General features: G+C 70.3%; 50 protein-coding genes and 1 riboswitch (2 of these 51 running past the window's edge). Of the genes, 33 read left to right on the top strand and 17 right to left on the bottom strand.

Annotation, left to right across the window (positions count from 1 at the left end):
* The 3 genes from LZ017_RS19680 to LZ017_RS19670 form a co-directional block, all read left to right on the top strand.
* Positions 1–1511 carry the 3' portion of a sensor histidine kinase gene (locus LZ017_RS19680; protein ID WP_241398618.1) on the top strand. 520 nt of this gene lie to the left of the window's left edge, so 1511 of the gene's 2031 nt are visible here — the last part of the coding sequence; the start codon falls outside the window, past its left edge; its stop codon occupies positions 1509–1511.
* A gap of 160 nt (positions 1512–1671) precedes the next feature.
* Positions 1672–2436 (top strand): exodeoxyribonuclease III, encoded by a 765-nt coding sequence (xth, locus tag LZ017_RS19675; RefSeq protein WP_241398617.1) that lies wholly within the window; start codon positions 1672–1674, stop codon positions 2434–2436.
* 224 nt (positions 2437–2660) lie between these two features.
* The gene (locus LZ017_RS19670) at positions 2661–4262 is read left to right on the top strand and encodes a PAS domain-containing methyl-accepting chemotaxis protein (protein ID WP_241398616.1); all 1602 of its coding nucleotides are present in this window, start codon (positions 2661–2663) and stop codon (positions 4260–4262) included.
* Between the two features lie 14 nt (positions 4263–4276).
* Here the strand turns inward: LZ017_RS19670 and LZ017_RS19665 are convergent, their stop codons facing one another.
* Positions 4277–4756, bottom strand: coding sequence for a MarR family winged helix-turn-helix transcriptional regulator (locus tag LZ017_RS19665; protein WP_241398615.1), 480 nt, complete (start codon positions 4754–4756; stop codon positions 4277–4279).
* A 59-nt stretch (positions 4757–4815) separates the two neighbouring features.
* Between LZ017_RS19665 and LZ017_RS19660 the strand changes: the two genes are divergently transcribed.
* Positions 4816–5391 (top strand): PaaI family thioesterase, encoded by a 576-nt coding sequence (locus LZ017_RS19660; protein ID WP_241398614.1) that lies wholly within the window; start codon positions 4816–4818, stop codon positions 5389–5391.
* Between the two features lie 33 nt (positions 5392–5424).
* Here LZ017_RS19660 and LZ017_RS19655 read toward each other — a convergent pair whose 3' ends face one another.
* Together LZ017_RS19655 and edd are read right to left on the bottom strand one after the other, a co-directional pair.
* Positions 5425–6063, bottom strand: coding sequence for a bifunctional 4-hydroxy-2-oxoglutarate aldolase/2-dehydro-3-deoxy-phosphogluconate aldolase (locus LZ017_RS19655; RefSeq protein ID WP_241398613.1), 639 nt, complete (start codon positions 6061–6063; stop codon positions 5425–5427).
* A 44-nt stretch (positions 6064–6107) separates the two neighbouring features.
* Positions 6108–7937 (bottom strand): phosphogluconate dehydratase, encoded by a 1830-nt coding sequence (gene edd / locus LZ017_RS19650; protein ID WP_241398612.1) that lies wholly within the window; start codon positions 7935–7937, stop codon positions 6108–6110.
* A 230-nt stretch (positions 7938–8167) separates the two neighbouring features.
* On the opposite strand from edd, the gene LZ017_RS19645 reads away from it, so the two are divergent.
* The 3 genes from LZ017_RS19645 (at position 8168) to LZ017_RS19635 (ending at position 12018) form a co-directional block, all read left to right on the top strand.
* Positions 8168–10279: a bifunctional 2',3'-cyclic-nucleotide 2'-phosphodiesterase/3'-nucleotidase gene (locus tag LZ017_RS19645; protein ID WP_241398611.1), complete on the top strand. Its 2112-nt coding sequence runs from the start codon at positions 8168–8170 to the stop codon at positions 10277–10279.
* Entirely contained in the window at positions 10276–11025 is a 750-nt protein-coding gene (locus tag LZ017_RS19640) for a sel1 repeat family protein (RefSeq protein ID WP_241398610.1), read from the top strand. Before LZ017_RS19645 ends, LZ017_RS19640 begins: the two co-directional genes overlap by 4 nt.
* A gap of 402 nt (positions 11026–11427) precedes the next feature.
* Positions 11428–12018, top strand: a complete 591-nt coding sequence (locus tag LZ017_RS19635; RefSeq protein WP_241398609.1) for a gamma-glutamylcyclotransferase — start codon at positions 11428–11430, stop codon at positions 12016–12018.
* A gap of 28 nt (positions 12019–12046) precedes the next feature.
* Here LZ017_RS19635 and LZ017_RS19630 read toward each other — a convergent pair whose 3' ends face one another.
* The gene (locus LZ017_RS19630) at positions 12047–12661 is read right to left on the bottom strand and encodes an NTP transferase domain-containing protein (RefSeq protein WP_241398608.1); all 615 of its coding nucleotides are present in this window, start codon (positions 12659–12661) and stop codon (positions 12047–12049) included.
* 183 nt (positions 12662–12844) lie between these two features.
* Here LZ017_RS19630 and pdxH point away from each other — a divergent pair, with 183 nt between their 5' ends.
* Positions 12845–13480, top strand: a complete 636-nt coding sequence (pdxH, locus tag LZ017_RS19625) for a pyridoxamine 5'-phosphate oxidase (protein ID WP_241398607.1) — start codon at positions 12845–12847, stop codon at positions 13478–13480.
* A gap of 583 nt (positions 13481–14063) precedes the next feature.
* Here the strand turns inward: pdxH and LZ017_RS19620 are convergent.
* From LZ017_RS19620 to LZ017_RS19590, 7 genes are all read right to left on the bottom strand, one after another.
* Positions 14064–16151, bottom strand: a complete 2088-nt coding sequence (locus LZ017_RS19620; protein ID WP_241398606.1) for a TonB-dependent receptor — start codon at positions 16149–16151, stop codon at positions 14064–14066.
* A 133-nt stretch (positions 16152–16284) separates the two neighbouring features.
* Complete coding sequence (locus LZ017_RS19615) at positions 16285–16668, bottom strand: hypothetical protein (RefSeq protein WP_241398605.1); 384 nt, start codon at positions 16666–16668, stop codon at positions 16285–16287.
* Between the two features lie 31 nt (positions 16669–16699).
* Positions 16700–17224: a DUF3299 domain-containing protein gene (locus LZ017_RS19610; protein ID WP_241398604.1), complete on the bottom strand. Its 525-nt coding sequence runs from the start codon at positions 17222–17224 to the stop codon at positions 16700–16702.
* A gap of 73 nt (positions 17225–17297) precedes the next feature.
* Positions 17298–18629, bottom strand: coding sequence for an ABC transporter permease (locus LZ017_RS19605; protein ID WP_241398603.1), 1332 nt, complete (start codon positions 18627–18629; stop codon positions 17298–17300).
* Complete coding sequence (locus LZ017_RS19600) at positions 18626–19318, bottom strand: ATP-binding cassette domain-containing protein (protein ID WP_308194091.1); 693 nt, start codon at positions 19316–19318, stop codon at positions 18626–18628. The genes LZ017_RS19605 and LZ017_RS19600 overlap by 4 nt, the downstream gene beginning before the upstream one ends.
* The gene (msrA, locus tag LZ017_RS19595; RefSeq protein ID WP_241398602.1) at positions 19315–19902 is read right to left on the bottom strand and encodes a peptide-methionine (S)-S-oxide reductase MsrA; all 588 of its coding nucleotides are present in this window, start codon (positions 19900–19902) and stop codon (positions 19315–19317) included. Before msrA ends, LZ017_RS19600 begins: the two co-directional genes overlap by 4 nt.
* A 53-nt stretch (positions 19903–19955) precedes the next feature.
* On the bottom strand, positions 19956–23846 hold the full coding sequence (locus LZ017_RS19590) for a DUF748 domain-containing protein (protein WP_241398601.1): 3891 nt from the start codon (positions 23844–23846) through the stop codon (positions 19956–19958).
* An 84-nt stretch (positions 23847–23930) separates the two neighbouring features.
* On the opposite strand from LZ017_RS19590, the gene LZ017_RS19585 reads away from it, so the two are divergent.
* The gene (locus LZ017_RS19585; protein ID WP_241398600.1) at positions 23931–24713 is read left to right on the top strand and encodes a YdcF family protein; all 783 of its coding nucleotides are present in this window, start codon (positions 23931–23933) and stop codon (positions 24711–24713) included.
* A 232-nt stretch (positions 24714–24945) separates the two neighbouring features.
* Here the strand turns inward: LZ017_RS19585 and LZ017_RS19580 are convergent, their stop codons facing one another.
* Entirely contained in the window at positions 24946–26499 is a 1554-nt protein-coding gene (locus LZ017_RS19580) for a UbiD family decarboxylase domain-containing protein (RefSeq protein WP_241398599.1), read from the bottom strand.
* Positions 26500–26746: 247 nt separating this feature from the next.
* Here LZ017_RS19580 and LZ017_RS19575 point away from each other — a divergent pair, with 247 nt between their 5' ends.
* The 20 genes from LZ017_RS19575 (at position 26747) to LZ017_RS19480 (ending at position 43332) form a co-directional block, all read left to right on the top strand.
* Positions 26747–27580, top strand: a complete 834-nt coding sequence (locus LZ017_RS19575; protein ID WP_374109956.1) for a transglycosylase SLT domain-containing protein — start codon at positions 26747–26749, stop codon at positions 27578–27580.
* 26 nt (positions 27581–27606) lie between these two features.
* A riboswitch (ZMP/ZTP riboswitch) is annotated at positions 27607–27729 on the top strand.
* A 52-nt stretch (positions 27730–27781) separates the two neighbouring features.
* Positions 27782–29032 (top strand): serine hydroxymethyltransferase, encoded by a 1251-nt coding sequence (glyA, locus tag LZ017_RS19570; protein WP_241398598.1) that lies wholly within the window; start codon positions 27782–27784, stop codon positions 29030–29032.
* Positions 29033–29050: 18 nt separating this feature from the next.
* On the top strand, positions 29051–29494 hold the full coding sequence (gene nrdR, locus LZ017_RS19565; RefSeq protein ID WP_241398597.1) for a transcriptional regulator NrdR: 444 nt from the start codon (positions 29051–29053) through the stop codon (positions 29492–29494).
* 119 nt (positions 29495–29613) lie between these two features.
* Complete coding sequence (locus LZ017_RS19560) at positions 29614–30162, top strand: GspH/FimT family protein (RefSeq protein WP_241398596.1); 549 nt, start codon at positions 29614–29616, stop codon at positions 30160–30162.
* A 34-nt stretch (positions 30163–30196) separates the two neighbouring features.
* Positions 30197–30604: a type IV pilin protein gene (locus tag LZ017_RS19555; RefSeq protein ID WP_241398595.1), complete on the top strand. Its 408-nt coding sequence runs from the start codon at positions 30197–30199 to the stop codon at positions 30602–30604.
* Between the two features lie 43 nt (positions 30605–30647).
* Positions 30648–31346 carry a PilW family protein gene (locus LZ017_RS19550; RefSeq protein ID WP_241398594.1) on the top strand — a complete coding sequence of 233 codons (699 nt, stop codon included), beginning with the start codon at positions 30648–30650 and terminating at the stop codon, positions 31344–31346.
* Positions 31346–32611, top strand: a complete 1266-nt coding sequence (locus LZ017_RS19545; protein WP_241398593.1) for a hypothetical protein — start codon at positions 31346–31348, stop codon at positions 32609–32611. The genes LZ017_RS19550 and LZ017_RS19545 overlap by 1 nt, the downstream gene beginning before the upstream one ends.
* 59 nt (positions 32612–32670) lie before the next feature.
* Positions 32671–33108, top strand: a complete 438-nt coding sequence (locus LZ017_RS19540; protein ID WP_241398592.1) for a hypothetical protein — start codon at positions 32671–32673, stop codon at positions 33106–33108.
* Positions 33109–33132: 24 nt separating this feature from the next.
* A complete protein-coding gene (gene ribD / locus LZ017_RS19535) occupies positions 33133–34275 on the top strand; it encodes a bifunctional diaminohydroxyphosphoribosylaminopyrimidine deaminase/5-amino-6-(5-phosphoribosylamino)uracil reductase RibD (protein ID WP_241398591.1) in 1143 nt (380 codons plus the stop codon).
* 70 nt (positions 34276–34345) lie between these two features.
* Complete coding sequence (ribBA, locus tag LZ017_RS19530; protein ID WP_241398590.1) at positions 34346–35443, top strand: bifunctional 3,4-dihydroxy-2-butanone-4-phosphate synthase/GTP cyclohydrolase II; 1098 nt, start codon at positions 34346–34348, stop codon at positions 35441–35443.
* Between the two features lie 12 nt (positions 35444–35455).
* Complete coding sequence (ribH, locus tag LZ017_RS19525; RefSeq protein WP_241398588.1) at positions 35456–35920, top strand: 6,7-dimethyl-8-ribityllumazine synthase; 465 nt, start codon at positions 35456–35458, stop codon at positions 35918–35920.
* Positions 35917–36417 (top strand): transcription antitermination factor NusB, encoded by a 501-nt coding sequence (nusB, locus tag LZ017_RS19520; RefSeq protein ID WP_241398586.1) that lies wholly within the window; start codon positions 35917–35919, stop codon positions 36415–36417. The genes ribH and nusB overlap by 4 nt, the downstream gene beginning before the upstream one ends.
* A gap of 19 nt (positions 36418–36436) precedes the next feature.
* On the top strand, positions 36437–37654 hold the full coding sequence (locus tag LZ017_RS19515) for a pyridoxal phosphate-dependent aminotransferase (protein WP_241398585.1): 1218 nt from the start codon (positions 36437–36439) through the stop codon (positions 37652–37654).
* A 273-nt stretch (positions 37655–37927) separates the two neighbouring features.
* Entirely contained in the window at positions 37928–38965 is a 1038-nt protein-coding gene (locus LZ017_RS19510; protein ID WP_241398584.1) for a ParA family protein, read from the top strand.
* Between the two features lie 6 nt (positions 38966–38971).
* Positions 38972–39673 carry a hypothetical protein gene (locus LZ017_RS19505; protein WP_241398583.1) on the top strand — a complete coding sequence of 234 codons (702 nt, stop codon included), beginning with the start codon at positions 38972–38974 and terminating at the stop codon, positions 39671–39673.
* 189 nt (positions 39674–39862) lie between these two features.
* Entirely contained in the window at positions 39863–40261 is a 399-nt protein-coding gene (ybgC, locus tag LZ017_RS19500) for a tol-pal system-associated acyl-CoA thioesterase (RefSeq protein WP_241398582.1), read from the top strand.
* 37 nt (positions 40262–40298) lie between these two features.
* On the top strand, positions 40299–40991 hold the full coding sequence (tolQ, locus tag LZ017_RS19495; protein ID WP_241398581.1) for a protein TolQ: 693 nt from the start codon (positions 40299–40301) through the stop codon (positions 40989–40991).
* Positions 40992–41008: 17 nt separating this feature from the next.
* Positions 41009–41443, top strand: coding sequence for an ExbD/TolR family protein (locus LZ017_RS19490; RefSeq protein WP_241398580.1), 435 nt, complete (start codon positions 41009–41011; stop codon positions 41441–41443).
* A gap of 58 nt (positions 41444–41501) precedes the next feature.
* Positions 41502–42452: a cell envelope integrity protein TolA gene (gene tolA / locus LZ017_RS19485; RefSeq protein WP_241398579.1), complete on the top strand. Its 951-nt coding sequence runs from the start codon at positions 41502–41504 to the stop codon at positions 42450–42452.
* 235 nt (positions 42453–42687) lie between these two features.
* Positions 42688–43332 (top strand): hypothetical protein, encoded by a 645-nt coding sequence (locus tag LZ017_RS19480; RefSeq protein WP_241398578.1) that lies wholly within the window; start codon positions 42688–42690, stop codon positions 43330–43332.
* Between the two features lie 68 nt (positions 43333–43400).
* Here the strand turns inward: LZ017_RS19480 and pcp are convergent, their stop codons facing one another.
* Both pcp and LZ017_RS19470 read right to left on the bottom strand, forming a co-directional pair.
* A complete protein-coding gene (gene pcp, locus LZ017_RS19475; protein WP_241398577.1) occupies positions 43401–44069 on the bottom strand; it encodes a pyroglutamyl-peptidase I in 669 nt (222 codons plus the stop codon).
* Complete coding sequence (locus LZ017_RS19470; RefSeq protein ID WP_241398576.1) at positions 44066–47749, bottom strand: hydantoinase B/oxoprolinase family protein; 3684 nt, start codon at positions 47747–47749, stop codon at positions 44066–44068. Before LZ017_RS19470 ends, pcp begins: the two co-directional genes overlap by 4 nt.
* Positions 47750–47953: 204 nt before the next feature.
* Between LZ017_RS19470 and LZ017_RS19465 the strand changes: the two genes are divergently transcribed.
* Entirely contained in the window at positions 47954–50452 is a 2499-nt protein-coding gene (locus LZ017_RS19465) for an ATPase, T2SS/T4P/T4SS family (RefSeq protein WP_374109955.1), read from the top strand.
* A gap of 171 nt (positions 50453–50623) precedes the next feature.
* Here the strand turns inward: LZ017_RS19465 and LZ017_RS19460 are convergent, their stop codons facing one another.
* The 3 genes from LZ017_RS19460 to LZ017_RS19450 all read right to left on the bottom strand — a co-directional run bounded on the left by LZ017_RS19460 (position 50624) and on the right by LZ017_RS19450 (position 54068).
* Positions 50624–51253: a LysE family translocator gene (locus LZ017_RS19460; RefSeq protein WP_241398575.1), complete on the bottom strand. Its 630-nt coding sequence runs from the start codon at positions 51251–51253 to the stop codon at positions 50624–50626.
* Positions 51254–51288: 35 nt separating this feature from the next.
* Positions 51289–52581, bottom strand: a complete 1293-nt coding sequence (locus LZ017_RS19455; protein WP_241398574.1) for a 3-deoxy-D-manno-octulosonic acid transferase — start codon at positions 52579–52581, stop codon at positions 51289–51291.
* Between the two features lie 92 nt (positions 52582–52673).
* Entirely contained in the window at positions 52674–54068 is a 1395-nt protein-coding gene (locus LZ017_RS19450; protein WP_241398573.1) for a phosphomannomutase/phosphoglucomutase, read from the bottom strand.
* Between the two features lie 153 nt (positions 54069–54221).
* Between LZ017_RS19450 and LZ017_RS19445 the strand changes: the two genes are divergently transcribed.
* The 3 genes in view from LZ017_RS19445 to LZ017_RS19435 are tightly spaced (at most 2 nt apart) and all read left to right on the top strand, a layout consistent with a single transcriptional unit that may run on beyond the window.
* Positions 54222–55829: a DNA-3-methyladenine glycosylase 2 family protein gene (locus tag LZ017_RS19445; RefSeq protein ID WP_241398572.1), complete on the top strand. Its 1608-nt coding sequence runs from the start codon at positions 54222–54224 to the stop codon at positions 55827–55829.
* A gap of 2 nt (positions 55830–55831) precedes the next feature.
* Positions 55832–56347 (top strand): methylated-DNA--[protein]-cysteine S-methyltransferase, encoded by a 516-nt coding sequence (locus LZ017_RS19440; RefSeq protein ID WP_241398571.1) that lies wholly within the window; start codon positions 55832–55834, stop codon positions 56345–56347.
* Positions 56344–56412 carry the beginning of a DMT family transporter gene (locus LZ017_RS19435; protein ID WP_308194090.1) on the top strand. The gene runs 846 nt beyond the window's last position, so 69 of the gene's 915 nt are visible here — the first part of the coding sequence; its start codon is at positions 56344–56346; its stop codon lies off the right edge, out of view. The genes LZ017_RS19440 and LZ017_RS19435 overlap by 4 nt, the downstream gene beginning before the upstream one ends.

The following is a 56412-nucleotide window of genomic DNA, read 5'->3' as shown; positions in this document are numbered from 1 at the left end:
CCTATGCCGCGGACGCGCGCCGCGAATACCTCTTCTACGGCCTGGGCCTGGGCTTTGGCCTGCTGCTGCTGATCTTCCATACGCTGTTCTGGCAGATGACGCGCGAGCCCATCAGCGGCTGGTACCTGCTCTATGTGGGCAATGCGTTGCTGGTGGAGGCTCTCACCGCGGGACTGCCGCAGCAGCTGCTGGACCTGCCGGCGCGCTTCTCGGACGGCTTGCTGAGCGTGAACATGTGCATCGGCGTGGCCATCGGCATGCGCTTCGCGACCATGCAGCTGGAGACCGCGCCGCGCTGGCCGCGCGTCACCTCGGCACTGAACCGGGTGGCGTTGCTGGTGAGTCTCTCCACCGCCATGCTGTCGCTGAGCGGGTACAACGGCCAAGCGATGGCGATCATGCAGGTGTCCGCCATGCTGGGGATCGCCACCCTGGTCGGCCTGGCCTTGTGGCTGCTGCCGCGCGACGAGGGCCAGGCGCGCAGCTTTCTGCTGATCTTCGGCGTCTACCACGTCGGCGTCGCCATCAGCTTTCTGCGTAACCTCGGCTATGTGCCCACCACGGCCTGGACGGCCAATGCCGCGGCGCTGGGCACGCTGCTGCACATGGTGCTGATGAGCGAGCGGCTGAACCGGCGCTACGACGCAATCCGGCGCGAGAAGGAAGCCGCCCAGCAGCATCTGGTGGAAGTCGTGGGCCGGCACAACGACAACCTGGAGCGGGAGGTGCGCGTGCGCACCGCCGACCTGCGCCTGGAGATCGAGCAGCGCCACCGACTGGAGATCGAGCTGCGCGCCGCGCTGGACACGGAGCGCCGCGCCAAGCAGTCGCAGCTGGACTTCGTGGCCATGGTCTCGCACGAATTCCGCACCCCCCTGGCCATCATCAACACCACCGCGCAGCAGATCGCCAAGAATCTGGATGCGGCGCGCGAGAAGACGCTGGCGCGCTGCGCCAATCTGCGCGCCGCGGCGCAGCGCATGACGGTGCTGGTGGACGAATACCTCACCTCGGACCGCATGGACACCGGACAGGCGCCCTTCCAGCCGCGCGAATGCTCGCGGGACGAGCTGGTGGAGTTGCTGGACGACCTGGTCGCGGACTGGCCCATGGGCCGCATCCAGCTTCATGAAACCGGCCTGCCAACGTCGCTGCACTGCGACCCCGGGCTGCTGCAGGTGGCGCTGCGCAACCTGCTCGCGAATGCCGACCGCCATGGCCCGCCGGACCGCCCGGTGGAGCTGGAGGCCGGCGTCGCCGCCGACGGCGGCCTGCGCCTGGCCGTCACCAGCCCGGGCGAGCCCATCCCGGCCGACGAGGTGCCGCGCCTGTTCGAAAAATACTTCCGCGGCCGCCTGGCCCAGCAGTCGCCGGGCGCCGGACTGGGGCTCTACCTGGTGCGCCGCATCGCCGGGCTGCATGGCGGGCTGGCGCGCCTGGAGGCGGCCGGCCAGCAGGGCCGCATCTGCGTGGCGCTGATGCTGCCGCTGCGCGGCGCGCAGCCGATCTGATCCCAGGGCCCCGCGCCGCCGCCAAGGGCCCTGTTTTCTTTCACAATGGGCGCCTTGGCACCCGCTGAGGCCCGCTGATGTCCGCCAGGCTCAGGGCCGAGAGCAGCCCGGGCCGTGAAACGCGGTCCGTCCTTTTCAAGACAACCACCTAGGAAGAGATGTGCAGCTAGCCACCTGGAACGTCAACTCGCTCGCCGTGCGCCTGCCGCAGCTGCTGGCCTGGCTGGAACAAAACCCCGTCGAGGTGCTGGTGCTGCAGGAGACCAAGCTGACCGACGACAAGTTCCCGGTCGCCGAGATCCAGGCCGCCGGCTACCAGGTGAGCTGGTTCGGGCAGCGGACCTACAACGGCGTCGCGCTGCTGACGCGCGCCCCGCATGCCGACGTGCTGCGCAACATCCCCGGCTTTGCCGACGAGCAGGCCCGCGTGATCGCCGGCACGGTGGACGGTGTCCGCGTGATCGGCGCCTACTTTCCCAACGGCCAGGCGCCCGGCAGTGACAAGTTCGCCTACAAGATGGCCTGGCTGGAGGCGCTGGAGCGCTGGGTGGCCGAAGAGCTTCAGCACCACGACAAGCTGGTGCTGTTGGGCGACTTCAACATCGCCCCCGAGGACCGCGACGTCTACGACCCCGTGGCCTGGGCCGGCCAGATCCACTGCACGCCCGAGGAGCGGGCGCACTTCCAGGCGCTGCTGGCGCTGGGGCTCAGCGACGCCTTCCGCCTCTTCGAGCAGCCGCCCAAGAGCTGGAGCTGGTGGGACTATCGCAACCTGGCCTTCCGCAAGAACCAGGGCCTGCGCATCGACCACATCCTGGTCAGCCAGGGCCTGCGCGCGCAGGTGCAGGCCTGCGTCATCGACAAGCTGCCGCGCAAGAACGAGCGGCCCAGCGACCACGCGCCGGTGCTGGTGACCTTGGGCTGAGGCCCGACAAAGGGTTTACCCGGGGCAATGGTCAGGCGCCATTCGCCCCATCATTGCTGCATTCGCACGGCCGACACCCCAGTCGGCCGGGGTCTTTGTGACATCCTGGGCAGATCCGGGGCAACCCGTATCCCATCTTGACGACTGTCAAGCGACGGGCAGCGCCGGCCTGTCATCCTGATGCTTGATCGCCGTCAATTTCCTTGGCGGCCGGAGTTTCAGCGATGAGAGTCAACGAGCCCGTCACCCAACGCGAGCACCCCTTCCCTTCAGGCCAGGCCCTGGTCTCCACCACCGACCTGAAGGGCCGCATCCTGCATTGCAACGCGGCCTTCATCGAGGTCAGCGGCTACAGCCGTGAGGAGCTGCTGGGGCAGCCGCACAACCTGATCCGCCACCCCGATGTGCCGGAGGAAGCCTTCCGCGACCTCTGGGCCACGATCGAGCGCGGCCTGCCCTGGTCGGGCATCGTGAAGAACCGGTGCAAGAACGGCGACCACTACTGGGTCTCGGCCAATGTCACGCCGCTGATGGAGGGCGACAAGCCGGTGGCCTATATGTCGGTGCGCACCGAGCCCAGCCGCGCGCAGATACAGGCGGCCGAGGCGCTGTATGCCCGCATGCGCGAGCGCCCCGGCGCGATCCGCCTGCACCGCGGCCGCGTGCTGCACGGGGGCTGGCGCGGCTGGCTGGCGAGCCTGCGCCCGCAGCGTTTCGCGGGCACGCCGGCCTTTCTCGCGATGGCCGCGCTGGGCTGGTTCGCCAGCCAGCTGACGCCCGCGCAGGCCCTGGCGCTGCTGCTGCCGGCCGCGCTGGCGTTGGCCTGGTGGTCCAGCGGCCGCTGTGCCGCCGCGCTGCGCGTGGTCAACCGCTATGCCAACCAGCTCGCCGCGGGCGACCTGAGCCGCGAACTGCCGGCCCAGGGCCGCGCGATGACCGAGCAGCTGGAGGCCGCACTGCGCCAGCTCAGCGTCAACATGCGCGCGCTGGTGTCCGACACCCAGGCGGAGCTGCAGCGCATGGCCGGCGTCAGCCGCGAGATCGCCCAGGGCAACCAGGACCTCGCGCGCCGCACCGAGGCGCAGGCCGCCAACCTGGAGCAGACCGCCGCCAGCGTGGAGCAGATCACCGGTACCGTGCGCCACAGCACGGCCAGCGCGGACCAGGCCGCGACCACGGTCCGCGAGGTCGGCGACGTGGCGCAGCGCAGCGCCGAGGTGGTGCAGTCGGTGAACGCCACGATGGCCGAGATCGCCCGCTCGTCCCAACGCATCGGCGACATCAGCCAGACCATCGACGGCATCGCTTTCCAGACCAATCTGCTCGCGCTGAACGCTGCCGTGGAGGCGGCACGCGCCGGCGAACATGGCAAGGGCTTCGCGGTGGTGGCCAGCGAGGTGCGGGCGCTGGCGCAGCGCAGCTCGGCCGCCTCGCGCGAGATCCGCCAGCTCACGCAGGCCGCGCATGAAAAGGTGGAGGCTGGCTCCAGCCAGACCGCGCAGGCGCGCGAGCGCATGGACCAGACCCTGGCCTCGGTGCAGCGCGTGGCCCACCTGATCGAGGACATCGACCGCGGCGCACGCGAGCAGCTGGGCGGGATCTCGCAGATCCACGACGCCATGCACGACATCGAGGACATCACGACGCAGAACGCGGCGCTGGTGCAGCAACTGGCCGGCAGCTCGGCCCGCCTGCTGGAGCGCTCGCGCGAGGTGGAGACGGCGCTGGCGGTGTTCCGCCTGCGCCCCGGGCAGTCGCGCGAGGTGCTGGCCGTCGACGCCGTGACGCTGCGCCGGCAGGCGAAGGCGCAGCCGGCCGCCCGCTGAGGCCGCGCGGACGCTCAGGCGTCGGGCGCTTCCTGGCGCATCAGCGCCAGACACTCGTCCAGCAGCTGGTGCAGCTGCTGGACACGCGCCTCGCCCAGGCGCTCGTTCAACGCGCGCTGGGCCTTCTTCCAGCTCGCCTGCACCTGCCGGCGCAGCGCCGCGCCGGCCGGCGTGGCCGACAGCAGCCGGCTGCGGTTGTCGTCACCCGGCCCCATCTCGACCAGCCCGGCCTCCAGCAGCGCCTGCAGGTTGCGCGACAGCGTGGACGCGTCCAGGTCCATCTTGCGCGCCAGCTGGCCCGGCGCGATCGGCCCAAGCTTCAACACATGCGACAACAGCGCGTACTGCGCCGTGGTGAGCCCGCTGTCCGCGAAGAAGGGCTCGCAAAAGCCCGACACGCGGCGCGTGAGCTGGCGCAGCTTGAAGTTGGTGCAGCCGCTGGGGCCGGGAACCGCCCCCAGCACCGCCTCGGATGACGCGGACTTGCTTGACATGAAACCATTGTAGCTGCAACGATTGCATCTACAACCATCAACCCGGACCGACCCTCGCGATGCAAGAAGCCGTCAAGCCCACCTCCACCTCCGGCGAGGACCTCGCCGCCGTCCTCGCGCGCTGGCAGGCCGAAGAGGCCGCGGTGCGCGCCCGCCTGCGCCCCGAGCAGGGCGTGGCCCGCCCGGAGCAGCTCGCCGGCAAGACCGGCCTGCAGCAGATGCAGGCCATGCTGGACGGCGAACTGCCCGCGCCGCCCATCGCCGATACGCTGGACTTTCTGCTGCTGTCCGTCGCGCCCGGCCAGGCGGTGTTCCAGGGCCAGCCGCGCTTTCGCCACTACAACCCGCTGGGCACGGTGCACGGCGGCTGGTTCGCCACGCTGCTCGATTCAGCGCTGGGCTGCGCGGTGCACACCACGCTGGACCCCGGACGCGGCTACACCACGCTGGAGCTCAAGCTGAACCTGGTGCGCGCGCTGTCCGACCGCGTGCCACTGGTGCGCGCGATCGGCAATGTCCGCCACGTGGGCCGGCAGATGGCCACCGCCGAGGCCGACCTGGTGGGGCCCGACGGCAAGCTGTACGCCCACGCCAGCACCACCTGTCTGATCTTCGACCTGCCGCCGCGGCGCTGAGAATCGGACTCCGGCCCTGGGGCCGTGAACCGCTCAGGCGGCCGGTGCCCGCAGTGCCGACGCCTCCCGCGCCAGCTGCGTGATGCGTGCCCAGTCGCCACCGCGCAGCGCATCGGCCGGCGTCAGCCAGGAACCGCCGCAGACCTTCACGTTGGGCAGCGCGAGGAAGTCGGGCGCCGTCTGCGGCGTGATGCCGCCGGTGGGGCAGAAGGCCACGTCCGCGAAGGGCCCGGCCAGTGCCTTCAGCAGCGACAGCCCACCGACCGCGGTGGCCGGGAAGAGCTTGAGGAAACGGTAGCCGGCCTCGCCCGCCTGCATCACCTCGCTGGCCGTGGACACGCCGGGCAGCAGCGGCAGGCCCTGGTCCTCGCAGGCGCGCGCCAGCGTCGGCGTGAAACCGGGGCTGACGCCAAAGCGGCAACCGGCGCGCCGGGCCGCCTCGGCATCCTGCGCACTGCGCAGCGTACCGGCGCCGACGATGGCCTCGGGCACCTCGCGCGCGATCGCCGTGATCGCCTGCAGCGCCACCGGCGTGCGCAGCGTCACCTCCAGCACCTTGACGCCTCCGGCCACCAGCGCGCGCGCCAGCGGCACGGCCTGCGCCAGATCCTCGATCACGATCACCGGGATCACCGGCCCATGCTGGGCCAGCGCCAGTGTCTGCTCGTTCATGTCCATGGCTTGTCTTCCTCTTTCGTCCCGGCGGTGGCCGGGCCTCACATCCAGGTGATGGCGCCCTGTTCGGCGCTGCTGACGTTGCGGCGCATGCCGGCGAAGAGCTCGCGCCCCAGGCCCATGCCGTTGTCGAGCGCCGCCTCGGGCCGGATCTGCGCCGGCTCGCGCGCGGCCCATTCGGCCGCGTCGACCAGGGCCAGCAGCTCGCCGCTGCGCGCGTCCACGCGCACCAGGTCGCCATCGCGCAGCCGGCCCAACGGGCCGCCGGCCAGCGCCTCGGGGCTGACGTGGATCGCCGCCGGCACCTTGCCCGAGGCCCCGCTCATGCGCCCGTCGGTGACCAGCGCGACGCGGAAGCCCTTGCCCTGCAGCACCGCCAGCGGCGGCGTCAGCTTGTGCAGCTCGGGCATGCCGTTGGCCTGCGGCCCCTGGAAGCGCACCACGACGACCACGTCGCGCTCCAGCTCGCCGGCCTTGAACGCCGCCTGCATGGCCTCCTGGCTGTCAAAGATGCGCGCCGGCGCCTCGACCCAATGGCGGTCCTCCGGCACGGCCGAAACCTTGATCACCGCGCGCCCCAGGTTGCCCTGCAGCAGCTTGAGCCCGCCGGTGGCGGAGAACGGCTGGTCGGCGCCGCGCAGCACCTCGGGGTCACGGCTCGCCGGGGGCAGGTCTTGCCAGGCCACGCCCTGCTCGCCGGCCGCCACCGGCACGCGGCCATAGGCCTGCAGCGACGGGCCGGCGACGGTCAGCACGTCCTCGTGCATCAGCCCGGCGCGCAGCAGCTCGCGGATCACGAAGCCGGGGCCGCCGGCCGCCTGGAATTGATTCACGTCGGCGCTGCCGTTGGGATAGACGCGCGCCAGCAGCGGCACCACGGCCGACAGCTCGGAGAAGTCGCTCCAGTCGATCAGGATGCCGGCGGAACGGGCCACCGCCACCCAGTGGATCAGGTGGTTGGTCGAGCCACCGGTGGCCAGCAGCGCCACCATGGCATTGACGATGGCGCGCTCGTCGACCACCTGGCCGATCGGCGCCGGCGCGCTACCGCGCGCCTGGATTGCCAACGCGCGGCGCACCGCCTCGTCGGTCAGGCGGCTGCGCAAGGGGTCCTGCGGATGCACGAAGGCCGCGCCCGGCACATGCAGGCCCATGGCCTCCAGCAGCATCTGGTTGCTGTTCGCGGTGCCGTAGAAGGTGCAGGTGCCAGCGCCGTGATAGGCCGCGGACTCGGCCTTGAGCAGTTCGTCGCGTCCCACCTTGCCCTGCGCGTAGAGTTCGCGCACCTTGGCCTTGTCCGAGTTCGACAGGCCCGAGCTCATCGGCCCGGCCGGCACGAAGACGCAGGGCAGATGGCCGAAATGCAGCGCGCCGATCAGCAGCCCCGGCACGATCTTGTCGCAGATGCCCAGCAGCAGCGCGGCGTCGAAGACGTCGTGCGACAGCGCAACCGCCGTGCCCATCGCGATGGTGTCGCGCGAGAACAAGCTCAGCTCCATGCCCGGCGTGCCCTGGGTCACGCCGTCGCACATCGCCGGCACGCCGCCGGCCACCTGCACGGTGGCCCCCAGCGCGTGCGCGGCGCGGCGGATCTGGGCCGGATAAGCCTCGTAGGGCTGGTGGGCCGACAACATGTCGTTGTAGGCCGTGACCACCGCCAGATGGGGCGCCCGCTCGGCAACGATGCGCAGCTTGTCGTTGGACGGCAGCGCCGCCACCGCATGCGCGACATTGGCGCAGCCCATGCGCTCCACGCCCGGCAGACGGCGGCCCAGGCGCTGCACCTGGTCCAGATAGCGCTCCCGGGTGGCGGCGCTGCGCGCGCGGATGCGCTGGGTCACGTTCGCCAGGGTCGCGAGGGTGGCATTCATGCGGGCGCGTCGATGTAACTCGACCTCAGTTTTCAAGGTAACCATATTACAGGATGGTCCACCGGCCCTGGTTACAGCCGGGGTACCAAATGCGGATCCCGGCCGCCTCGAAGCTGTTTCGGGGCGCGCCGGTCACGGGCGTTTCATCTGCGTCCCCTATGGTGCGAGCGCTCGAAGCGCGGCATGCCGCCGCGTGCCGACCGCCGCCGGCGGTCCATGGAAACACACACATGAAGCTGTCATCACGCCCCCTGCCCCGCCCCGCTCCCCTGCTGCGTCCGCTGGCGCTGTCGCTGGCCGCGGCCGCCCTGCTGTCCGGCTGCGACGACGGTGACGAGGCCATTGCCGAAGGCACGACCGTGGAGATCGCGCTGCTCGCGACCTCCGACCTGCACCAGAACGTGCTGAGCTACAACTACTATGCGCTCGCCGCCGACACCAGCCTGGGCCTGGAGCGCACCGCGACGCTGATCAAACAGGCGCGCGCCGAGAACCCCAACAACCTGCTGCTGGACAACGGCGACACCATCCAGGGCACGCTGCTGGGCGACTTCCAGGCCCAGGCCAAGCCCATCGGTTGCGGCTCCACGCTGGCCATCCACAAGGCCATGAACGCGATGGGCTTCGACGGCGGCGGCCTGGGCAACCATGAGTTCAATTACGGCCTGCCCTTCCTGTCGCAGGTGATGAACACCGACCTGGGCGTGGCCGGCGTCAGCAAGCCCGCGGGCAACTGCGGCGCGCCGAGCTTTCCCACCGTGGTCAGCAACGTGCTGAGCAGCAGCAGCAACGCCCCCATCCTGAAACCCTATGCGCTGATCAGCAAGACCGTGCAGGCCAAGGGCCCCAACGGGCAAAGCTACACGCTGCCGCTGAACATCGGCGTGATCGGCTTCGTGCCGCCGCAGATCGTCGACTGGGACGCCAAGTACCTCAGCGGCAAGGTCTATGTGGCCGGCTCGGTGGAGAGCGCGCAGAAGTACGTGCCCGAGATGCGCGCCAAGGGCGCGCAGCTGGTCGTGGCACTGTCCCATGGCGGGCTGGACGCCGCGCCCTACAGCCCCAAGATGGAGAACCAGAGCTACCACCTGGCCAAGGTGCCCGGCATCGACGCGCTGCTGACCGGCCATGCCCATCTGGTCTTCCCGGCCGCGCGCGAGGCCAGCGCCCCGGCGCTGGACCCCTCGCTGGCCGCGCTGCCCAAGCCCGAGGTGGACGCCGTGAAGGGCCTGGTGCACGGCGTGCCCACGGTGATGCCGCAGAGCTGGGGCCGCCGCCTGGGCATCATCAAGCTGACCCTGGTCTACCAGGGCGGCCAGTGGGTGGTGCAGAAAGACAAGACCACGGTGGAGGCGCGCGGCTTCAAGTACACCGACGGCAAGACCACGGTGGACGCCGACCCGGCGATCGCCACGCTGATCGCCAACGAGCACCAGGACGCGATCGCCTACGCCAAACAGCCGCTGGGCGTCAGCACGGACTTCCAGATGTCGGCCTACTTCGCGCTGCTGGGCGACGTCAGCGCGATCCAGATCGTCAACCAGGCGCAGATCGACTATGTGAAGGGCTTCCTGGCCAGCACCACCGACCCGACGCTGCAGTCCTACCGCAACATCCCGGTGATCTCCTGCAGCGCGCCCTTCAAGGCCGGACGCAACGGCGCCAGCGACTTCACCGATGTCGCCCCCGGCGCCAGCGCCGCGGCCCCGCAAATGCTGCAGGTGCGCAACCCCGGCGACCTCTATCTGTACGGCAACAACAACATCCAGGCCGTGAAGATCAAGGGCTCGGACCTGAAGGCCTGGCTGGAAACCTCGGCGCGGCAGTTCGCGCAGATCGACCCGGCGCAGAGCGCGCCGCAGGACCTGGTGCCCTCGTACGCGACGATCTTCAACTTCGACGTCTTCTATGCCGAGGGCAACGCGCTGACCTATCAGGTGGACGTGACCAAGCCGGCCGGATCGCGCATCGTCAACCTGCGCTTCCAGGGCCAGGCGGTGGCCGACGGCGCCGACTTCATCGTCGCGACCAACGACTACCGCGCCGGTGGCGGTGGCAGCTTCCCCGGCATCGACGGCAGCAAGACCATCATCAAGTCACCCGACGCCAACCAGACCGTGGTCGCCGACTTTCTGAAGAAGCAGCCCCAGCTCACCCGCGCCGCCAACGGCAATGGCCGCAGCTGGAGCTTCGTGAAGACCGCCACGGCCGGCCCCGTGATCCTGCGCAGCGCACCCGGCAAGCTGGCGGTGGCGCAGTCGCTGGGCCTGGGCCAGGTGGTGGCCGAAGGCGGGCTGGACGCCAACGGCTATGCGCAGTACCGCGTCGACCTGAACCGATGAGCGCCTGGCTTGGCCGCATCGCGGCGGTGCTGGGCAGCGCCGCGATGCTGGGGGCTCTGGTCACGGCCTGCCAGCCTCAGGCGTTGGCGCCGACGCCGCAACAGATCGAGTCGATGGGCCTGCGCGCCCGCCACGCCGGTCAGGCCGAGGCCCTGACCCAGCTGCAGCAATGGGCCCGCGCCGGCCAAACGGTGGCGCAGCGCGAGCTGGCCCTGGCGCTGGCCGAGACACCCGCGAACTGGCCCACCGCGCGCGACTGGCTGGAACGCGCCGCCCGCGGGGGCGACGACGACGCAGCCCAGCGGCTGGGCGAGCTGCACCGCCTCGGCCGCTGGGGGCTGAAGCCGGACCCGGCGCAGGCCGCTCGCTGGCTGGGCCTCGCGGCCCGGCAGGGCCAGGCGGACGCCGCGCTGCAGCTGGCCCTGCTGCTCAAGCATGGCGACGGCGTGGCGCGCGACGAGGCCCAGGCCCTGCACTGGCTCCAGGCCGCCGCCGATGCAGGGAATCCGCGCGCGATGTTCCTGCTCTCGCAAGCCCACGCGCGCGGCGACGGCGTGGCCCGGTCGGAGCCGCTCGCGCGCCAATGGTTGGAAGCCGCCGCCGACCGGCACGACCCGCCGGCGCTGCAGGCCTATGCGCTGGCGCTGGAAAACGGCGACCTGGGCTATGAGAAGAATCCCGCGCTGGCGCGCGAGCTGCTGATCGAAGCCGGCTCGGAGCGGCACAACCGCTGGGCCGGGCACTGAGCGCGCGGCGGGCACAAGCTCTTTCGTCCGCAGGGCGGTCGGCCCGCCGTCCGGGCTCCGCCTCTCGCGCGCCCAAGCCCTCAGCCCAGCCAACCCACCACCAGACCCAGCATGGCCATGGAGCCTATGCCCAGAATCCAAACGTCGGGGTTTTGCGCGCGGTGGCCGAATTTCCTGATCACGATCGCCATGTCTTGCTCCTCAGCGCCTCGGGGCGGGGGAACCGCCGGAGACCTTCCCCGGCAGCGTCATTGGGCGCGATGATACTGTTTATTTATACAGTGTTGCAAGCCCTTGGCGGCAGGGGACTGTGGCGGCGGCGATTCGACGTCAGCCCGCTTGTGGCAGCATGCGGCCATGGTTCGCGTCCCGCCTTCCACCCCCAGCCCCGTTCTTCCCCCTGTGTCCACGCTGCCGGCTCATAGCCGGGAATGGCTCGCCCGCTTCCAGCGCGAATGGGATCGCGAGCGAGGGCTGTCCGTGTTCGCCTATGGCTCGCTGATGTGGAACCCGGGCTTCGAGCACGTGGGCTGCGAGCCCGGCGTGGTCCGGGGCTTCCACCGCGCGCTGCAGCTGCGCTCGCTGGTCAATCGTGGCAGCGCGGAGCAGCCCGGGCTGGTGATGACGCTGCTGTCTGGCGGCAGCTGCCGCGGGCTGGTCTACCGGCTGGATCCCGCGCGCAGCGAGCAGTTGCTGGAGCAGCTGTGGATACGCGAGATGGTGGTGGGCTCCTACACCCCGCGTTGGCTGACCTGCGCCACCGCCCAGGGCGTGGTCAAGGCGCTGGCCTTCACGCTGTTGCGCCGCAACCCCGGCTGGGTGGGCCGCATGGACGACGCGGCGCTGCTGCATGTGCTGCGCCATGCGCGCGGCCGCTACGGCAGCACGCTGGACTACCTGCGCCAGAGCGTGGAGACGCTGCGCGCGCATGGCATCCACGACCGTGAGCTGGAACGTCAGCTGGCGCTGGCCCGCGCCCACGGGCTGTTGTGAAGCACAGCGCGGCGCTGCTCAGCCCGCCTCAGCCGCCATGGTCCTTTTTCATCTGCGCGCGCAGGCGCTGCAGGTCCTCGACGGTGTCTACATCCACCAGCACGCCGGGATCGTCCAGCTCCACGGCCTGCGCTGGATAGCGGGCCAGCAGCCGGCGTGCGCCGTCGTCGCCGCGCAGCGCGGTGAGCTCGGAATAGAGCTCGGCGCTGAAGCCCACCGGATGGCCCGGCAGCCCCTTGTGCTGGGCATAGGCGATCGGGTACTGATCCAGCGCGGCCGCCACATCGAGCAGGCTGCGGGCTTGCAGCTGCGGCATGTCGGCCGGCAGGATCAGCCAGCCCGGCGCATCCCCTGCCGCGGCCACGCCGGCGGCGATGGAGTCTCCCTGGCCCAGCGGTTCACCGAGGTGGTTGGTTTCGTCCAGCACCACCACATCGCGCGCGGCGACGAAGCGCTGAACCACCGGTGCCAGGTCTGAACAGGTCACCACCACCAGCGGCAGTTGGGACGACAGCACGCAGCCCAGACTGCGTTGCAGCAGGGTGCCATCCCCCAGGACCTGCTCCAGCTTGTGTCCGCTGCCTTTGAAGCGCTGACCGCGCCCCGCCGCCAGCACGACCACCGCCGGTCGCTGCTTGATCATTCTTGTCCTTCCTGTGTGCCTCTGGCCGACCTGCGCTGCCGCCGCGGTCCGGCCCTGCAGACGCAGCATGCAGTGCGTCAACCGCCCAGCCTACCCGGACCTTCACTACTGGGAGCTTTACCTAGTGCACGCACCATGACCTGAGGCCTCTTGCCGTGCGGCGCGCTGACCGATACTTGGGCCATGAGCAAGCTATCCGATCTCCGCAAGAGCTACGAACGCGACGAGCTGGACGAAGACCAGGCCAGCGCCCAACCCTTGCAGCAGTTCCAGCTGTGGATGGAGCAGGCGTTGGCAGCCGGTGTTCCCGAACCCAACGCGATGACGCTGGCCACCGTCGGCGCCGACGGCCGGCCCTCCACGCGCATCGTGCTGATCAAGGGCATCGATGCGCGCGGCCTGGTCTGGTACACCAACTACGACAGCCGCAAGGGCCGCGAGTTGGCCCTGCACCCCTTTGCCGCGCTGCAATTCCATTGGGTGGAGATGGAACGCGTGGTGCGCGTCGAAGGCCGCGTCGAAAAGGTCAGCGACGCCGAGTCCGACGCCTACTACCAGTCGCGCCCGCTGGACTCGCGGCTGGGCGCCTGGGCCTCGCCGCAAAGCCAGGTCATCGCGTCGCGCGCGGTGCTGGTGGCCAATGCCGCCAAGGCCGCCGCGCAACACGGCCTGAACCCGCCGCGCCCGCCGCACTGGGGCGGCTTCCGGCTGCTGCCCGAGCGCTGGGAGTTCTGGCAGGGCCGCAAATCGCGGCTGCATGATCGCCTGTGCTATCGGCTCGAAGAGGGTCGGTGGGTGAGGGAGCGGTTGGCGCCGTGAAAGAGACCCCTCGTCAGGGGTAAGGCCCCTCGTCCAGCGGGTACGCTGGCCGGTCCCCAGAGGGGACGGCGATGCTGGCGGCATTGAGCCGCCAGCACATCGCCACGTGGGCCGGCTTGGGGCGGCCCGGCGCTCGGCCCTGGAATACACCCCTCGTCCAGGGAGTACCCTGGCCGGTCCCCCGGGGGGACGCCGATACGGGTGGCATTCAGCCACCCGTATCGGCAAGCGGGCCGGCTTGGGGCGGCCCGGCGCGCGGCCCCAAATACCGCCGTTGCTCGCGGCATGGAGCCGCGCGCATCGGCTGTGCGACGGGGTACGAGGCCCGGTGTGGAGTCGAGCCGTACTCGGCGAGCGACTTACATCCTGAGCGGTGGAGCCGCCCCGATGGTCGTCGGGCCAGGACTCCGTGCGAAGCGCGGACCTCGGTCAAATCGCATTCAGGCCCTCCTTTGGGTGACTTTTCCTGGGCCCGCAGGAAAAGTCACCCGGCTGCCGGGCCGGGACCCGGCGGGCTCTGCGCCCCGCGCAAACAACCCGAACAACCAACGACCGAAACCCCCAGGGCAGCCTGAAGCCCCCGTCAGAACCTCAGCTGCAACCCCGTCGCCACACTCCGCCCCGCCTGGGGCGCCAAGCCCCGGATGGTCGCGATGCTGCTGGCGTTGTAGGCCAGCGTGTTGCCCAGGTTGTCCAGCTTCAGGAACCACAGCGCATCGGTGCCACCCCAGTCCAGGCGGCGCGCCAGACTGAGGCGGAGGATGCCGTAGCCGGGAGTGGCCGTGTCCAGCGCCGGCACCCGGTTCTGGCGCGCGGCGCCGCGCCAGTCCAGCGCCACCAGCCAGGGCCCACGCCGGCCCTCCAGGCCGAGGCCCACGCGCAGCGGCGACAGCCGTGGCAGCGCCTCGCCGGTGCTGCGATTGCTGCCGCGCACCCAGTCCAGTCGGGCCTGGGCCTGCAGCGCCCAGCCGGCCAGCGTGGGCAGGCGCTGCTGCCCTTCGATCTCCACGCCGTGCATGCGCGCGCGGACCCCGCGGTACTGGTAGACCGGCACCTCGTGGGCCTCCTCGCCCTCGTGCTCGTGCAGGGCCGTCTCGCCCGTCGCCTCCAGCGCGATGAAGTTGCTGAAGCGGGTCTGGAAAAGCTGCAGGCTCCAGCGGCTGGCGTCCCGGCCCGGGCCGTCCTGCCAGACCAGGCCCAGCTCGCCGGTGCGCGCCTTCTCCAGCCCCAGCGTTGCGTCGCCGCGCTCATAAGCGCCGCTGGCCACATGCACGCCATCGGCGAACAGCTCGTAGAAGCTGGGCGCACGCTCGCTGTGCGAGCCCTGCAGCTGCAGCGACCACCGCGGACTCAGCGCATAGGCCAGCGACAGCGAGGCGCTGCCGGGCTTGAAGCGGCGGTCGCGGGCCGGCCCGAAGCGTTCCGACTCGTCCGCGCGCAGGCGCACCGAGTCGCTGCGCAGCCCGCCCTGCCAGGTCCAGGCCCCCAGCTTCATCTGCTCGATCACGAACAAACCCAGCGAGCGCGTGCGCGTGGTCGGCACCAGGGCCTCTTCGCCCTCGACCCGGAAGTCGCTGTCCTCCCATTGCGCGCCCACCATGCCGTCCAGCAGGCCCAGCGGCGCATGACGCGCCTCGACGCGGGCCTGGTTGCCGGTACTGAGGAAGGTCGTGCCGACCGCGCCGCTGCCTTCGATCTCCTGGTGCTCGTAGCGGCTGCGCGAGAACTGCCATTGCAACTGGCGCAGCGGTCCGGCCAGGTTGCGCCATTCGCCGGCCGCGGTGAGCCGATGGCGCTGCATGTGGATGCGCACGTCCGGCTCCACCGTCACGCCATAGTCGTTGCGGTAATCGTCGTAGGACAGGCCGGCATGGCCGTCACCCCACAGCAGCGAGCCTCCCAGTGCGGCGCTGTGCCCCTCGGCGCTGGAATTGCGCACCCGCGTGCCGCGGCTGGTGTTGCCTTCGTCGTCGGTCACCGAGAAGCGCGGCGCGCGCTGGTCGTCGGTGCGCCGGCCGCTGAGGTCGGCATGCCAGGCGAAGCCGCGCCCGCCGCCGTCCAGCACCACCGCGACACCGCGTTCGTTGGCGGCGCCCCCCAGGCGCAGCTCGGCCGCGCCCGACAGGCCCGGCTGGCCCAGGCGCGGAATGCGGTTGTCCAGCGTGTTGACCACGCCACCGATCGCATTGCCGCCGTACTGCAGCGCGGCCGGGCCGCGCAGCACCTCGATGCGCTGCACCACCAGCGGGTCCACCGGCACCGCATGGTCGAAGCTGAGACTGGACGCGTCCACCGAGGCGCCCGAATTGTTGAGCAGGCGCACGCGGTCGCCGTCCAGCCCGCGCAAGGTGGGCCGGCTGCTGTTGGGGCCGAAGGCGCTGGCGCCGACGCCGGCCAGGCCGTCCAGCGTGTCGCCCAGCGTGGCGCCGCGGCGCAGGGTCAGGGCTTCGTCGTCCAGCACCTGGTAGGCGCGCGCGACTTCGGGTTGCCCGAGCGGATTGCCGGTGACCACCACCGGCTGCAGCTTCTCCGTCGCGGCGGTCTTGCCGGTGTCGGCGGGGGCGGCATTCGGTTTGTCGGCGGCGCTCTGCGCCAGGGCCTGGACCCCGGCCAGGGTCAGGCACAGGCCTGCCGCCCAGGCCAGGGGATGGATGTTCGCTTGTTTCTTCATGGACTTGCTCGCGGGCGCCGCCTTGTGCGGCGCGGGAATGAACGCTGGGCCGCCCGGTCGCGCGACGACGGGCGGACCTCGCCGGCGTCAGGGCCTGGCCCCCACGCCAACGACATCGAAAGGTCGAGAGAGTTCAGCCCCGCGGCGGTCCGCGCGCGGCCTGGCGCCATTGCGGCGCGAGCACTGCGAGCACCGCGCGATAGGCGGGCTCCGCAGCCAGAGAGGCGAGGACGACCGCGACAGGGGCGTCCGTGCCCAGGCCCAGTCCCTGGGCCAGTTGATCCAGCAGCCGGCAGTCGGCACTGCCGGCTTCGTGCGAGAAGGTGGGGCCGTCCCAGGTCTTGCCGGCATCCGCGGAGGACGCCGACGCCGTGGCCGTTTGCTCGAGGGCCGGCACACCGCCGCCCAGTCCGGCGTGCAGCACCCGGTGGGTCAGCCCCAGGCCCTGGAACAGCAGCAGCGAAGCCAGCGCCCAGGCCCACAGCGCACGCCAGCGCGCGCCGCGGGTCGGGGACATCAGGCGAAGCTGCTGCATGGCGGGCGGTGGCTCAGCGGCCGGCGCCGGTCTCGCGCGCGTCGGTCACGCGGTAGAACATGCCGTAGGGGTCGCTGCTCAGCACGCTGAACTGCCCCTCGACCTGCACCGGCTCCAGCGTGTAGCGGACCGGATTCCTGCTGCGCACCTCGACCAGGCCCTCGGGCCCCGCCGGTACGCAGAAGGAACAGCTGGTCGGCACCGCGGAGAGCAGAAAATGGCGCTGCTTGTCGCCCGGCTCCAGCGGCAGCATGAAGCCCTGCACGCGCACCGTCTGGCGGTCCAGCTTCTGCACCGCGTTCGGGAACTGCGGGATCACCGCGTTCTTCTCCATCCGCGTGCTGACCGAGGACAGCAGCTTCCAGCTCAGCACGCCCTCTTGTTCCTGCAGCGGCTTGAAGGGGCTGCGCGGGTCGTGATAGCCCGGCCCTTGCCCCATGGGCATGGACGCGCCGGTCTGCGCGCCGGCCGGCAGGGCCGCCGCGCAGGCAATCAGGGCCGCCAGCGCGGCCATGGGCAGGGGTGTTCGCAGCGTCATGGAATCTCCGGGCCGCTATTCTGCCTGCTCGGGCGCCGCCGTGCCGGATGCCATGCGCGGACGGCGCCCAGGCTCAGCCACGGGCGCCCTGCAGCAGCTCGGTCACGTCCAGGCGATAGGCGCGCCAGGCCGGCCAGGCCGCGGCGAGCAGCGCCAGGGCGAGCGCCGCCAGGGGCACCAGCCATTCCCAGGCCGACAGCCACAGGCCATCCAGCCGCAGGGACTGCTGGCGCGCCAGCGCCCAGCCCAGGGCCTGCACCGCCCCATGTGCCAGCACCCAGGCCAGCGCACTGGCCAGCAGTGCCAGCGCCGTCGCCTCGAGTGCCACCAGCGCCGCCACGCGGCCGGGCGTGGCGCCGAGCAGGCGCATCATCGCCAGGTCCGGCTGGCGCTCGCGCACCGTGTGCAGCAGCGCGACAAAGACCGACAGCGCCGCCGCCAGCAGCAGCACCGCCGCAAAGCCGCGCAGCACGTCCACGCCCACGCCCAGCATGCGCAGCAGCCGCGCGGTCTCCAGCGCCGGCACCGCGGCCTGCAGGCCGGGCTGGGCATTGACCCAGCGCGGCAGCAGCGCCGCGCCCAGCGGTCCGCGGTAGGTCACCAGGGCCATGCTGACCTCCAGCGGCGCGCCGGCGGCATGGCCGCCGTGGGCGGTGGCGGGCGTGACCGGACCGTGGTCCGCGTGCCCGTCGTGCCCGTCGTGCTCCTCGGGGTCGTCCTGGCCGGGCGCTCCGTGGTCCGCGTCGCCCGGCCGAGCCGGTTCGTCCGCTGGCGCCAACGCCTGCCCATGGGCCACCCAGACCGAACGCAGATCGGTCAGCACCAGCCGGTCCAGCACACCGCCCTGGGGCTGGAGAATGCCGACGACGCGGTAGCCCTGTTCGTGGGCATCCCCGCGTTCGCCCAGGCCATGCGTGCCCTGGAAGCGATCGCCGACACGCAGGCCGGTGGCGCGCGCCGCCTCATGGCCCAGCACCGCCTCCAGCGGCCGCGACCACAGCGCGCCTTGCGCCAGTTGCGCCTGGTACAGCGCGAGGAAGTCGGGTTCGGTGCCGACGATGCGGTAGCCGCGCAGGCTGTCGCCCACCGAGATGGGCACGGCCCGCGCCACCAGCGGCTGGCGGCGCAGCGCGGCCAGGGCGTCCAGCGGGATGTTGCCGGTCGGCGGGTCCAGGTGGAAGACGCCGGACAGCATGATCTGCATCGGGCTGCCCTTGGCGCCGACGACCAGGTCGATGCCCGCCAGATCGCGGCGCAGCCCGGCCTCCAGCTGCTCGCCGACCAGGATCACGAAGCCCATCGCCGCCAGCCCCAGGCTCAGCAGCAGCAGGTTCAGCGCGCTCATCCAGGGCGTGGCCCACAGGTAGCGCCAGGCCAGCCGGGGCAGGTTGAGGCGGCGGCTCATGGCGCCACCGCCGGTTCGCCCGGCCGCGTCGCGTGGGGCCGCAGGCTCAGTCGGCGCACGCCGGCCCAGCCGTCCAGATGGCGCGCCACGCGCGCATCGTGGCTGGCGATGATCAGGCTCAGCCCGCCCTGCTGCCGGGCGGCGTCGGCCAGCAGGTCCAGCGCGGCGGCGCAGGCCTCGTCATCCAGGTTGGCGGTGGGCTCATCGGCCAGCACCAACCGCGGCCGGCGCAACAGCGCGCGCGCCAGCGCCACGCGCTGGGCCTGTCCCTGGCTCAGCTGGGCCGGCCGGCGGTCCTCCAACCCCTGCAGGCCCAGGGCCAGCAGCAGCTCGGCAATGCGCCCGGCCTGCGGTGCCAGCCCGGCGCACACATAGGGCAGCGCCAGGTTGTCCCAGACGCGCAGCGCCGGGCTCAGGTGCAAGCGCTGCGGCACCACGCCCAGGTGGGCGGCGCGCCAGGCATCGCGCTGGCGCGGGCGCAGCGCGCCCAGGTCCTGCCCGGCCAGCAAGACCTGACCCTCGCTGGCGCTGCGCAGCCCGGCGATCAATGCCAGCAGGCTGCTCTTGCCGCTGCCCGACGGCCCCTGCACCAGCAGGTGTTCGCCGTCCGCCAGCTCAAGGTCGGGAAAGCGCAGCAGCGGCCCGTCCGGATAGCGCAGCGTCAGCCCGGCGAGCGCCAGCAGGCTCAACGGTCCGCCTCCGCGCGCAACAGGCGGCGGAAGCTGGCACTGAACTTGTCGACCTTGGGCGCGACGACGAAGGCGCAGTAGCCCTGGTCCGGGTTGCGCTCGTAGTAGCGGTGGTGATAGGGCTCGGCCGGCCAGAAGTTGCGCAGCGGCTGCACCTCGGTCACGACGCGGTCGCCCAGCTGGGCCTTCAACTCCTGCATCACGGCGTCGATCACCGGGCGCTGGGCCTCGTCGTGGAAGTAGATCCCCGAGCGGTACTGGGTGCCGACGTCGGCCCCCTGGCGGTTCAGCGTGGTGGGGTCATGGATGGTGAAGAACACCTCCAGCAGCTCGCGCAGGCTCACCTGTTGCGGATCGAAGCCGATCTGGACCACCTCGGCGTGGCCGGTGTTGCCCGAACACACCTGCTCGTAATGCGGCGCATGCGCGTGGCCGTTGCTGTAGCCCGACTGCAGTTCCTGAACACCCTGAACGCGCAGGAACACCGCCTCCAGGCACCAGAAGCAGCCCCCGGCCAGCGTGATCCGTTCACCGACGCGGTCCGCCCCCCCCAACTCCATCTGTTTGTCGTCAGACTGTTCCATACGATTCATGCCGCAAGGCCGCAAACGCCGTCAGTTCTACCAGAGCCGCGTGCTCAGCGCAGGCTCAATCCCAGAGTCACGTGCGGCTGCCAGGCCTTGCCTGGGGCCGCTTCCACGCCCTCCGCGCCCTCCTCGGCCTCGTGCAGCTTGGGCGCGGCCATGAAGAGGCGCGCGTTCGCGACCCCGCGCGCCAGCAGGCCATCGCGCACCGCCACCGCGCGCGCCAGCGCCAGTTCGCGCATGGCCTCGGACGACAGCGCGTAGCTGTCCATCAGCATCCGGCGCATCTGCTCCTCGGGCACGTCTTTGAGCAGGCCGATCAGGTTGCGCGGCCGGCCCTTGAGGTCGCTGTTGGCATAGAGCTGCTTCAGCAGCCGGCTGCGCTGCGCCGCATCGAGCTGCAGTTCGCTCGACTCGGCCTGCTCGCGCGACCGCGCGGTCTGCTGACGCTGCAGCTCGCGACGGCGCTCGGCGAGCAGGGCCTGCTCCAGCTTCAGCGCGCGCACCGCATCGGCCTCGCCCTTGGGGTCGGCCCAGCCGGTGATGTTGAGCTGCAGCGACGGCCGGTCCTGCAGGCTCTTGGCCAGTGCTTCCAGCCGCTGCGGCTCGGCCAGCTCCACGCTGCCCGGCACGAAGGCCAGCTCGCTGGATTCACTGCCACCGCCGCCGGACAGCAACGAGAACGGCGCGGTCAGCGCCTTGCCCAGCAGGTTCACGATGAGGCGGAACACCAGCCCGCCGATGCTGAACTCCGGGTCGTTGATGGAGCCGCTGATCGGCAGGTTCACGTCGATCACGCCATGGCGGTCCTTGAGCAGCGCGACGGCCAGCAGCACCGGCAGCTTGGTCGCGTCCGGGCTGTCGATGCGCTCGCCGAACTCCAGCTGGTTGAGCACCACCTGGTTCTCGGCCTGCAGCAAGCCGTCCGGCGCCACGCGGTAATGCACGCGGGTGGACAGCTTGCCGCGCTCGATCGCATAGCCGGCGTACTTGCCCGCATAAGGCGACAGGGGCGCGAGTTCGATGTCGCTGGCGCTGGCGGTGATGTCCAGCGCCGGCGGCCGGCCGCTGGGGTTGAGCTGGCCGCCGATGTCCAGCAGGCCGGTGCCCTCGACCTTGCCGCGCAGCGACAGTGTCGCCATCTCGCTGCTGCCGTAGGCGAAGGCGCCCAGCGAACCGCCCAGCTCGGTCAGGTGCGCGCTGTAGTTGGGCTTGATGAAACGGTCGCTGAAATCAATGCGCCCTCCCTGTACGCGGGTCTGGGCGACGCTCAGCTGCAGCGCCGGGGCGGACGCCGCGGGAGCCGGCGCCGCGGCAGCGGCTGGCGCTGCCGACGATGCCGGTGCGGAGGCTGCCGCCGGTGGCGCACCCGCGCCGACCTGTTGCAGATTGAGCTGCCCCTGTTCGTTGACGATCAGTCGGGCGTAGAAGTCCTGCAGCGCCACCTCCGCCAGCTTGAGCTGCGGTGCCTGACCCTGGTTCCAGGCCAGCTGGGCGCCGTTGAGGTTCAGCGCCTGCCAGGTGAGCAGCTCATCGCCGGCCTCGCGCTGCCCGTCCACCCAGCGGCTCTGCAGCAAGCGCAGGTCGGCCACCAACAGGTCCCCCCCGACGCGCGCCTGCCAGGCCGCGTTCGCGGATTGGGTCAACTGGACCTGGCCTTTGAAGCCGGCCTCGGCGCGGCGCAGGTGCAGCCCCAGCTGCGGATCCAGGTAGGGATCCAGCCAATGCAACGGCAGCCGCTCCGCGCGCAGGCTGCCGTTGAGCGCCAGCGGCTCCAGCGCCAGGTTGCCCTGCCATTGCAAGCGGGCCGGCGTGCCGCGCTGGCGCTCGCGCAGGGCTCCGCTGACTTCGGCGCGCGGCTCCAGGCTCAGCTGCAGCGGCACGCTGCCGCTGGCAGGCCAAGCCAGGCGTGACAGGCTGAGGCGGATGTTGTCGGCCGCCGGCAGCACGCGTTGCCCGTCGCGCAGCACGCGGGCCTGCACCTGCTGGTCGTCCAGCACCACGCGCCCCTTGTCCAGCAGCAGTTGCTCGACGGCCAGGCGCCAGCGCGGCGCGGCGCGAGTTTCGGCCTGTGTCGACGAGGACGCGCTGGCCGCCGCCGGCACGACCGGGACAGCTCCCGCCGGCGCCGAGGCCAGGCCCGGCAGGTTCCACAGGCCTTGCGCATTGCGGCGCAGGCGCAGCGACGGGCCGTCCAGCGCCAGCTTGCCCAGGCTCAGACTGTGCTGCTCCAGATCGGCCGACAGCTGCTCCAGCGTCAACGAGGTCCAGGCGAGATCAGGGGTCTTGTCGTCCGAGCGCGCCTGCAGCCCATTCAGCTGCAGCCTGCCCTCGCTGAGGCGCCGCGGCGCGAACTGGGAATCCAGCTGCAGCTGGCCCTGCACCGACAGGCTGCCGTCCACCCGCGCCGGCCAGAACGGCCGCAGATAGCCTTGCAGCCAGCCCAGCGGCAGCGCGTCGAGCTGGGCCTCCAGCTGCGGGCCCGCCTCGATCCACCGGCCCTTGACGCTGAGCTTGGCCAGCACCGGCGCGGCGGGCGCCGCCGGCTTGGCGGCCTTGGCTGCGGCCGCCTTCTTGACAGGGGCCGGCGCCGATGCCGGCTCGGCGTCCTGGGTCAGCACCGCATCCAGGCTGAGGCCGGTGTCGCGCGCCGCGGGCCATTGCGCCGGCCATTGCAGCCGCTGGGCCTTCAGCTGCAACTCATCCACGCGCAGGGCCGCGTCGGCCATGCGGTCCTGCCAGCGCAACTGCCCCTGCTCCAGCTGCAGGCGGTCCAGCAGCAGCTGCCAGGGCTTGCCGGCGTCCGCGGGCTGGGCGCCACGGCCGCCAACGACCATGGGCGCCGCGGCCGGCTTCGCGCCGGGCAGGCTCAAGGCGCCATTCTTGTCGCGGGTCAGCAGCAGTCGCGGCGCGCGCAGCTCCAGCGCCTCGAGGTGGACACGGCGCAGCAAGGGCTGCACGTCCTTCAGCCCCAGCTTCAGGCTGTCCAGGGCCAGCCAGTCCGGCTCCAGGCCGGGCAAGCCCAGGCGCAGTTGCTGCAGGCCCAGTTCGCCGCTGAGGCGCAGCTGCGGGGCCTGGCCGGCGGGCTGGCTGAAGTCCAGCTGCAGGCGGCCGTCCAGCAGCCCCTGGCGCAGCGTCAGCGGCAGGTCGGCGGGCAGATAGGGGCGATACGGCGCCAGGTCCAGCGGCTGCAGCTGGACCGACAGGCTGGCGGTGCGCGTCTTCGCGAAAGGCTGGCTGCTGACTTCGCTGGCGAAGGCGGCGTCGTTGAGCCGGCCTTCCAGCCGCGGGTGGACCTTGACCTCCACGTCGGTGTCCAGCGTCGAGACAAAGGGCAGCGCCAGCTCCAGTCCGCTCAGGCGATGGCGGGCCTTCTTGGGCTGGTCGTCGAACAGAACCTGTCCGTTGTGCAACTCAATGTTGTAGATAGCGAGCTGGGTGCCGCCGGAGCTCTTGGAGTCGGACGGCTGGCTGAAGCGGCGGATCAGGTCGTCGATGTCCAGCCGGCCCTCGCCCACGCGGGCAAGGCGCAGCACGGGCTCGTCCAGCACCAGCTCGGACAGCACCGGGGCACCATGCCACAGGGAGCGCAGCGACGCGGCGGCGCTGACGCGGCGCAACTCCAGCAAAGGCGCCGCCCCGGCTTCGGGGCCGCCGATGCGCAGCCCTTCCAGATCCACGCCCAGCCGCCAGGGTTGGACCCGGACGGCCTGCAGCTGCACCGGACGCCCCAGCGCCTCGCCGATCAGCACCGGCAGCCGGCGCTCCATCCAGACCGGCAGCAGGGCCCAGGCCAGCGCGCCCAGCAGGAGCACGGTGCCCACGCCGTAGAGCGCGATCCGGACCGGCTTCTTCAGCACGCCCAGCCCGCCCGGGCGGTCCGGGCTCTGCGGGGATGACGGCGAAAGGACGAGGCGCTTGAGCGCAGACAGGGACTTCTTCATTGTTATGCGCGGACAGGCTCCGGTCGCGCACCAGAGCATCGGGCTGTCATTATGCTGGCGCCTCTTCGCGCTCTGCCGACCTCCATGCCTTTGTTCAGCGATCTGTATCCCATCCTGCATGCGCTCGTCGCGGCGCTGCTGCTGCCGCCGGGCGGACCACTGCTGATGCTGGCGCTCGGACTGCTGCTGGCGCTGCGCTGGCGGCGACTGGGCCTGGGGCTGGCCTGGAGCGGCGCGCTGCTGGCCGGTTTGTGCAGCTCGGTGGCGGGTGCCGCGCTGCTGCAACGCCTGCTGCTGGAGCCCGTGCCACCGCTGCCGCACTGGCCGCGGGCCGATCCGTACACGGCCATCGTCGTGCTGGGTGGGGGCATCCAGGACTGGTCGCCCGAGTACGAGGCGCCACAGCCCAAGCCGCTCACGCTGGAGCGGCTGCGCTATGCCATCCGGCTGGCGCGCATCAGCGGCCTGCCGCTGCTGATCTCCGGTGGCCACAGCCCCGGCCGCCAGCCGCCGTTGCCCACCGAGGCCACCCTGATGGACCAGGTGGCCCGCGAGGATTTCGGCTACAGCGCCCGCTGGCTGGAACAGCAGTCGGCGGACACGGCCAGCAACGCGCGCTACACGACCGCGATGCTGAAGCCGCTGGGGCTGCGACGTATCGTCCTGGTCACGCACGAACAGCACATGCCGCGCGCGATCCGCGCCTTCCGCGCCAGCTGGGGGCCGGACCTGGAATTGCTGCCCGCCCCGGTGGGCGTGGTCGCCGGCCCCGGCAGCCGCTGGCTGCACTGGCTGCCGTCCGAACGCGGGATCCAGCAGGCGCGCTATGTGGCCTACGAGCGCCTGGCCCTGTGGGCCGGCCACTGAAGGACTCGGGGCAAATAGAAACCCTCCCGGACAGGGAGGCTTCCTGTGCGGGAGGGGGTGATGGCTGACGCCACCGTTGGGGCTCCACGGCCAACTGCCGCAGGGCTCCTGGCGCGCAGAGACTGCGCCAGTCGGGTCGCCTGAACTCAGGCCTCTCAACAGTAGGCGAGACCCGGGAGCGCTTCAAGGCGCCGGCCGCACGCCGGGCCTCAGGATTTCCCCAGGTCGGCGTTCAAACGCCGAACAGCCGCTGGTACAGCGCGTCGGCACGCCCGCGGACCTCCGCCGGCATCTCGATCACGCGGCCCCATTCGCGGTCGGTCTCGCCGGGCCATTTGTTGGTCGCATCCAGCCCCATCTTGCCACCCAGCCCGCTGACAGGCGACGCGAAGTCCAGGTAGTCGATCGGCGTGCTCTCCACCAGCGTGGTGTCGCGCACCGGGTCCATGCGCGTGGTGATGGCCCAGATCACGTCCTGCCAGTCGCGGATGTTGACGTCCTCGTCCACGATGACGATGAACTTGGTGTACATGAACTGGCGCAGATAGCTCCACAGCCCGAACATCAGCCGCTTGGCATGGCCGGCATAGGCCTTGCGGATGGAGATCACCGCGAGGCGGTAGCTGCAGCCCTCGGGCGGCAGATAGAAGTCGGTGATCTCCGGGAACTGCTTCTGAAGGATGGGGACGAAAACCTCGTTCAGCGCGACGCCCAGGATGGCCGGCTCGTCGGGCGGCTTGCCGGTATAGGTGGAGTGGTAGATCGGGTTCTGGCGCCGCGTCAGGCGCTGCACCTCGAAGACCGGGAACCAGTCCTGCTCGTTGTAATAGCCCGTGTGGTCGCCATAGGGGCCCTCCAGTGCATGCAGGTAGCCGCCCTTCTCCTTCAGCGGCACGCCGTCCTCGCTGACACCGCTGAAACCCGGCTCGGCCACCGGAATGTGACCTTCCAGCACGATCTCCGCATGGGCGGGAACCTGCAGCATCAGCCCGCCCTCGCCCACGCCGGTGTCGGCCAGCTCGGTGCGCGAGCCGCGTAGCAGGCCGGCGAACTGATACTCCGACAGGCTGTCCGGCACCGGCGTCACCGCGCCCAGGATGGTGGCCGGATCCGCCCCCAGCGCCACCGCGATCGGAAAGGGCTGGCCCGGATTGGCGAGCGCGAAATCGCGGAAGTCCAGCGCCCCACCACGATGCGCCAGCCAGCGCATGATCAGCTGGCGCGACCCGATCAGTTGCTGACGGTAGATACCCAGGTTCTGGCGCTGGCGGGGCTTCGCGACGCCCTGTGGGCCGCGCGTCACGACCAAACCCCAGGTCAGCAGCGGCGCCACGTCGCCCGGCCAGCAGGTCTGGATGGGCAGCTGCTTCAGGTCCACCTCGCCGCCCTGCAGCACCTCCTGCTGGCAGACCGGCTGGCGCACGCGCGCCGGCTTCATGTCCCACAAGGCCTTGGCCATCTGCACCAGCCGGCCCGCGTCCTTGAGCCCGCGCGGCGGCTCGGGCTCCTTCAGCGAAGCCAGCAACTGCCCCACCTCGCGCAGCTCGCTGGTGTCCTGCGCGCCCATGCCCAGCGCCACGCGCTGCGGCGTGCCGAACAGATTGGCCAGCACCGGCGTGCGGTAGCCCTCGGGCCGCTCGAACAGCAGCGCCGGTCCGCCGGCACGCAGTACCCGGTCCGCCAGCGCGGTCATCTCCAGACGCACGGACACCGGCTCCACCACCCGTTTGAGGGCCCCCAGGCCCTCCAGTCCGTGAACGAAGTCGCGCAGATCCCTGTACTTCATAACTAAAAGAAATTAGAACAATGCCCTATCAGCTTGACGGGTTATTGCGGGTCTTTAGAATTCGCCTGCCCTGTTTCAGGGTTATCCCTTGTCTTGATGTCGTGTTTCACGACCGGGACGCTCGCTGCCAATGGACGCCGCGCCGCGGATTGCTTGCTCCGTGATGAGCACGACCACCGCCCGGCCCATTATCGCCAACGGCCACCCGCTTCTCCCGAGGCGGGACCGGGGTGCAGAAAGGAGTCGCATGACAGCGCGTCACAATCTGATTTCACTGGCCCGCCGCAGCCATGCGGCGATGACCTTGTTCGCCAAGGACATCGCCCAGGGCATGCTCGTGGTCAGCCACAACACGCTGGCCCTGGTGGGCTTTGCCGTGGTCGCCATCGGTCTGGTCTTCAGCAGCCAGGCCGACCTGCGTCATCGCCTGGAAACCGAGGTGCTGGGCTGGCTCAACGCGCGCCAGGAAGCGCGCCACGAGGCCAACGGCGACGTGATCGCGCTGACCGCCGAGCCCGACGCGATCAGCCGCGCCACGGCCGCCGACCCCAAGGAGCTGAACCGCCAGCAGGCCGCGGTGACCCAATGGCTGGCGCGCAAGTACCGCGTCGCGCCGGAGCCGGTGGCCCGCCTGGTCAAGGAAGCCTGGGACGTCGGGCAGCGCGCCCGCGTGGAGCCGACGCTGATCCTGGCCATCATGGCCATCGAGTCCGGCTTCAATCCTTTCGCGCAGAGCGCGGTGGGCGCCCAGGGGCTGATGCAGGTCATGACCCGTGTCCATGACGAGAAGTACCAGGCCTTCGGCGGCACCCTCGCCGCCTTCGACCCGGTGACCAATCTGCGCGTGGGCGTGCAGGTGCTGAAGGAGTGCATCCAGCGCGCCGGCGGCATCGAGGAAGGCCTGCGCTACTACGTCGGCGCCGCCAACCTGAACGACGACACCGGCTATGCCGGCCGCGTGCTGGCCGAACAAGACCAACTGCGTGCCGTCGCCTCGGGCGGCCGCGCCCCGGCCCGACCGGCGGCGCCCAGCGCACCGGCCGAGCCGCTGCGCGAAGATCGCGTCGCGCTGGCGCACTGAAAGAGCGAGCCGCAGTCCGCTACACTGCGGGCTCGCGCGACTGGCGATCAGGCGGCCCCGCAACGGGGCGGCCGAGGTGGGTCACCACCGGGAAGCGCGAGCGACGACACCGTTCGGTGCGTCGAATGCCGTTCGCCTGGGCCGCCTGAAACCTGTGCCGTCGCACGGGCGGTCCGGCGTCAACCCTTGAGCTGACACACCATGTTTGACCGCAATCTTTCGACCGTCGCCAATGTGGACCCCGATCTGTGGGCGGCCATCCAGCACGAGAACCAGCGTCAGGAAGACCACATCGAGCTGATCGCCTCGGAGAACTACACCTCCCCCGCCGTGATGCAGGCCCAGGGCAGCCAGCTGACCAACAAGTACGCCGAAGGCTATCCCGGCAAGCGCTATTACGGTGGCTGTGAGTACGTGGACGTGGTCGAGCAACTGGCCATCGACCGCCTGAAGCAGCTCTACGGCGCGCAGTTCGCCAACGTCCAGCCCAATTCCGGCTCGCAGGCCAACCAGGGCGTGTTCTTCGGTCTGCTGCAGCCCGGCGACACCATCATGGGCATGAGCCTGTCCGAAGGCGGCCACCTGACCCACGGCATGGCGCTGAACATGAGCGGCAAGTGGTTCAAGGTCGTCTCCTACGGCCTGAACGACAAGGAAGAGATCGACTACGAGGCGATGGAAGCCACCGCCCGCGAGCACAAGCCCCGCCTGATCATCGCTGGCGCGTCGGCCTACTCGCTGCGCATCGATTTCGAGCGCTTCAGCAAGATCGCCAAGGAGATCGGCGCCTACTTCATGGTGGACATGGCCCATTACGCCGGCCTGATCGCCGCGGGCGTCTACCCCAACCCGGTGCCCTTCGCCGACGTCGTCACCTCGACCACGCACAAGAGCCTGCGCGGCCCGCGCGGCGGCATCATCCTGACCAACAGCGAAGAGATCGCGAAGAAGATCAACTCCGCGATCTTCCCCGGCATCCAGGGCGGCCCGCTGATGCACGTCATCGCCGGCAAGGCCGTCGCCTTCAAGGAAGCGCTGACGCCCGAGTTCAAGGCCTACCAGGAACAGGTGGTGAAGAATGCCAAGGTGCTGGCTGAAACGCTGATCGAGCGCGGCCTGCGCATCGTCTCCGGCCGCACCGAGAGCCATGTGATGCTGGTGGACCTGCGACCCAAGGGTCTGACCGGCAAGGAAGCCGAGGCCATCCTGGGCGCGGCCCACATGACCTGCAACAAGAACGGCATTCCCAACGACCCGCAGAAGCCCATGATCACCAGCGGCATCCGCCTGGGCACGCCGGCCATGACCACGCGTGGCTTCAAGGAAGAGCAGGTGCGCGCCACCGCCCACCTGATCGCCGATGTGCTCGACAAGCCGCAGGACGAGGCCAACCTGGCAGCCGTGCGCGAGAAGGTCGCGGCTCTGACGCGCCAGTTCCCGGTCTACCGCTGAATCGGCGCAGGCGACCGCATGCGCTGCCCCTTCTGCGCTCACGGCGACACCCAGGTGGTGGAGACGCGTGAGTCCGACGAAGGCGACGTGGTGCGGCGCCGTCGGCGCTGCCCGTCCTGTGAAAAACGCTTCACCACCTATGAGCGGGCCGACATCGCGCTGCCCATGGTGGTGAAGAAGGACGGCACGCGCGCCGATCTGGACATGGGCAAGCTGCGCGCGTCCATGCTGCTGGCGCTGCGCAAGCGCCCGGTGAGCATCGAGCAGGTCGACGCCGCGCTTGAGCGCATCCAGGAGAAGCTGCTCTCCAGCGGCGCGCGCGAGGTGGCCTCGACCAAGCTCGGCGAACTGGTGATGCGCGAACTCAAGCGCATCGACAAGGTCGCCTACGTCCGCTTCGCCTCCGTCTATCGCAGCTTCGAGGACGTCGACGAGTTCCGCCAGCTGATCCGCGACATCTGAGCCGAACGCACGCCCGCACCGCGTCCTGACAACAGGGGGCGGGCATCCCCCTTGGGTGCGAAGCCACCGCCGCCCCGAATTCCTAGAGTGACACCGTCATCACTGCCGACGGAGTCACCATGCCCCCCGTCCCTGCCCGGCCTGGCGCCCTCGGCGTCAGCATGATCGAGATCCTCGTCTGCCTGGGCCTGTTGGCTCTGCTGACGAACCTGGCCCTGCCCTCGGCGCGCCGGATGCTGGACTGGCAGCGGCTCCACGGCCGCGCCGACCAGCTGATGGCCGACCTGCAGCAATCTCGCAGCGATGCGCTGCGCCTGGCCACCGAGGTCCATTTCCAGCTCCAGCGCGGCAGCGAGGGCGCCTGCTATGTCGTCCATGTGGGCAAGCGTGGCGACTGCACATGCGGGGTGGATGGCCGCAGCACCTGTCAGCCCGGTGCGCTGGCCCTGCGCAGCCAGGGCTTCGCGCGGGACCGGGATCCGACCGAGCTGCGCAGCAACGTCAATCACCTGCTCTTCAGCGGCCGCCAGGGCACGGTCAGCAGCACCGGCACGCTGGAGCTGGCCCATCCCGATGGCCGCGCGGTACGCGTTGTCGTCAGCCTCATGGGCCGCGCACGCCGCTGCACGCTGCCGCAGGCCCATGCCGGGTTGCCCGCCTGTGTCTGAGCGCCCGGCACCGCCGCGAAGGCCCGCGCCGGGAGTGACGCTGGTGGAGCTGCTGGTGGTGCTGGCGATGCTCGCCGTGCTGGCCACGCTCGCCCTGCCCAGCTACCGGCAGTCCCTGCTCAAAGGCCGCCGGGCCGACGCGCTGCTGGCGCTCAATGCCGTGACGCAGGCTCAGGAACGCTGGCGTGCCCAGGCCCCCGACTACGCGTCCGACCTCGTCGAGCAGTTGCGCCTGCCGCCGCAATCGCCCGCGGGCCACTATCGACTGGCCCTTGCCGACAGTTCCGCCACCGGCTATGCCGTCGATGCCCGCGCCCAGGGCGATCAGGCGGACGACCAACGCTGCGCCCTGATGGGCATGCGCCTGGACAACGGCAGGCTGACCCGCGTCGCGCGCGACCATCTCGGCCGCGACAGCAGCCAGGACTGCTGGCCCCACTGACATGAGCAGACCCACCCCGCTCCCGCCTCGCCTCGCCCACCGCTTGGGACGGCAACGCGGGCTGACCCTGGTCGAGCTGATGATCGGACTGCTGGTGGGCCTGATGATCATGGCCAGCGCGCTGACCCTGACGGCCGTGCAGCTGGGCGAGCGCGCCCGACTCAGCCTGGAACTGCAGCTGCAGCAGGAGCTGCGCGCCATCGTGCAGCTGATGCGACACGACCTGCCGCGCGCCGGCGGCTGGGCACAGCCGGCACGGGGCGTGTGGCGAGACGGCGACGGCCCAGCGGCGGCCAACCCCCATGCCCGCGTCAGCATCGACAGCAGCGGCACGCGCCTGGACTACAGCTATGCACGCGCCGAGGATCGCGCCGACGGCTCGGATGAAGGCGGCGGCGTCGATGCCAACGAGCAGTTCGGTTTCCGGTTGCGCGATGAACAACTGGAATATCGGCTGGCCGGCGTCTACCAGCCGCTGACCGACCGCAAGCTGCTGCGCGTGCTGGCTTTCGAGGCCAGACTGGACGGGCCTCGCCAGCCCCTGCCCGATTTGTGTGAGCGCCCCTGCCCTGCCGACACCCCGGACTGCCCGCCCTGGGTGGCCGTGCGCGAGTTGCATCTGCGGCTGGTGGCCGCGTCCGCGCTGGACTCAGGTCTGCGCCGCCAGGTCCGCATGGACCTGCGCCTGCCCAACGACGACCGCGGCGGCCGGTGCGCCGCCCCCGCGGCATCGGGGCCGTGATGACGGCGGGCCGATTCCAGCGGGGCGCGGCACTGTTGGGCCTGGTCCTGGCCCTGCTGGCCACGCTGACTCTGGCCCTGCTGTACGCCAGCCGCAACGTCCTGATGGAACAAGGCCTGGCCGCGCAGCAGCGTCCGCTCGCGCAGGCGAACGAGGCGGCCCAGGCCGGCATCGCCTGGGCGCTGGCTCAGCTCAACGGGGGCGCCATCGACGGCGCCTGCCAACCCGGCGACAGCCCCGACCACCTGGGCTTTCGCGAGCGCCAGTTGCAGGCCGTCCTGCCAACGGACCCGTGGTCGCCCCTGGCGGCCCCGGCCCAAGCGCCAGCCGAGTGCGCGCTCAGTGCGCCCCTGCGCTGGCAATGCCGCTGCGCCACTGACGCCCCCGCGCTGCCTTCGCGTCCGCAGGCGGCATTCAGCCTGCGCATCAGCGCCGTCCCCGGCGGGCAGGGCCTGCTGCGGCTCCAGGCGCGCGGCTGCAGCGCGGCGCTGGCGCGCTGTGACGACCTGCCTACGCGGGTTCAAGAACGCGTGGGCCGCGACGAGATCAGCCAGGACGTGGCCCTGCTGCCCGCACTGCGCAGCTGGCCCGCGGCACCGCTCACCTGCGCCGGCCCGGTCGACAGTGGCGGCGCGCTGGCGCTGGGGCGCCTGGCGGGCGCGCCGCCAGGACCGCTGCTGCACAGCGCCGCCCTGGCCGTCCAGGGCGAGGTCCTCGGGTTGGCGGGCACGCCCGCGTCGTCGGCGTCCCCACCGCCTCTGGCTCTGGGCGACACGCAGCTGCAGCCTGGCCGCCTGTTCAGCCAGCTGTTCGGCATGGGGCCGGCGCGCTACGCCGGGCAGCCGGCCGCCTTTGTGCTCCATTGCGCGCCCGAGGACTGCCGCGCCGCGCTGGATCGTGCGCTGGCCGGCGGGCACCGGCTGCTGGTGGCGCGTGGCACGGTCCGCCTGCAGCAAGGCGGGTCGATGGACAGCCCGCTGGGCAGTCCCGAACGCCCGCTGCTGCTGGTCGTGCTGGGCCGGCTGGAACTGGAGGGCGCGCTGCAGGTGCACGGCCTGCTCCATGCCAGCGAGGGGCTGCGCTGGCACAACCCCTACCCCTGGCGCAGCGGCCGCGTCCAGGGCGCCGTGGTGAGCGAAGGCGAATGCGCCGTCGCCGGCCCCGGCCTCGTCGAGCTGGTCTACGACGCGGCCGTGCTGCAGCGCCTCAGCCGCCAGGCGGGCAGCTATGTGAAGGCGCCCGGCGGATGGGCACAGCCGCCATGACCCCATCGCTGCACGGCAGATCCGGGGGCTCTCTTCGCAAGGCGGGTCGGGGCGCGACCTTGCTCGAGGCCCTGATCGCATTGCTGCTGGTGAGCCTGGGGCTGGTGGCCCTGGCCGGCCTGCAGCTTTCGCTGCGCCACAGCGCCGACCATGCGCGCCAGCTCGGCGATGCCACCCATCTGGCCGCCGAGGCCCTGGAGTCGCAGCGCCAGAGCCGCGCCGCCACAGCAATGCCACCCCCAGGCGCCTGGCGGGACGAGGTGAACGGCAACACCCGCTTCGAACTGAGCCTGGAGGACTCCTCGCTGCCCGGCGGGCTTCGGGCCCTGCGCGCCACCGTGCGCTGGCGCGACCGCCATGGCGACAGGCGCCAGTTGGCGTTGGACAGCCTGGTACAGACCCAGGATCCCGCGCTGAGCGCGGCACTGGCCCTGCCCCCGGCAGGCCGCCCGATGCTGCCCATCGCCGGCATGTCGACACCACCGACACGGCCCTGAGGCCGCTGGCCCTAGACTGCGGGGATGCCCGAACCCACTCTTTCGCCCCAGGACCTGAGCGCGATGCGTCAGGCCCTGGAGCTGGCCACGCAAGCGATAGGCCTGACCGACCCCAACCCGCGCGTCGGCTGCGTGATCCTGGACGCCCAGGGTCGCCTGCTGGGCCAGGGCCATACCCAGGCGGCCGGCCAGGCGCATGCCGAAGTGATGGCGCTGCGCGACGCTCACGGCCGCGGCGCTGACCTGCGCGGCGCCACCGCCTACGTGACGCTGGAGCCCTGCGCCCACCATGGCCGCACGCCGCCCTGTTGCGACGCGCTGATCGCCGCCGGCCTGGCCCGCGTGGTGGTGGCCCTGGGCGATCCCAATCCCCAGGTGGGCGGCCAAGGCCTGGCGCGCATGCGCGCGGCCGGCATCGAGACCGAGCTGCTCGCGCCGGCGCATGAACTGGCGCGCGAATCACGCGAACTCAACATCGGCTTTCTGACACGCATGCAGCGCGGTCGCCCCTTCGTGCGCCTGAAGATCGCCGCGTCGCTGGACGGCCGCACGGCGCTGCCCAACGGCGTCAGCCAATGGATCACCGGGGCCGAGGCACGCCGCGACGGCCATGCCTGGCGCCGCCGCGCCGCGGCGGTGCTGACCGGCATTGGCACCGCGCGCGACGACGACCCGCGGCTGGACGTGCGCGAGGTCCCCACCGCGCGGCAGCCGCAGCGTGTGCTGCTGGATTCGGCGCTGCGGCTGAGCGCGCAAGCCCGGCTGCTGCAAGCGCCCGGATCGCTGTGGATCTTCCATGGGCTGGACGACGCGCAGGCCTCGCGGCGCGGCGCGGCATTGCGGCAGCACGGGGCCGAGCTGATCGCCCGGCCCGGCCCCGCGGGCCGCGTGGACCTGGGCGCCGTGCTGGACGAGCTGGGACGGCGCGGCATCAACGAGCTGCATGTGGAAGCCGGGCAGACGCTCAACGGTGCGCTGCTGGACGCCGGCCTGGTCGACGAGCTGCTGCTCTACCTCGCGCCGGTGCTGCTGGGCGAAGGGCGCGCGATGGCCCGCCTGGGCCCGTGGACCTCGCTGGACCAGGCGCTGCGCTGGGAGCGCGTCGACTGCAGCCCGCTCGGCGCCGACCTGCGGCTGCGACTGCGCCCGGCTGCGGCCTCGCGCTAGGCCTTTTCGCGTCCGCAAGACGCGGGGACCGGACGAAAGAAGCGCCCGAGCCCGCCTACAATCCCGCCCTATGCCTATCTCTCCCATCCCTGAGCTGGTCGCCGAGCTGGCGGCTGGCCGCATGGTCATTCTGGTCGACGAGGAAGATCGCGAAAACGAGGGCGACCTGGTCCTCGCGGCCGACCACGTCAGCCCCGAGGCGATCAATTTCATGGCCAAGTACGGCCGCGGCCTGATCTGCCTCACCCTGACCCGCGAGCGCTGCGAACAGCTGCAGCTGCCGCCCATGGTCAGCCGCAACGGCACCAAGCACGGCACGGCCTTCACGGTGTCCATCGAGGCCGCTACCGGCGTGTCCACCGGCATTTCGGCGGCCGACCGCGCGCGCACCGTGCAGGCGGCCGTCGCCAAGGGCGCCAAGGCCAGCGACCTGGTCCAGCCCGGCCACATCTTCCCGCTCCAGGCCCAGGACGGCGGCGTGCTGATGCGCGCCGGCCATACCGAGGCCGGCTGCGACCTCTCGCGCATGGCCGGGCTGACGCCCGCATCCGTCATCTGCGAGATCATGAACGACGATGGCAGCATGGCCCGGCTGCCCGACCTGGAAGTCTTCGCCGAGCAGCACGGCATCAAGATCGGCACCATCGCCGACCTGATCGAGTACCGCAGCCGCAATGAATCGCTGGTGCAGCGCATCGCGCACCGCCCCATGCAGACGGCCCAGGGCGAGTTCGACTGCCAGGTGTTCCGCGACCGCACCGGCGCCGTGCACATGGCACTGACCCACGGCCAGTGGGGCCCGGGCGACGAGGTGCTGGTGCGCGTGCACGAGCCCTTCTCCGCGCTGGACCTGCTGGACGCGGGCCGCTGCGGCCATTCCTGGCCGCTGCCGCAAGCCCTCGCGGCGCTGCAGGCCAGCGGCGCCGGCGCGGCGGTCCTGCTCAACTGCGGCGAGGACACCGAGGCCCTGCTGGATCGCCTGCAGCCCGCCCGCGAAGGTGGCGGCGGCGCGGCGACCGCGATGGACCTGCGCACCTACGGCGTGGGCGCGCAGATCCTGCGCGAACTGGGCATCCAGAAGATGAAACTGTTGGGCAGCCCCAGGCGCATGCCCAGCATGACCGGCTACGGTCTGGAAGTCACCGGCTTCCAGGCCGCCCAGGTCTGACAAGGAGTCCTCATGCAAGGAGCTGACAAGGGTCAGGGCATCGCGATGAACGGCCAGGGGCTGCGCATCGGCATCGTGCAGGCCCGTTTCAATGCCGAGCTGACCGGCGCGCTGGCCTCGGCCTGCCTGGCCGAGCTGGGCCGCCTGGGCGTGGACGCGGCACAGATCCGCCACGTCACCGTGCCCGGCGCGCTGGAAGTGCCTGTCGCACTGCAGGCCATGGCGCAGAGCCGCCGCTACGACGCGCTGGTCGCACTGGGCTGCATCATCCGCGGCGAGACCTATCACTTCGAACTGGTCGCCAACGAAAGCGGGGCCGGCGTGACCCGGCTCGCGCTGGACCACGGCCTGCCCATCGCCAATGCCATCCTGACCGTCGAGAACGACGCCCAGGCCTGGGCCCGTGCCGAGGACAAGGGCCGCGACGCCGCCCAGGTGGCGGTGGAAATGGCCCAGCTGCTGAAAGAACTGAAGTGACGACTCCCGACAAGACCCCCAAGACGGCCGGCGCCAAGGCGCCCGCCAAGAAAGCGCCGGCCCGATCGGCACGCCGCCGTGCCCGCGAGGCCGCGCTGCAAGGCCTGTACCAATGGCTGCTCACCGGCGAGGACGCCGGCGCCGTGGATGCCCACATGCGCGAGCAGGCCGGCTTCGACAAGTGCGACCGCGCCCACTACGACGCGCTGCTGCATGGCGCGATCGACGAGGCGGCCGACCTGGACAGCGTGCTGGCCCGCCATGCGGACCGCAAGACCACCGAGCTCTCGCCGATCGAACACGCCATCCTGATGATCGGCGCCTACGAGCTGAAGCACTGCATCGACATCCCCTACAAGGTCGCGATCAACGAGGCGGTGGAGCTGGCCAAGTCCTTTGGCGGCACCGACGGCCACAAGTACGTCAACGGCGTGCTGGACCGTGCCGCCGCCGACCTGCGCCCGGTCGAAGTGGCGGCCGCGCGCGGCGGCCGCTGAGACAGCGCGCCCCGGTCGCATGCGAGTCGCGGATCGCCTGGCTCGGATCGAGCCCTTCTATGTGATGGAGTGCGCCAAGCGGGCCGACGAGATCGCCCGCTCGGCGCTGTGCGACCCGGCCCAGGGCGGCCGGCGCATGATTTATCTGAACATCGGCGAGCCCGACTTCGGCGCCAGCCCCTCGGTGCTGCGCGCCGCGGCGGCCTGTGTCGAGCAGGGCCGCGTGCCCTACACCGCGGCGACCGGCCTGCCGGCGCTGCGCGACAAGCTCTCGCAGTGGTACCGCCAGACCCAGGGCCTGGACATCGCGCCGCAGCGCATCGTCGTCACCGCCGGTGCGTCGGCGGCGCTGCAGCTGGCCTGCCTGGCTCTGTTCCAGGCCGGGGACGAGGTGCTGATGCCCGACCCCTGCTACCCCTGCAACAGGCACTTCGTCGCCGCGGTCGACGCCCTGCCCCGGCTCCTGCCTTGCGGGCCCGAGCAGCGCTTCCAGCTCAGCCTGGCGCAGCTGGAGCAGCACTGGAACGAACGCAGCCGCGGCGTGCTGCTGGCCTCGCCCAGCAACCCCACCGGCACCTCCATCGCGCCCGACGAGCTGGCGCGCCTGCGCGCCTTCGTGAAGGCGCGCGGCGGCGTCACCATCGTCGACGAGATCTACCAGTCGCTGGGCTATGACGAACGCTTCGGCCACAGCGCGCTGGGCCTGGATGCCGGGGCCGGCGAGGACGTGGTCTCCATCAACAGCTTCTCGAAGTACTTCGGCATGACCGGCTGGCGCCTGGGCTGGCTGGTGCTGCCGCAGGCCCTGGTGGCGCCGGTGGAGAAGCTGGCGCAGAACCTCTACATCTGCCCTTCCACGATCGCGCAACAGGCGGCGCTGGCCTGCTTCGAGCCCGAGTCCATCGCTGAATACGAGCGCCGCAAGGCTCAGCTGCGCGCGCGCCGCGACTTCGTCGTGCCGGCGCTGCGCGCGATGGGGCTGGAGGTGCCGGTCGAGCCCGATGGCGCTTTCTATGCCTGGGCCGATCTGTCGCGCGCCGGGCTGCCCGCCGGGATGGGCAGCTGGGCGCTGTGCATGGACCTGATGCAGAGCGCCCAGGTCGCACTCACCCCCGGACGCGATTTCGGCCCGGCCTTCGGCGAGCGCTTCCTGCGCCTGTCCTTCGCCAGCGCCGACGAAGACCTGCGCGAGGCGCTGGCGCGCATGGCGGCGCGGCTCCAGGAGCTGCGCGCATGACGGCGGCGGTCTTCCAGCACGAGCTGCGCGTCTACTGGGAGTGCACAGCTGCCAGTGTAGTTTCCTGGAATTCGCGGTCGCGGTGCGTCAAATGACTATGGAAAGAGGCCGTCTCCTGGGATACACGCTACATTAGTAGCGTTTCGCTTTGGCACATTCATGGCACAGTCATACATTGTGAAACCACAACACACGGATGGCATCGGCGTTCTGAGTTGCGCCACTAACCGGATCGCGTAGTACATTGCTGCCCGAATTCCCGGCAGACACACCATGACTCAAATCATTACCCTCTACAACCATAAGGGCGGCGTCTCAAAAACGACGACGACATACCACTTGGCCTACGCATTTGCGGAGTCCATGGACATGAGGGTTCTGGTAGTGGACGCTGATCCACAGTGCAATTTGACTGAATTGTGCCTAGCAAAGGTTATTGACGCCCTCGACGAACAGGAAGAAGGCGGAGAAGCAACTGTATTGCCCGGAACATCCGTCAAGGAAGCCCTGTGGCCTCGACTGGAAGGTGAGCGCGGCAACGTCGATGTCGAAGCAATCAAACTCACCCAATTCGACGACAACTTGCCGTTGTTCATTTTTCGAGGTGATATTGGGTTAAGCGAAGCCGAAGATCGCCTGTCGTATGCATACAGCCAGCGCTCCACATCGGATATGCATCAGAAGCGCACATATGTCGCGGTTCACGACATGCTTCGTCGGCTAGGTGACCTGCACAAGTTTGATGTCATTCTGATTGACGTTGGCCCTAGTGCAGCAGCTCTTACGCGCTCATTTTTTCTGTCGTGCGACAGATTTCTTGTTCCAGTCGCGCCTGACCGGTTCAACTACCAAGCTATGGGTTCACTCAGCCAAATCCTCAGGCAGTGGATTCTTGAGCACATGCAGATCGTTCCTGATTTTCAGAAGCTATCGCTGAACGTACCTACGAAGGCTCCGATACTTTCTGGAATCGTCATGCAGCGATTCCAACGCCATAAAGGCATGGCAAAGGCCGGCTTCAAGGTATGGATTGATCGAGTAAGAACCCGCGCAATCGAAGAACTCATTCCTTCCTTAATTTCAGCAGCGGGAAGTGACGGAGTTTCCAAACACTGCCTAACGGAACCGGTATGCGCGGAGATTCATGACTTTGCCAGCCTTGCTCCAATGATGCTATCAAACAGCAAGCCAATTTGGAAATTAACCAAGGAAGACACTGATTGGCAAGGGAATGTTTGGGACCAGCGAGTGGCAGCAATGGAAGAATTTAAACAACGCTTCTTCGCACTCGCCAAACTTGCTCTAGCGTAGAAGAAAATGAGTATTGAATGGTCCTACGGGGCAGTTGCTTTCATCGACGTACTCGGTTTCTCAGCGTTTGTTGAATCCGATGCAAAAAGCATCGCACCGGTCCATTTGCCAAGGCTGAGTGCCGTACTTGCGCGCGTTCGGGAAGCGTCGCCTGATTTGGACGTGCGGGCCTTCTCGGACTCCATCACCATAACGGCACCACTTGAGAGCGCCAAGGTAGCGAACCTGCTCAAGTCCGTCGTTGAGCTTCAGAGACTGTTCATCGAAGGAGGTGTCCTTGTCAGAGGCGGCGTTGCGTTTGGGAAGCACTTTGCAGATGAATCGCTAGTCTTCTCTGAAGCTCTGATCAGGGCGTACGTCCTTGAACGGGACCAGGCTCGATTTCCTCGAATTCTGGTGGCGGCCGATCTGCTTGATTGGTACTTCCATGACCCAGCAACTACGGCGGAGTTGGCAGCGGAGGCTCACTCCTTGCTGCTGACCGATCGGGACAACTTCACGTTTTTGGACTACCTTCACTCGGCCACATTGAAGCCGCATCTCGACGCCATTCAGGCCTACAAGATAGCGAACTCAACGCCGAGCGTCCTTGAGAAGGTGCAGTGGCTTTGTCAGTACCACAATTTCCGGGCCGCAGCATCAGGTAGCGAACACGTTTATTCGGGCCCGATGGTCGATGGGTTTCGACAGCACGTGATACTTCCCTAGCATACTGCTGCTCAATGCACGTTCACCGCTCACGCCACTCCATCGCCACTTGGCACACAAGGAAAAACGGTTCCCATCGCAACTTTCGCGCTTGGGCACACTAACGGCAAAGCGAGTGTGCCAAATGAAGCAAAGCAGAGTCACATAGAGCAAAGACAAGTTATTGATTTTTGAGGAAATTCTTCGCAAGTGACTGACTTCATTTGGCCCTGTAGGGTGTACTGGGAAGACACCGATGCCGGCGGCGTCGTGTTCTACGCCAACTACCTGAAGTTCCTCGAGCGCGCGCGCACCGAATGGCTGCGCCAGCTCGGTTTCGAGCAGGAGCGCCTGCGCCGCGAGCAGGGGCTGATGTTCGTCGTCGGCGAGACGCGCCTGCGCTATCTGCGCCCGGCGCGGCTGGACGACTGGCTGCGCATCACCGTGCAGCCGCTGCAGATCGGACGCGCCAGCCTCAACATCGCCCAGCAGGCCTGGCGCGGCGACACGCTGCTGACCGAGGGCGAGATCCGCATAGGCTGCGTGGGCGCCGAGGACTTCCGGCCGGCACGCATCCCCGAGGCTATCCTGCAGACCCTGTCCGCCTGATCCCTGTCCATTCCGTTTCTCTGACCTTGGCCCGTCCATGAACCAAGACCTCTCCATCGTCTCTCTGATCGCCCATGCCAGCCTCACGGTGCAGCTGGTGATCGCCGCGCTGCTGCTGATGTCGCTGGCCAGCTGGAGCGTGATCTTCAACAAGTTCTTCGCGCTGTCCAAGGTGCAGTCACGCAACGAGGCCTTCGAGCAGGAGTTCTGGTCCGGCAAGAACCTCAACGAGCTCTATGCCTCGGTCAGCAACCGCAGCGACGCAGCGCCGCTGGAGCGCATCTTCGCGTCCGGCATGCGCGAGTTCCTGAAACTGCGCGAGCGCCGCGTCACCGAATCGAGCAGCCTGCTGGACGGCGCGCGCCGTGCGATGCGCGCCAGCTTCCAGCGCGAGTTGGACGCGATGGAGTCGCACCTGTCCTTCCTTGCCTCGGTGGGCTCCATCTCGCCCTACGTGGGCCTGTTCGGCACCATCTGGGGCATCATGCACGCCTTCGTGGGCCTGTCCAACCTGCAGCAGGTGACGCTGGCCACCGTGGCGCCGGGCATCGCCGAAGCGCTGGTGGCCACCGCGATCGGCCTGTTCGCGGCCATCCCCGCGGTGCTGGCCTACAACCGCTTCGCGCGCCAGATCGACCGCAGCGCGATCACGCTGGAGACCTTCATCGAAGAGTTCTCCAACATCCTGCAGCGCAACGCCGGCCAGCCGGCGCCGGCCGCCGCGCGTTGAGAAGCTAGGAGCGCGCGATGGCAGCCCTCGCCTCCCGCGGCCGCGGACGCCGCCGCACCATCAACGAGATCAACATGGTGCCCTTCATCGACGTGATGCTGGTGCTGTTGATCATCTTCATGGTCAGCGCGCCGCTGATCACCACCGGGGTCGTGGACCTGCCCAGCGTGGGCCAGAGCCGCCAGCAGCCCAAGCAGGTCATCCAGGTCATCGTCGGCAGCGACGAGAGCATGCAGATCAAGCTCGACGGCGGCGAGCCGCAGTCGGTCACCCTCAAGCTGCTGGCCCAGCGCGTCAAGGACGCCCAGGGCGACGCCGCCGACACGCCCGTCGTGATCTCGGCGGACCGCAAGGTCAAGTACGAGGCGGTCGTCAACGCGATGGACGTTTTGCAGCGCGCCGGCGTGCAACGCGTCGGCCTGGCAGTGAAGAACGCCCCGGCCCAGCCTTGAGCCCCGCCTTGCCCCTCGCATCGACCTCGCCCGCCCCGATTTGCCCTTTCCAAGCGCCATGAGCTCGCTGGTTTCTTCCACCACCGCCGATCCCTTGCGTCCGCCGCCCGAGCGCGGGCTGGGCCGCGGCATCGGCTTTGCGCTGCTGGCTCACCTGCTGCTGGTCGGCGCGCTCAGCCTGGGCGTGCAATGGCGCACCCGGCCCGTGCCGGCACTGGAAGCGGAGTTGTGGGCCGCCGTGCCGGTCGCCGCGGCTCCGCGCGCCCAGGCCCCGCCGGAGCCCGAACCCGAGCCCGAGCCGCCGGCCAAGCCAGCGAAGACCCCGCCGCCCCAGCCCGATCCGCAGGAGCTCAAGGCCCAGCAGCAGCAGCGCGAGGCCGAGATCGCCATCGCCAAGGCCAAGAAGCTCAAGGAAGAAAAAGAGGCCCAGGAAGAACGCGAGCGCAAGGAATTGCAGAAGAAGCGCGAGGCCGACAAGAAGGAGGCCCAGCGCAAGGAAGCCGAGAAAAAAGAGGCCGAGAAGAAGGAAGCCGAGCGCAGGGACGCTGAGAAGAAGGACGCCGAGCGCAAGGAAAAGCTCGCCCGCGAGAAGGCCGACAAGGCCAAGAAGGACGCCGACGCCCGCGCCGAGGCCCAGCGCGAGGCGCTGCGCCAGGAGAACCTGAAGCGCATCCAGGGCATGGCTGGTGGCACCGGCGGCGCCACCGCGACCGGCACCGCCGCGAAGAGCGCCGGTCCCTCGTCCAGCTATGCCGGCCGCATCAAGGCGCGCATCAAGCCCAACATCATCTACAGCGACCCGGGTGGCGCGGCCAACCCCGAGGCCGAGGTGGAAGTGCGCGCGGCGCCGGACGGCAGCATCATTGGCCGCCGCCTGCTCAAGCCCAGCCCCGACAACGACTGGAACAACGCGGTGCTGCGCGCCATTGACAAGACCGAGGTGCTGCCGCGCGACGTCGACGGCCGCGTGCCGCCGCTGCTGGTGATCAGCTTCAAGCCGCGCGAATAAGGCCCCGGCCGACGCGGCCCTGCCGCGCCCACTCCGACACCCGGCCCAGCCGGGTGTTTTCATTTGCGCGCCGCCCTCCCGATCGCGTCACGACCTCCGTTCCCGCCTTCCTTTCGACAGGAAATTCAAGGTACCGACCTTCGAATACATCCACAAGAAGAATGATATTACTCACAAGCCCCGGCATTCCGCTTGATAGAGTTCGCCGCCTTCTCGAGATATGTGCAAGTAGAAAATGAATAAATTCGCACACATACCCTGCGAGATTGCGCTGAATCAATATTCAAATCAAAGGGGAACGCGCATGAAACAATATTCGAATTTCGCTGTCATCACCTTTCTGGGCGCCGCGCTGGCGGCCTGTGGCGGCTCCGACGAGGGCAGCGGCGACACCAGCGCCAACGTGTTCAAGCCCATGCTGGGCACCTATACCGTGGCCTGTTCGGGGTATCAGAGCCTCGACACGAATGTCTCGGACGACGGCGCGGTCACCATCACCGAGCTGGTGGGCGCGGACCGGGCCAAGGTCAGCATCCAGGCGCGCAGCTATGCCAGCCCGGCGACCGACCCGGGAGGCCGCCAATGCGATGCCGGCAAGATCAGCACCGACATGACGGTCACCGGTGAAATGCGTGACCTCGGGAAAACCAAGACCTATACCCTCAGCAGCGGCAAGAAGGTCAGCGCCAAGGTCGTGGAAGTCAGCTGTGAATCCTTCACCCTGCGCAAGGGCCAGCTTCGCGGCACGATTCCGACGCCTGGCGCCAAAACCCTGATGGCCTATCTGGTCGACGGCAACAAACTCTATTTGAGTTCCGGCAACCGGGAGGCGGACGGCCTGGGCAACGGGCTCAGCACCCGCTTCGGCGTCAAGCCCTGAGACGGCGCCCGCCACGCCCCGTGCCCGATTCCGGGGCCGCTCCGGCGCCGCGCCACGGTGAAAGCCCGTCAGTCCAGCGCCCCGCCCCCCTCGCGCAGGTCGGCCTGATGGCGACCATGGCGTTCCCAGGCCACCTGCAGCGCCAGGCGCACGCCGTCCACCAGCGTGGCCAGCGGCAGGCTGGGCGAGCCGGGGTGCTGCGCGGCCTGTTCGGGCAGGTAGGGGATGTGCATGAAGCCGCTGCCGCAGCCCTGCCCGTCGAGTCGGTGCTGCAGGCCGTAGAAGACATGGTTACAGACAAAGGTGCCCGCGGTCTGCGACACCGAGGCCGGCAGCCCGGCCTCGCGCAGCGCGTGGACCATGGCCTTGATCGGCAAGGTGCTGAAGTAGGCCGCCGGACCGCCCGGCACCACCGGTTCGTCGACCGGCTGGGCGCCGGCGTTGTCGGGGATGCGGGCATCGTCTATGTTGATCGCCACCCGCTCCAGCGACAGATCGCAGCGCCCGCCCGCCTGGCCCAGCGCCAGCACCAGGGTTGGCCGCAGGTCCTGCAGCGCACGCTCCAGCGTCCGCAGCGCGTCACCGAACACGCAGGGCAGTTCGCGCGCGCTCACGCGGGCCAGGCGCCCGTCGCCAGCGTCCAGCACGCAGCCCTCCAGGGCCCGCGCGACCTGCCACGAGGGGTTCAAGGTCTCGCCACCAAAGGGCTCGAAGCCGGTCAGCAGCAGGGTGTTCATCGCGCGTCCTCCGCGCGGCTGGAGGACGCGGCGGGCTCCGGCGCGCCATAGCCGCCGCCGCCCGGCGTCTGGATCTCGAAGGCATCGCCCGGCGCCATCTCCACGCTGCCGATGTGGCCCAGCCGCTCCTCGCGTCCGTCGGCGCGCAGCACGCGGTTCAGCCCCGGCGCGCCGGCGCCGCCGCCGGCCATGCCGAACGCCCCCTGCTGGCGCCCGTTGCTGAGGATGGACGCCGTCATCGCCTCCAGGAAGCGGATGCGGCGCACCGCGCCCCGGCCGCCCTGCCAGCGCCCGGCGCCGCCGGAGCCCGGCCGGATGCGGTGCTGCTCGACCCAGACCGGGAAGCGCTGCTCCAGCACCTCGGGGTCGGTCAGCCGCGAATTGGTCATATGCGTCTGGACCACGTCCGTGCCGTCGAAGCCCGGGCCCGCACCGCTGCCGCCGGACAGGGTCTCGTAGTACTGGTGGCGCGCATTGCCGAAGGTGAAGTTGTTCATCGTGCAGGGGCTGGCGGCCATCACGCCCAGCGCGCCATAGAGCGCGTTGGTCACGCAGCTGGAGGTTTCCACATTGCCCGCCACGACCGCCGCGGGCGCGCGCGGGTTGAGCATGCAGCCCTCGGGCACGACGATCTCCAGCGGTTTCAGGCAGCCGGCATTGAGCGGAATCTCGTCGTCGACCAGGGTGCGGAACACATAGAGCACGGCGGCCACGGTGACGGCGCGCGGCGCGTTGAAGTTGTTGTCCAACTGCGCGCTGCTGCCACTGAAGTCGATGCGGGCGCGGCGTGCCTCGGTGTCCACGCGGACCTCGACGCGGATCTCGGCGCCATTGTCCAGGCGCAGCGCGAAGCGGCCGTCCGTCAGCCGCGCGATCGCCCGGCGCACCGCCGCCTCCGCGTTGTCCTGCACATGGCGCATGTAGGCGACCACCGTGTCGCGGCCGAACTGGGCGACCATGGCCTGCAGCTCCTGCTGGCCCTTCTCGTTGGCCGCGATCTGCGCGCGCAGATCGGCCAGGTTCTGCGCCGGATTGCGCGCCGGCCAGCGGTTGGGCGGCTCGCGACCTTCCAGCACGGCCAGCAGCTCGGCCTCGCGCAGGCGGCCCTCGCGGGCCACGAGAACGTTGTCCAGCAGCACACCTTCCTCGTCGATGCGGGAGGAGAACGGCGGCATGGACCCCGGCGTGATGCCGCCGATGTCGGCATGGTGGCCGCGCGAGGCCACGTAGAAGTCCGGCCTCGCCGGCCCCTCGGCCTCCAGCCAGACCGGCGTCACCACGGTCACGTCCGGCAGGTGGGTGCCGCCGTGGTAGGGATCGTTCAGCGCGTAGACGTCGCCGCGACGCATCCGCGGGTTGCGCTGCATCACGGTCTTGATCGCCTCGCTCATCGAGCCCAGGTGCACCGGCATGTGCGGCGCGTTCGCGATCAGCTGGCCGTCGCCGTCGAACAGCGCGCAGGAGAAGTCCAGGCGCTCCTTGATGTTGACCGAATGGGCCGTGTTCTGCAGCCTCAGCCCCATCTGCTCGGCGATGTTCATGAACAGGTTGTTGAACACCTCCAGCTGCACCGGATCGGCCTCGGTGCCCAGCGCCTGCGCGTGCTCGCGCGACCGCACGCGCGCCAGTTCCAGCGCGCCGTCGGGCCGCAGCCGCGCCTCCCAGCCGGGCTCCACCACCGTGGTCGCGTTGCGCTCGCTGATCACCGCCGGCCCGGGGATGCACTGCCCGGGCCGCAGCGCCTCGCGGGCGAAGAGCTGCGCGGCGCGCCAGCCGGCGGGCTCGGCGTCGGCCAGGCAGTACAGCCGCACCGGCTCGCCCGCCGCGGCGGACGCCTCGCCCCCCTCCCCGAGGACAGCCGCCGGCAAGGGCGCGCCCGGCATCAGCGCCTCCACCGCGACGGCCTCGATCACCAGCGGCCGACCGGGCATCAGCAACGCGAAGCGCTGACGGTAGGCCCGCTCGAAGGCCTCGCGCAAGACCTGCCCCCGCAAGGCCTCGTCCGCCTCGTCGGCCCAGGGCACGGCCAGCGCCGTGTCCGTGCCCTGGTAGCGCAGCCGCAGGCTGCGGCGCAGCTGCAGCGCCGTGCGTGCCAGGCCCTGGGCCGCCAGTTCCGCGCAGGCGGACTCGCCCAGCTGGTCCAGCAGCGCCCGCGCCTCCCGCAGGCCTTGCGGGTCCAGCGGCCGCTCCAGCGACTGCTCGCGCATCGCGTTCTGGTCGGCCAGGCCCATGCCATAGGCGGACAACACCCCGGCCAGCGGATGGATGAAGACGCGGCGCATGCCCAGCTGGTCGGCGACCAGGCAGGCATGCTGGCCGCCGGCGCCGCCAAAGCACTGCAGCGTGTAGCCGCTGACGTCGTAGCCACGCGCCACCGAGATCTTCTTCACCGCATTCGCCATGTGAGCCACGGCGATCTGCAGCGCGCCCGCCGCGACCGCCTCGGCGTCCAGGCGCCGGCCGCTGGCCTCGCTCACCTGCAGGGCCAGCTCCGCGAAGGCCTCGCGCACCCGCTCGGCGTCCAGCGGCTGGTCGGCCTTCGGGCCGAAGACCTGGGGGAAGCGCCCGGGCTGGATGCGGCCCAGCATCACGTTGGCGTCGGTCACGGTCAGCGGGCCACCGCGGCGGTAGCAGGCCGGCCCGGGGTTGGCTCCGGCGCTGTGCGGACCGACGCGCAACCGGCTGCCATCGAAATGGACAACCGAGCCGCCGCCGGCGGCCACGGTGTGGATGCTCATCATCGGCGCGCGCACCCGCACGCCGGCCACCTGGGTTTCGAAAGCGCGTTCGAACTCGCCGGCAAAGTGGGAGACATCGGTGGAGGTGCCGCCCATGTCGAAGCCGATCAGGCGCTGGTGCCCGGCCGCCTGTGCCGTGCGCACCATGCCGACGATGCCGCCAGCCGGCCCAGACAGGATGGCGTCCTTGCCCTGGAAGCGCCCGGCGTCCGTGAGGCCGCCGCTGGATTGCATGAACAGCAGCGGCACGCCCGGCATCTGCGCCGCCACCTGCTCCACATAGCGGCGCAGGATGGGCGACAGGTAGGCGTCGACCACCGTGGTGTCGCCGCGCGCCACGTACTTGATCAGCGGGCTGACCTCGTGCGAAACCGAGACCTGCGCGAAGCCCAGCTCCCGTGCCAGCGCCGCCGCCGCCGCCTCGTGCGCCGGATGGCGCCAACCGTGCATGAAGACGATGGCGCAGGCGCGTAGCCCTTGCTCGCGCAGCCGCATGAGGCCGGCGCGCAGGCCCGCCAGGTCGAGTGCGCGCAAGACCTGGCCCTGCGCGCCCACTCGTTCGTCGACTTCCAGCACCTCCTGGTAGAGCTGCTCGGGCAGCTGGATATGGCGGTCGAACAGCCGCGGCCGGTTCTGGTAGGCAATGCGCAGCGCGTCGCCCAGGCCGCGGGTGGTCACGAGCGCGAGCGGCTCGCCCTTGCGTTCCAGCAGCGCATTGGTGGCCACCGTCGTCCCCATCTTCACGCACTCGACCCGGTCGGGCGTGAGGAGTTCGCCGCGGCCCAGCCCGAGCAGCCGGCGCATGCCCTCCACGGCCGCGTCGGCGTAATGCTCCGGGTTGTCCGACAGCAGCTTCAGTGTGTGAAGTTCGCCCCGCGGATCGCGCCCCACCAGATCGGTGAAGGTGCCGCCCCTGTCTATCCAGAACTGCCAACGCTGCATGACCCTGTGTCCGCCCTGTTGCTGTTGTCGCCGTCATCACTGTGCGCCAGACGTCGGCGCCAGCGCCAAGTCTATGCGCCGGCGCAACGGGCCCGCAGATGCGGGCCAACGCCGAGGGACGGGGGCAGTCGTTGCGCGTAGCATCACGGTCGTGCGCGTCGACCCGCGACGCCCGACGCCGTCCATCCCCGGGGGAGCTTCTCGATGTCCGACCCTTCCGTACCGCTGGCCTGGCCCGACGCCTCGTCCGGCGGTGCCGCCGATGACCAGGGCCTGTTCCAATGGCCCACGCCGCCCTTCGCCGCCTATCCGCCGGCCCTGGTGCAGCGCGAGCCCCTGCCTTGCGAGATCGTGGGCGCCAACGGCAGCCGCACGACAGGCAGCGTGATCCTCGTCGTCCCGCAGGAGCGCGTGGCCCAGGTGATGGTGCCGCCGGCACGCAGTGCGATGCCGCTGAAGTTCTCGCAGTTCCGCGCGCTGAAGCTGCTGCGCGCCATCCCCGCCTCGCCCAGCGCCGGCGAGCAGGCGCTGGACTTCCGCCCGCGCAGCCCCTTCCGCGTCACGCTGCAGGGCGGTGAGCAGCTCCGGGGCACGACCATCGGCCATCGCGAGAACGCGCTGGGCCTGTTCCTCTTCCCGCCCATCGGCGACAGCGACGATTCGGTGCGCGTGGTCTTCGTGCCGCGCGAGGCACTGCAGAGCCACGAGATCGGCGAGCGCATCGGCGACCTGCTGGTCGCCGACAAGGCCGCGACCACCGAACAGATCGAGCAGGCCGCGCTGGAGCAGCTGGACCTGCGCAAGCGCCGCGTCGGCGATATCCTGGTGTCCAAGCAGATCGTCAGCGCCGAGCAGCTGATGCAGGCCATCGAACAGCAGGCCAAGATGCCCATGGTGCGCATCGGCGAGGCGCTGCTGGCGCTGGAGCTGATCTCCAAGCAGCAGCTGGACGAGGCGCTGCTGGAACAGAAGCAGGACCGCTCCGTGCCGCTGGGCGAACTGCTGGTGCGCAAGGGCATCGTCACGCGGGCCCAGCTGCAGTCGGCGCTGGCGCGCAAGATGGGCTATCCGCTCGTCGACGTCGAACAGTTCGGCATCGAGCCCGACGCGATCCGCAAGCTGCCGCTGTCGGTGGCACGCCGGTTGGAGGTGCTGCCGCTGGTGCTGCGCGACGGCAAGCTGATCGTCGCGATGGAAGACCCGACCCGGCGCGATTGCATCGACGAGGTGGAGTTCGTCACCCAGCAGAAGGTGGTGCCGGCGCTGGCGCGGGTGGGTTCGCTGCAATTCGCGCTGCCCGCCGCCTACGAGCGCTACGGCAACCAGGCCTCCAAGGACCTGGGGCTGCCCTCGCTCAGCACCATCGAGTTCGACACCTCCGACAAACTGATCGAGACGCTGGAGCGCGAAGGCCTGGACCAGGCCACCGTCACCACGCGCGACGACGACAAGCCGGTCGAGCAGTCCGACAACTCGCTGGTGCGGCTGATCAACACCATGATCGTCGAGGCCCACGCGCAGAACGTCTCCGACATCCACATCGAGACCTATCCGGGCCGCGAGAAGGTCAAGATCCGCTTCCGCAAGGACGGCCAGCTGCACCCCTACCTGGAGCTGCCGCACACCTACCGCGCCGCGATGGTGGCGCGCATCAAGGTGATGTGCGACCTGGACATCTCCGAGCGCCGCAAGCCGCAGGACGGCAAGATCAACTTCGCCCGCTTCTCACCGCAGCACAAGCTGGAGCTGCGCGTCGCCACCATCCCGACCAACAACGGGCTGGAGGACGTGGTGATGCGCCTGCTCGCGTCGGCGCGCCCGCTGCCCATGGACAAGCTGGGGCTGGCGCCCTACAACCTCAAGGAGCTGCAGCACGCGGTGGAGCGGCCCTATGGCATGGTGCTGTGCGTCGGCCCGACCGGCTCGGGCAAGACCACCACGCTGCACTCGGTGCTGGCTCACATCAACACGCCGGAGCGCAAGATCTGGACCGCCGAGGACCCGGTGGAAATCACCCAGCCCGGGCTGCGCCAGGTCCAGGTCAATCCCAAGATCGACTGGACCTTCGCGAAGGCCCTGCGCGCCTTCCTGCGCGCCGACCCGGATGTGATCATGGTCGGCGAAATCCGCGACGAGGAAACCGCCGAGATCGCCGTCGAGGCCTCGCTGACCGGCCACCTGGTGCTGTCCACGCTGCATACCAACAGCGCCCCCGAGACCGTGACGCGGCTGCTGGACATGGGCATGGACCCCTTCAACTTCGCCGACTCGCTGCTGGCCGTGCTCGCGCAGCGCCTGGTGCGCCGGCTCTGCCCGGCCTGCCGGCGCGCGGAGCCCATGTCCGAAGAAGCGCTGGCCGAGCTGGTCGCCGACTACCGGCATGCCTTCCCCGCCGAGCAGCGTCCGCGCGAGGACCAGTTGCGCGCGCAGTGGCGCGAGCAGCTGGGCGGCAGCTTCCAGCACTACCACTCGCCGGGCTGCGCCAAGTGCGACCAAACCGGCTTCAAGGGTCGCGCCGGCCTGCACGAGCTGCTGGTCGTTTCGCGCGAGCAGCGCCGGCTCATCCAGACTGGCGCGCGCGCCGAGCAGATTCTTCAGCAGGGGCTGCAGGAGGGAATGCGGACGCTGCGTCAGGATGGGATCCTGAAAGTGCTGCAGGGGGTCACCACCCTGGGTGAGGTCAGGGCGACCAGCAACCAGTAGCTGGGCTGAGGACGGGTTCCCGTCTCTTTTTCAGGGTCTGCGAGGCGGGGGGCCGAGCGGCAATTTGCCGGGGCTCTTTCGCCCTCGCCCTGGCCCTCGTCCGCATCCCCGTCGCCGGCACGCCGCGCAGAGCCCCCGCCGGGTTTCGGGCGCCGGATCACCGAGCCTTGCTCATCGGGCGACGATCAGCCGCAGGCCCAGGCCCACGAAGACGGCTCCCGCCACGCGGTCCAGCCACAGGCCGGCGCGGGGGCGACGGTTGAGCCATTGGCCGATCGCGCCGGCAAACCAGCCCAGCAGCCCGAACAGCAGCGCGGCCTGGGCGGTGAACACCAGCCCCAGCAACGCCAGCTGCGTGCCCACGGGCCCGTTCGCCGGCACGACGAACTGGGGGAGGAAGGACAGAAAGAAGAGCACGACCTTGGGGTTGATCGCGTTCGCGAACACGCCCTTGAAGAACAGCGTGCACAGCGATGGCGCCGCCGCAGGCTCGGCCGCGCCGACGCGCGCGCCGCCGGTGCTGCGCAAGGCCTGGAGGCCCAGCCAGATCAGGTAGAGCCCGCCCGCCACCTTCAGCGCCGTGAAGGCCAGCGGCGAGGCCGCGACCAGCGCGCTGACGCCTACCGCGGCCAGCACCGTGTGGCTCAGGCAGCCCAGCGCGCAGCCCAGGCCGAAGACCACGCCCTGGCGCCGCCCGCGCGACATGCCCATGCTCAGCACCATGAGGTTGTCCGGGCCCGGTGATGCGGTGATCAGCAGCGCGGCAAGCAGAAAAGCGAGGAATTGGTCGGGGCTCAGCATGGGCGCGAGGATAGCCCATCGCCGCCCCAGAGCGCCTAGCCCATCAGGCGCAGCACCTGCTGGGCCATCCGCCGCGCCGCGCCGCGGTGCGCGGCGGCGAAGTCGGTCGCGGCACCGGCCATGGCGTCGCGCCGCCCGGGCTGCGCCAGCAGCGCCAGCGCTTCGCGCAGCGCCGCATCCAGCCCGTCGGCGCGCAGCGCGGCCCCGGCGGCCAACGACAGCTCGGCGGCCTCGGCGAAGTTGAAGGTGTGCGGCCCCATCACCAGCGGGCAGCCACAGGCGGCCGCCTCGATCAGGTTCTGCCCGCCCAGCGGCTCGAAGCTGCCGCCCAGCAGGGCCACGTCGGCCAGGCCGTAGTACAGCGCCATCTCGCGCATCGAATCGCCCAGCCAGACGGCCGCGCGACCCGCGCCGGCCTCGGGGCCGGTGGCGGCAAAGGCGCTGCGCCGCACCAACCCGCCCAGGGCCGCCTGGGCCAGCGCGGCCACCTCGTCGAAGCGCTGCGGATGGCGCGGCACGATCAGCAGCAGCGGGTCGCCCGCCTGCACCCGCGCCGGGGCCAGGTCTTGCCAGAGCCGCAGCAGCGCCGCCTCCTCGCCCTCGCGCGAAACGGCCATCAGCACGACGGGCCGCCCCAGGCCCGCGCGCCACGCACGGCCCTGCGCGAGCAAGGCCTCGTCGGGCTGCAGGTCGAACTTCAAATTGCCGCAGACCTGCACCTCGGGCACGCCGGCACGGCGCAATCGCTCCGCGTCCGCCGTGGTCTGGGCCAGCGCCAGGCGCAGCGTGCGCGCGGCCGGCGCCAGCAGCGCGCCGAAGCGCTCACCGCGGCGCAGGCTGCGCTCGGACAGCCGCGCATTGGCCAGCACCATGGGCAGGCCGGCACGGGCCGCCTCGTACTGCAGCCGCGGCCAGATCTCGGTTTCCATCAGCACGCCGACGGCGGGCCGATGGCGGGCCAGGAAGCGACGCACCGCGCCAGGCGTGTCCAGCGGCAGCCAGCGCTGCGCGTCGCCGTCGCGCAGCAGGGCCTGGCCGGCCTCACGGCCGGTCGCCGTGCTGTGCGTCAGCAGCAGCCGCAACCCGGGCCGCTCGCGGCGCAACTGTTCGATCAGCGGCGCGGCGGCGCGCGTTTCGCCCAGCGACACCGCGTGCACCCAGACCGCTCCCGGGGCCGTCGACCGGCCCAATCCCAGGCGTTCGCCCAGATGGGCAAGGTACAGCGGTTCGGCACGGCTGCGCAGCAGCAGGCGCAGCAGATAGGCCGGGGTCAGCAGCCGCAGCAGCGTGCCATAGGCAAACAGCGCCCAACGTTCGCGGCCGCTCATGCGCATGGACGCCCCGCCAGGGCCAGGTCTTGCCGGTCCACCCCAAGCGCAAGCTCGGGGCGGCCGGCCGCGACCGACAGGGCCCGGGCCATTCAATGCCCGGCGCTGAAATGCAGCTCCGGTTTGACGCGCTTGAGCTGGGTCAGCACCTCCTCGCGGATGCGCTGCAGGGCCTCTTCGGTGTGGCCCTCGAAGCGCAGCACCAGCACCGGCGTCGTGTTGGACGGGCGCACCAGACCGAAGCCGTCCTCGTACTCCACGCGCAGGCCGTCGATGGTGATCACCTCCTTGGCGTTGGGGAACTCGGCGATCTCGCGCAGTTTCTTCACCACCTCGTGGTGCTCCCCTTCCTCGCAGGCGACGTTGAGCTCGGGCGTGTTGACGCTGTTGGGCAGGCCCTTCAGCACGGCGCTGGGATCGGCGTGCGCCGAGAGGATCTCCAGCATGCGGGCGGCCGTGTACATCGCATCGTCGAAGCCGTACCAGCGGTCATTGAAAAAGATGTGGCCGGACAGCTCGCCGGCCATCGGCGCGCCGGTCTCCTTCAGCTTGGCCTTGGCCAGCGAATGGCCGGTCATCCACATCAGCGGCTTGCCGCCATGCTCGCGAATCCACGGGGCCAGGCGTTGCGTGCACTTGACGTCGAAGATGATCTCGCTGCCCGGCTTGCGCTTCAGGATCTCGGCGGCCAGCAGCATGATCTGGCGGTCCGGCATGATCATCTCGCCGTCCTTGGTGACGATGCCCAGGCGGTCGCCGTCGCCGTCGAAGGCCAAGCCCAGCTCGGCGTCGCAGGCGTGGACGATGCGCTTCAGGTCCTCGAGGTTCTCGGGGCGCGAGGGATCGGGATGGTGGTTGGGGAAGTCGCCGTCGACGCGCGAATAGATGTCGACGACCTCGCAGCCCAGCGCGCGCAGGATGGCCGGCGCGCTCGCGCCGGGAATGCCGTTGCCGCTGTCCACGACGACCTTCATCGGCCGCTTCAGCTTGCAGTCCTTGACGATGCGGTGGGCGTACTCGGGCACGATGTCCATCGTCGCCGTGCGGCCTTCGGCCTTGCCGACGAGGTAGTCCTCGGCCTCGATGCGGCGGCGCAGGCCCTGGATCTGCTCGCCGTAGACGGGGGCGCCCTTGAGCACCATCTTGAAGCCGTTGTAGTCCTTGGGATTGTGGCTGCCGGTGACCTGGATGCCGGACTTGCAGCCATGCTTGCCGCGCGTCGCGGCCACGTAATAAAGCATGGGCGTGGTCACGGCGCCGAGGTCGACGACGTCCAGCCCGGTGGAGCGCAGGCCCTTGATCAGCGCGGCGACGAGCCCGGGGCCCGACAGGCGGCCATCGCGGCCGACGGCCACGGCCTTCTCGCCCGCCTTGCGGGCCTCGGTCCCGAAGGCGCGGCCCAGATGCTCGGCCAGGGCTTCGTCCAGGGTCTGCCCGACGACGCCGCGGATGTCATAGGCCTTGAAGATGGAGGCATGGACTTGCATTGAGGGTCCTAACTTAGGGTTCCAGGTTCAGATCGGCGCGAATTGTAGGCAAGCCCCGCGCCCCCTCCCCTCAAACCCTCCGCGGCCCCCGGTCGCCACGCAGATGTCCGAAAACGGCCAGCACGCGCCCGGACCCGCCCCTATGATGAATCCATGGATGCCCAAGCCCTGCCCCGCACGCAAGCGCCCGAGGACTGCTACCCCGCCCTCGTCGCCCGCGACGCCCGCTTCGACGGACTCTGGTTCGTCGGCGTCACCAGCACCGGCATCTATTGCCGGCCGGTCTGCCGCGTGCGCACGCCCAAGCGCGAGAACTGCCTGTTCTTCGCCAGCGCCGCGCAGGCCGAGGCAGCGAACTTCCGCCCCTGCCTGAAGTGCCGCCCCGAGCTGGCCCCGCGCGAAGACGGCCCGGCGCGCTGGAGTGTGATGGACGCGTCGCGCACCCTGGCCCGGCAGGCCGCCGAATGGCTGGATGCCTGCGATGACCCGGAGGCCTCGGTCGAGCAGCTCGCCGACCGACTGGGCATCACCAGCCGCCACCTGCGCCGCATCTTCGCCGCCGAGCATGGCGTGACGCCGCTGCAGTACCTGCAGACGCGTCGCCTGCTGCTCGCCAAGCAGTTGCTCACCGACACGGCCCTGCCGGTGGCCCAGGTCGCGCTGGCCGCCGGCTTCGGCAGTGTGCGCCGCTTCAATGCCGCATTCGCGCAGCATTACCGGCTGCAGCCCGGCCAGCTGCGGCGCGAGATGCCCGCCGCCGTCAGCGCCTGCGGCGAACCGGCCCTGCGCCTGGCCTACCGGCCGCCCTATGCCGTCGAGGCCATGCTGCAGTTTCTCGCCGACCGCGCCATCCCCGGCGTCGAGGCCGTGGACCTGGCGGCCCGCCGCATCGAGCGCAGCCTGCGGCTGCAGCACCGTGGTGAGATCCTGCAGGGCCGCCTGACGCTGAGCTTCGACCGCGAGCAGCCGCTGGTGCTGCTGTCGCCCTGCTCCGCGCTGTGGAACGCGAGCGCCGCGCTGATCCCGCTGGTGCGCCGCTGGCTGGACCTGGATGCCCGGCCCGACGCGATCGACCGGCGCCTGGGCCAGTTGGCCGAGCAGGAGCCGGGGCTGCGTCTGCCGGGATGCTGCGACCGCTTTGAGCTGGCCGTGCGCGCCGTGCTCGGCCAGCAGGTCACGGTGGCGGCGGCGCGCACGCTGGCCGGCCGTCTCGTCGCCCGCTTTGGCGCGCCGTTGCCCGAAGACCAGTGCTCGCCGCAGGTCACCCGGCTGTTCCCGCGCCCGGACGTTCTGGCCGGCGCCGAGGTGTCGGCCATCGCCGAGCTGGGCATCATCCGCCAGCGCGCCGAGGCGCTGATCGCGATCGCCCGCGCCTGGCCCGAGCTCGCCTTCGCCCGCGGCGAGGGACCGCCGCAGCAGGCCCTGGACGGCCTGGTGGCGCTGCCCGGCATCGGCCCCTGGACCGCCCACTACATGCTGATGCGCGGCTGGAGCTGGCCCGACATCTTCCCCCCCGGCGACATCGTGCTGCGCCGCCGGCTCAGCCCCGACGCCCAACAGCCCCTGCCGTCCGCGCGCATCAGCGAGCAGGCCGCCGAGCGCTTCCAGCCCTATCGTAGCTATGCCGTGCTGCGGCTGTGGCGGCAGGCCGCGCTGGACGGCCCCGCGCGCCGCCGCCCGGCTGCCGCTGTGCCCGCCAACCCGTCCGCAGACGCCCCTTCTCCACGTGCCCGCCGGCACGCCCTCCCGCAGGAACGCTGAACATGTCCCAAGCCCGACTCCATCCCCTGCGCGTGCAGGGCCGCGTGGCCACCCCGCTGGGGCCCCTGACCGCCGCGCGCAGCGCCGAGGGCCTGGCCGGCCTGTGGTTCGACGGACAGCGCCACGCCCCCGGTCCGCTGGCGCTGCCGCGCGACGACGACGACCCGCTCTTCGTCCAGGTCCGCGAACTGCTGGACGGTTATTTCCGGGGCCAGGGCTTGCCGCAAGACCTGACCCGGGCCCTGCCGCTGGACCTCGCCGGCACGCCGTTCCAGCGCCGCGTCTGGGCCCAGCTGCTGCGCATTCCGCAAGGCCAGCACCGCAGCTACAGCCAGCTGGCCGAGGCGCTGGACGCCCCGTCTGCCGCCCGGCCGGTCGGCGCGGCCGTCGGCCGCAACCCGGTCAGCATTCTCGTGCCCTGCCACCGCGTGCTGGGCACCGATGGCAGCCTCACCGGTTATGCCGGCGGGCTGGACCGCAAGAAGGCGCTGCTGACGCTGGAAGGCGTGCTGCCATGATGAAGTCCCGCGACTTGTCGGAACTCACCCTGCTCGCGGCGATCTGGGGTTCGTCCTTCCTGTTC

It is taken from the genome of Pelomonas sp. CA6 (assembly GCF_022549225.1).
Classification (GTDB): domain Bacteria; phylum Pseudomonadota; class Gammaproteobacteria; order Burkholderiales; family Burkholderiaceae_C; genus Roseateles.
The sequence above is the reverse complement of the archived record's forward strand: the minus strand, read 5'-3'. Positions and strand labels throughout refer to the sequence as shown.

Bases quoted from the DNA above. Each gene is read 5' to 3' on its own strand.
- LZ017_RS19670 (WP_241398616.1), top strand. From the start codon at position 2,661: ATGAGAGTCAACGAGCCCGTCACCCAACGCGAGCACCCCTTCCCTTCA.
- LZ017_RS19665 (WP_241398615.1), bottom strand. From the start codon at position 4,756: ATGTCAAGCAAGTCCGCGTCATCCGAGGCGGTGCTGGGGGCGGTTCCC.
- LZ017_RS19660 (WP_241398614.1), top strand. From the start codon at position 4,816: ATGCAAGAAGCCGTCAAGCCCACCTCCACCTCCGGCGAGGACCTCGCC.
- LZ017_RS19655 (WP_241398613.1), bottom strand. From the start codon at position 6,063: ATGAACGAGCAGACACTGGCGCTGGCCCAGCATGGGCCGGTGATCCCG.
- edd (WP_241398612.1), bottom strand. From the start codon at position 7,937: ATGAATGCCACCCTCGCGACCCTGGCGAACGTGACCCAGCGCATCCGC.
- LZ017_RS19645 (WP_241398611.1), top strand. From the start codon at position 8,168: ATGAAGCTGTCATCACGCCCCCTGCCCCGCCCCGCTCCCCTGCTGCGT.
- LZ017_RS19640 (WP_241398610.1), top strand. From the start codon at position 10,276: ATGAGCGCCTGGCTTGGCCGCATCGCGGCGGTGCTGGGCAGCGCCGCG.
- LZ017_RS19630 (WP_241398608.1), bottom strand. From the start codon at position 12,661: ATGATCAAGCAGCGACCGGCGGTGGTCGTGCTGGCGGCGGGGCGCGGT.
- pdxH (WP_241398607.1), top strand. From the start codon at position 12,845: ATGAGCAAGCTATCCGATCTCCGCAAGAGCTACGAACGCGACGAGCTG.
- LZ017_RS19620 (WP_241398606.1), bottom strand. From the start codon at position 16,151: ATGAAGAAACAAGCGAACATCCATCCCCTGGCCTGGGCGGCAGGCCTG.
- LZ017_RS19615 (WP_241398605.1), bottom strand. From the start codon at position 16,668: ATGTCCCCGACCCGCGGCGCGCGCTGGCGTGCGCTGTGGGCCTGGGCG.
- LZ017_RS19610 (WP_241398604.1), bottom strand. From the start codon at position 17,224: ATGACGCTGCGAACACCCCTGCCCATGGCCGCGCTGGCGGCCCTGATT.
- LZ017_RS19605 (WP_241398603.1), bottom strand. From the start codon at position 18,629: ATGAGCCGCCGCCTCAACCTGCCCCGGCTGGCCTGGCGCTACCTGTGG.
- msrA (WP_241398602.1), bottom strand. From the start codon at position 19,902: ATGGAACAGTCTGACGACAAACAGATGGAGTTGGGGGGGGCGGACCGC.
- LZ017_RS19590 (WP_241398601.1), bottom strand. From the start codon at position 23,846: ATGAAGAAGTCCCTGTCTGCGCTCAAGCGCCTCGTCCTTTCGCCGTCA.
- LZ017_RS19585 (WP_241398600.1), top strand. From the start codon at position 23,931: ATGCCTTTGTTCAGCGATCTGTATCCCATCCTGCATGCGCTCGTCGCG.
- LZ017_RS19580 (WP_241398599.1), bottom strand. From the start codon at position 26,499: ATGAAGTACAGGGATCTGCGCGACTTCGTTCACGGACTGGAGGGCCTG.
- LZ017_RS19575 (WP_374109956.1), top strand. From the start codon at position 26,747: ATGACAGCGCGTCACAATCTGATTTCACTGGCCCGCCGCAGCCATGCG.
- glyA (WP_241398598.1), top strand. From the start codon at position 27,782: ATGTTTGACCGCAATCTTTCGACCGTCGCCAATGTGGACCCCGATCTG.
- nrdR (WP_241398597.1), top strand. From the start codon at position 29,051: ATGCGCTGCCCCTTCTGCGCTCACGGCGACACCCAGGTGGTGGAGACG.
- LZ017_RS19560 (WP_241398596.1), top strand. From the start codon at position 29,614: ATGCCCCCCGTCCCTGCCCGGCCTGGCGCCCTCGGCGTCAGCATGATC.
- LZ017_RS19545 (WP_241398593.1), top strand. From the start codon at position 31,346: ATGACGGCGGGCCGATTCCAGCGGGGCGCGGCACTGTTGGGCCTGGTC.
- ribD (WP_241398591.1), top strand. From the start codon at position 33,133: ATGCCCGAACCCACTCTTTCGCCCCAGGACCTGAGCGCGATGCGTCAG.
- ribBA (WP_241398590.1), top strand. From the start codon at position 34,346: ATGCCTATCTCTCCCATCCCTGAGCTGGTCGCCGAGCTGGCGGCTGGC.
- ribH (WP_241398588.1), top strand. From the start codon at position 35,456: ATGCAAGGAGCTGACAAGGGTCAGGGCATCGCGATGAACGGCCAGGGG.
- LZ017_RS19515 (WP_241398585.1), top strand. From the start codon at position 36,437: ATGCGAGTCGCGGATCGCCTGGCTCGGATCGAGCCCTTCTATGTGATG.
- LZ017_RS19510 (WP_241398584.1), top strand. From the start codon at position 37,928: ATGACTCAAATCATTACCCTCTACAACCATAAGGGCGGCGTCTCAAAA.
- LZ017_RS19505 (WP_241398583.1), top strand. From the start codon at position 38,972: ATGAGTATTGAATGGTCCTACGGGGCAGTTGCTTTCATCGACGTACTC.
- tolQ (WP_241398581.1), top strand. From the start codon at position 40,299: ATGAACCAAGACCTCTCCATCGTCTCTCTGATCGCCCATGCCAGCCTC.
- LZ017_RS19490 (WP_241398580.1), top strand. From the start codon at position 41,009: ATGGCAGCCCTCGCCTCCCGCGGCCGCGGACGCCGCCGCACCATCAAC.
- tolA (WP_241398579.1), top strand. From the start codon at position 41,502: ATGAGCTCGCTGGTTTCTTCCACCACCGCCGATCCCTTGCGTCCGCCG.
- LZ017_RS19480 (WP_241398578.1), top strand. From the start codon at position 42,688: ATGAATAAATTCGCACACATACCCTGCGAGATTGCGCTGAATCAATAT.
- pcp (WP_241398577.1), bottom strand. From the start codon at position 44,069: ATGAACACCCTGCTGCTGACCGGCTTCGAGCCCTTTGGTGGCGAGACC.
- LZ017_RS19470 (WP_241398576.1), bottom strand. From the start codon at position 47,749: ATGCAGCGTTGGCAGTTCTGGATAGACAGGGGCGGCACCTTCACCGAT.
- LZ017_RS19465 (WP_374109955.1), top strand. From the start codon at position 47,954: ATGTCCGACCCTTCCGTACCGCTGGCCTGGCCCGACGCCTCGTCCGGC.
- LZ017_RS19460 (WP_241398575.1), bottom strand. From the start codon at position 51,253: ATGCTGAGCCCCGACCAATTCCTCGCTTTTCTGCTTGCCGCGCTGCTG.
- LZ017_RS19455 (WP_241398574.1), bottom strand. From the start codon at position 52,581: ATGAGCGGCCGCGAACGTTGGGCGCTGTTTGCCTATGGCACGCTGCTG.
- LZ017_RS19450 (WP_241398573.1), bottom strand. From the start codon at position 54,068: ATGCAAGTCCATGCCTCCATCTTCAAGGCCTATGACATCCGCGGCGTC.
- LZ017_RS19445 (WP_241398572.1), top strand. From the start codon at position 54,222: ATGGATGCCCAAGCCCTGCCCCGCACGCAAGCGCCCGAGGACTGCTAC.
- LZ017_RS19440 (WP_241398571.1), top strand. From the start codon at position 55,832: ATGTCCCAAGCCCGACTCCATCCCCTGCGCGTGCAGGGCCGCGTGGCC.